Here is a 57,671-nt window from a genome sequence, read left to right as displayed (position 1 = left end):
CAGGAGATAAACCTGTGGATATATATAAAGAAATAGAACAAGTTAAAGCTTACATAGAAGTAGAAAAAGCACGATTTGGAGATAAATTAAATGTTATTTATGATATTGATAACAATTTAGATATAAAAATACCAAGCTTAATTATTCAACCAATAGTAGAAAACTCAGTAAAGCATGGAATATTACAAGGTGATAAAAAAGGGACTGTGAAAATTATAATAAAGGAGATTGAAAGCAAAAAAGTTAAAATAGTTATAGAGGATGATGGAATAGGAATTCCACAAGAAATTATAGACAAAGTATATGAAGGAAGCATGAAAGAAAATAAAATTGGAATTTCTAATGTTAACGATAGATTGCAGCATATTTATGGAAGAGGTCTTAAGATAGAAAGATTGAATAAAGGAACTAAAACCACTTTTATTATTGAACAGTTGAAAGGATGATTTTATGAACTGTATTGTTATTGATGATGAATACCCTGCTAGAGAAGAGCTGAAGTATTTTATTAATGAACTCAGTAATATAAGGATAGAGGCAGAATTTGAAGATTCCATAAAAGCACTGGAATATATAGAAAAAAACAAACCAGATATTATTTTTTTAGATATAAATATGCCTAAGTTAGATGGAATGGCATTAGGAAGAATAATAAACAGTTTTGAAAAAAAGATAATAATAGTATTTATAACAGCATATAAAGAATATGCAGTAAATGCTTTTGAAATAGAAGCTTTTGACTATATTTTAAAACCTTACTCTGAGGAGAGAATTGTAAATACCTTAAGGAGATTAGAAAAAACTGAATTTGTAGATAAATGCATTAATAATAAAATTACTTTGAAAAATAATAATAAGCTTAGAGTGATAAGCATTTGTGATATCTGTTATTGTGAGGCTAGTGAAAGAGAGACTGTTATTCATACAAGTGAAGAAAAATTTATAGAAAATTGCAGTATATCTGAATTTTATAAAAAGCTGCCGAAAAATAATTTTTTCAAAAGTCATAGATCATATATAGTAAATTTGGAAAAGATAGTTGAAATAATTCCTTGGTTTAACAATACTTACATGGTGAAACTTCAAGAGGTAGATGAAGAAATACCGGTTAGCAGAAATAATATAAACGATTTCAAGCACATAATGGGCATATAGATGCACTTTATGTGCTTTTTTTGTTCTTTCATGTAGTACATAAACCAATAATTAAGGAAGTTAAGTATAATGTAGACAAGTATTAAGCATTAAAAAGGTTTAAGGAGGGTGAGATTATGGTATCATTTTTACTATCTATTGTTGCTTTAATTATTGGATATTTTATTTATGGTAAGGTTGTTGAAAAGTTGTTTGGAGCTAATGACAAAATAGAAACTCCAGCAATTAGGCTTGAAGATGGTGTTGACTTTGTTCCAATGCCAGAATGGAAGATTTTTTTAATTCAGTTTTTAAACATAGCAGGTCTCGGACCTATTTTTGGTGCTATAGCAGGTGCTATGTGGGGACCAGCAGCATTTCTATGGATTGTATTTGGATGTATTTTTGCAGGATCTGTTCATGATTATTTTTCAGGAATGTTATCTGTAAGACATGATGGTGCAAGCGTTCCAGAAGTTGTTGGAATTTATCTTGGTAATGGATTTAAGCAATTTATGAGAGTTTTTTCAGTTGTGCTACTTGTACTTGTAGGTGTTGTATTCGTTAGTGGTCCAGCTGGAATATTAAATGGGTTAGTTCCTTCTGTAAGTAAGCAAACATTTTTATATGTAATATTTGCTTACTACTTAATAGCTACTATGGTTCCTGTGGACAAGGTAATAGGAAAAATTTATCCTATATTTGGTATATGTCTATTGATAATGGCGATAGGTGTTGCAGGAGCATTAATTATTGGCGGGTATCATATACCTGAAATAACTGGTAATCTATATAATATGCACGTTAAGCCTGACAAATACCCTGTTTTCCCAATGTTATTTATAACAATTGCATGTGGTGCTATTTCAGGATTCCATGCAACACAATCACCACTTATGGCTAGATGTATAACAAAGGAAAGTCAAGGAAGACGAGTATTCTTTGGATCAATGATATCAGAAGGTATAGTTGCTTTAATATGGGCAGCAGCAGCTATGACGTTCTTTGGTGGAGTTGACGGATTAGCTAAGGTTATGGCTGAACACAATAATAATGCTGGATGGGTTGTAAATCAAGTCTGTAACAGTTTACTTGGAAAAGTAGGTGGAGCATTAGCAATATTGGGAGTTGTAGCATGTCCTATAACTTCAGGAGATACAGCTTTTAGAAGTGCAAGACTTACAATAGCGGACTCAATAAATTTTAAACAAGATTCAATAAAAAACAGATTTGTAATATCTATACCTTTATTTATAATTGGTTATATTTTAACAACAATCGATTTTGGAATTATATGGAGATACTTTGGATGGTCAAATCAAACTTTAGCAACAATTGTACTTTGGACATCAGCAATGTATTTAGTGCATAAAGGAAAGAATTTCTGGATGGCAGCAATTCCAGCAACATTTATGACAGCTGTATGTATTACTTATATAATAGTTGCTCCAGAAGGATTTAAATTATCAATGAGTATAGGAGCTCCAGTAGGAGTTATAGGAGCAGTATTAGCTCTAGCAGGATTTGTAGCTGCTAAGAAAAAAGTTGAAATTAAAATTGCAGCATAGAATAAAATTGTGAAGCAATTTTATTCTAGTAACCAGTGCCCAGATACCAGTAACCAGTGAAGGAAGTTTTGCTAAGGCAAAACCTAAATTTAAATAAGTAAAAGAGCAAGAACATAGATATTTTCTATATTTTTGCTCTTTTTTATGTCTATTTTTATCAATTTAAATTCTTTAATTCTTTTTTCTTTCTGGCTACTGGTTACTGGTCACTGGCTACTGAAAAGTGCTTCGCACTTTTCTTATATTGAGTATATTTTTTGCTGAATTTCACAAAATAACAAAGTATACTGTAAAGGTGGTGTTGTTGTGAAAAACGAGGATCATTTAAGAAAGACTTACAGACGTTTTACAGACTTTTTATCCGTAGCTTGTTCAAGAGAGTTAGAATATTTTATCCTTGATTCTAACTTTACAAGTGCTTTTAATTATAGAGTAAAGGAAATTGTGAAAGAAATTGAAAAAGAAGGTAAGGAAGATATAGAATTTAGTGTATTATTTAATACAGAAGGAGAAGTTGTTTTAATAGATGCAAATATTTTAGGAAGATTTATAAGTGATAATTATAATGTATCCATCGAGAAATATTACAAAGGAATATCCTTAGACAAGATAATAAAAGAAGTTAAAAATGGAAATAAAAAGACTAAGTTAGATTTTGTTAAGATTTCATATTCAATATTATATAAAACTATAAATGAGTTATATAAAGAAATAAAATGTAAAAAGGAACTTAAAAATAAATACATACAAAAATATAAACTAGAAGAGTATACTGGTATGGATACAGCAATAATAGTATGTGTTTTACTTATATTGGAAGATGCGTGCAGGTATCTAGCAATTGAAAAAGAAGTATTCACATTAAGTATAAGCCAAATAATTTTTTCTCAAAATATGTGATTGTTCGACAAATACCTATATATATTCCAATTGCTGGTTTGTATAAATGGAATATATAGTAAGCGCTAAGAAGATTAAGGTATATTGTTGTCATAAAGGAAAGATAAGTTTCAAAATATATATATTATAAATTGACATGTTTCACAAGTAAAAGATGATATTATAATTATCAAAGGAAGGTTACAGGGGGGATAACACAATGGTAATAGTAGAAAATTTATATAAAAGTGAAACATGTGAAGGTGCAGAGCACAATTACTCCTATAGAGTGATTAAGGACAAAGTTATCTTTTCAGAATGTAATAAATTAGAAATACAATCTTATGGAATTGAAGTAGAAAGACAAGATGTAGTTGAAGGTAAAATTGTAAATATTGAAAGAAATTTTGTTAAATGCATAAGTCCACATAGACATAAAGTTCATAATTTGGTAAAGCTACTTTATGATAACACTGTTTCACCAATTCATCTTTTAGAGGTTTTAGGGGAATACATAGATAATTACATAACTGATTTTGATGAAGTATTAAAAGATATATATATTTGCTAAAGGAGGATTACCTCCTTTTTTGTTTATAAAAATATATTTTAGGTGTAAAATTAAAATAGTTATGTTTAAATATATTTGATTTTAAGATCAGGGGTGGTTTACAGTGATACAAGGTATAGGTGTGGATATAATTGAGATAAGTAGAATTAAAAGAGCCATGGAGAGAAATGCTAATTTTATAAATAAATTGTTTAGTAAAAATGAAATTGAGTATTTACAAAGTAGAAATATGAGAGCAGAATCTGTTGCTGGCAGGTTTGCAGCAAAGGAAGCAGTAGCCAAAGCATTAGGAACGGGTTTCAGGGGTTTTGATTTTAAAGATATAGAAATCGATAGAACTACGTTGGGAAAACCTATTGTTTTATTAAAAGGCAAAGTTAAAAAGATGGATAAAAAATGGGGAAAATATAAAATACATTTAAGTATATCTCACAGTAGAGAAAATGCTATAGCTTATGCAATTTTGGAGGTTTATGATGATGAGAATAGTAACATCTCAGGAAATGAGGCAAATTGATAAGTTTTGTATAGAAAATTTGAAAATACCAAGTATAGTTCTGATGGAAAATGCTGCCTTAAAGGTGCTGAAAAATTTAGATATACATAGAGATAATTGTTTTGTTGTTATATGCGGTAGTGGAAATAATGGAGGAGATGGTTTAGCTCTTGCAAGGCACTTATGGGTACTTAAAAAGAAAGTAGATATATTTCTAATAGGAGAAGAAGAGTCACTAAGTCAAGATTCCAGAGTAAATTATAATGTCCTGTTAAATATGGGAGTTAATGTGAATTTTATAAAAAATATTGGAGATGTAGATGAGCTTAGAAATGCAATAAACAGAAGTGAAGTGATTGTTGATGCTATATTTGGTACTGGACTTTCAAGAGAAGTAAAGGATATATATGGAATTGTGATTTCCATTATAAATATAAGTAGCAAATATGTGGTGTCAATAGATATACCATCAGGACTTAATGCTAATACTGGAGAAATTTTAGGAGCGGCAGTTAAAGCAGATAAAACTATATCTTTTCAATTTTATAAAAGAGGATTTTTAAAATATGAAGCACATAATTTAACTGGAGAAATTATCCTTGAAGAAATAGGAATTCCTGAATTTGCTGCTGATAAATTTGAAATCAGGGATTATATAATACAAAATGAAGATATAAAGAATGGTATGCTTCGTAGAGATAAATATTCTCATAAAGGTAAATTTGGAAGAGTAGCAGTTATTGCTGGTTCAAGAGGTTTTGTGGGAGCAGCTTATATAACTACTCAGGCTGCAGTACGAAGTGGAGCTGGTCTTGTTACTTTATGCTGTTCAGAAGCTGTTCAGCAGATTATTAGCAATAAATTCACTGAAGCTATGACGGTTTCGTATAAGGATAAGGAAAAGCTAAACGAAATTCTGAAGAAAAGTAATGTTATAGCTATAGGTCCTGGTATGGGAAATAATGAAGGTACTTTAAAAATTGTTACTGATACGTTAAAGCTTACGGAGTGTCCTTTAGTTATAGATGCAGATGGTATAAATGTGTTAAAGGATAACTTGCATTTGCTAAAGAATAAGAAAGAAAAAGTGATTTTGACTCCGCATTTAGGTGAAATGTCTAGAATTACAAATATTTCTATAGAAAAAATAGAGAAGAATAAAATACAGATTGCTAAGCAATTTGCAAAGGAATATGGTGTAATTTTACTTCTAAAAGGATACAATACTATAATTACTGATGGTGAGACCACAATAGTAAATACAACGGGCAATAGTGGTATGGCATCAGGGGGAATGGGGGATTGCTTGACGGGAGTAATTGCATCTTTCATTGGACAAGGACTTGACCCTTTTAAGGCGACGTATATGGCAGCATATGTGCATGGGGCATGTGGAGATAAATTATCAGAGAATATGTTTTGTGTAAATGCACAGCATGTTTTAGAGGAACTGCCTTTTGTAATTAAAGAACTTCAATCGTAGGAATTAAGTAGAAAATAAGAATTTTAAAGAGTTTGAGAATATTGAGATAAAGTAGAGAATAGTATTAGTAATATAAAGTTTGTTTTGGAGGAGCTTATGAGGAGAAAATTAGCAGTACTATTCACTATAGGAATTTTAATATTGGTTGGAATGTGTGGATGCGTTAAAAAGAAAGCTAATCCTGATAAAGTGGTACAATTCTTAAAAGATCTACATAGCTATGCTTGTGATCTGGATATACATCTTAAAAATGACAAACAAGAGATAAAACTTGAATGCAAGCAGTTCTATGATGAAAAATATGGACATAGATTAGAATTAGGTGATGAGAGAATATTAATATACCAAAAAAATGATATATTAATAAGTGACTTAAATAACCATATGGAATATACAACTGATAAAAATTTTGATAGTGTATACAAGCTAAGTTTTTTACAGGAGTACATAGGACTATTATATACAGATGAAGAAATAAGATATTCTGTACAAACTATATGTGATAAACAATATCAGTTAATACACTTAATTATTCCTGGTAATAACAGGAATTTAGACAAAGCAATTATGTATGTAAACCTTGAAAATAAGCTTCCGGAAAAAGTAGTGATTTGTGATATAAAAGGTAATGAAGTAATAAGCTTTATTTATAGAAATTTTAATCCAAATCTTAAGATAGAAAAACAAATCTTTGAAAGTAAAGATACAAATGAATAGTGTGGTCAAGTTTCTACTAAAGCTTGATTTTATTGTAGTGGAGGGTGAAATCGTGTTTAAACATTTAAGACCTGTATGGGCAGAAATTAATCTGGATAATTTAGCATTTAATATGCAGCAAATAAGAAAATTTTCAAAAAGTAAAGAAGTTATAGGAGTAGTAAAGGCTGATGCTTATGGACATGGAGCACTAGATATAGCTCCTGTATTGTTGGAAAATGGGGCAGATAAACTTGCTGTTGCGGTAGTAAGTGAAGGAATTGAACTAAGAAGAGGGGGAATAGACTGTCCTATAATAATTTTAGGATTTACAGCTCCAAGCCTTATACCTGATTTATTGAAATATGATATTGAGCAAACTGTGTTTTCCTATGATTATGCTAAAGAATTATCAAGAATTGCTGAGAAAAAACATAAAGTTGCTAGAATTCATATAGCATTAGATACAGGTATGGGAAGGATCGGATTTTTCCCAAATGAAGAAAGTGTAGAAGAGGTTTATAAAATAAGCAATCTTCCTAATATATCTGTAGTAGGGCTATTTTCTCATTTTTCAACAGCAGATGAAAAGGATAAAGAATATACTAAGTATCAATTAGATAAATTCAATGTTTTTTACGATTCTTTAAAAGAAAAGGGAATAGATATAAAAACAAGACATATAGCAAATAGTGCCGCTATAATTGATTTGCCAGAAACACATTTTGAGGCTATAAGACCAGGAATAATTTTATATGGGTATTATCCTTCACAAGAAGTTGACAAAACAAAAATAGAGTTAAGAAATGTTATGGAACTAAAGACTAATATAGCCCACATAAAAAAAGTACCATCAGGGTATTATATAAGTTATGGAAGAAAGTTTAAAAGCTGTAAGGAAAGCATAATTGCTACTCTGCCGGTAGGTTATGCGGATGGTTATACAAGATCCTTGTTTAACAAAGGAAAAGTAATGCTAAAAGATCAATTTGCACCTATTGTTGGAAATATCTGTATGGATCAATGTATGGTAGATATTAGTGATATATCTTCACAAGTTAAAGTAGGTGATGAAGTTGTACTTATAGGTAAGATGAATAAAATAAAATTTGATGCTGATGATATAGCTGAAATAATAGATACAATTAATTATGAAGTGGTTTGTGCCATAAGTAAAAGAGTTCCAAGGGTATACATAAAAGATGGAGAAGTTGTTAAGATAAGGAATTATGTGTAAAATATAAATATATTAGATATAATTACATATGAAAAACTTTAGAACAAAACAGGGTTTTTCTTTGACAATTTGACAAATATTAAACTATAATTATGATATGTACATATATGCATGCTTTATGCTAATTTAGGAGGTATTAATAACTCTATGTCAAGCTCAAAGAAATCAATGACTAACCTGTGTAAAGAACTTAATGAAGAGTTTAGAAGAAATTTTAAGAAAAAATACAAAAAAAAGAGTGAATTTATTAAGGATACATTAATACTATATATTGAGGATAAAAAAAAATTAAGTAAAATAGATGAAATAAAAAAAGGATATATAGAAATGGCGCAAATTAATTTAGACATAAGTGAAATGGGCTTTGTTGAGGATATGTCACAATTAAAAGAATATGAAGCCAAGCTTGCGGAGAGTGATTTGCCTGATGACAATGGTAGTGAAAAGAGGAGATATATTTTATGCTGATTTAAGCCCAGTTGTTGGTTCAGAACAGGGTGGAGTAAGACCAGTACTTATTATTCAGAATAATGTAGGTAACAAATACAGTCCTACAGTAATTGTTTCTGCAATTACTTCTCAGATAAATAAGGCAAAGTTACCAACCCATGTAGAAATATCTTCTGAAGAATATGGTCTGAATAAGGATTCAGTTGTTTTATTGGAACAGATTAGAACTTTAGATAAAAAGAGATTAAAAGAAAAAATTGGTCATATGTCGGAGAAAGATATGAGAAAAGTTGATGAAGCACTTTTAATAAGTGTTGGGTTATAAAGAAAAGGGTAATTATTACCCTTTTTTTAGTGTATTTTTGTAGAAAAATTGATATAATATATAAGGAGAAAGAAAGGGAGGCGTTAAAAATGGAAAAAGATATACAGAATCTCAGTGCGATAGCAAAACAAGTTAGAAAAGACATCGTAACCATGTTAACAGAATCTGGTTCAGGACATCCAGGTGGATCATTATCAGCAGTTGAAATTTTAACTACATTATATTTTAATGAAATGAATGTAAATATTGAGAATCATCAAGATCCAAATAGAGATAGATTTGTTCTTTCAAAAGGTCATGCTGCACCAGTTTTATATAGTGTATTAGCTGAAAAAGGTTTCTTTAATAAGGATGAATTAATGAAATTAAGAAAAAAAGGTTCTATGCTTCAAGGGCATCCTAATATGAATTATGTTCCAGGAGTTGATATGTCAACAGGTTCATTAGGACAAGGAATTTCAGCAGCTGTAGGTATGGCTATGGCAGGCAAATTGGATAAAAAAGATTATAGAGTATATGCATTACTTGGAGATGGAGAATTACAAGAAGGACAAGTATGGGAAGCATCTATGGCAGCAGCACATTATAAATTAGATAATCTAACTGCTTTCTTAGATAATAATGGATTACAAATAGATGGAAACGTAAAGGATGTATTAAATCCAGGTCCAGTAGATGAAAAATTCAAGGCTTTCGGATGGCATGTAATAAATGTAGATGGACACGATTTTGCAGCTTTAATAAATGCAATTGCTGAAGCTAAAGCTACAAAAGGGAAACCTACAATGATAGTTTGCAAAACTGTAAAAGGTAAAGGGGTATCTTTTATGGAAAATGAAGCAGGTTGGCATGGTTCTACACCTAATAGAGAACAGTGTGAGCAAGCGTTAAAAGAAATCGGAGGTGAGGAATAATGGCTAATAAGATTGCTACTAGAGAAGCTTACGGAAAGACTTTGGCACAATTAGGACAGGAGAATGAAAATATTGTTGTATTAGATGCAGATTTATCAAAATCAACTAAAACAGCAGATTTTAAGAAAGTTTGTCCAGAAAGATTTATAAACATGGGAATAGCAGAAGCAAACATGATGGCAGTTGCTGGAGGGTTATCGACTTGTGGTAAGATACCATTTGCTAGTACTTTTGCAATCTTCGCAGCAGGAAGAGCTTTTGAACAAATAAGAAATACAATTTGTTATCCAAAATTAAATGTAAAGGTATGTGCAACACATGCTGGAATTACAGTTGGTGAAGATGGAGCATCACACCAAGCTATAGAAGATATAGCTTTAATGAGAAGTATACCAAACATGACAGTAATAAATCCAAGTGATGCTGTTGAAACTGAAGCAGCTATAAGAGCTATTGCTGAATATAATGGACCATGCTATGTAAGACTTGGAAGATTAGGTGTTCCAGTTATAAATGATAATCCAGAATACAAATTTGAACTAGGAAAAGCTATAACTTTAAGAGAAGGAAAGGATGCTGCAATAATTGCAACAGGAATTATGGTAGATGCTGCTCTTGAAGCGTACAATACTCTTGCTGAAGAGGGAATAAAAGTTAAGGTTATTAACGTACATACTATTAAACCACTAGATGTAAACGTAATAACAGAGGCTGCAAGAGAAGCAGGAGTAGTAATAACTGCAGAAGAACACAGCATAATTGGTGGATTAGGTTCAGCAGTATGTGAAGCTTTAAGTGAAAATTATCCTGTACCAGTGGTAAGAGTTGGAGTTAAGGATGTTTTTGGTGAAAGTGGAAAACCAGATGAATTATTAAAAGCTTATGGATTAACTGCTGATGATATAGTTAAAGCTGTTAAAAAAGGAATTGCACTTAAATAAAATAAGTAGGTTAAGCTGTTGATAGGGAAGGAGTTAAATTTTGTTAAATTTCACTCCTTCCTTTTGGTTTATAAGGTATTTTGTTTGCTAGAAAAATAAATAATAGATCATAAAATTTGGATATATTATATGGTCTGTGGAAAACTAAGTGAGAGTCAGGATATACATAGTATTTTTCATTAATTAAAATGGATTTGTAGAAGTGGGGTAGAGTTATGGATAAGAGGGTTAAAGAATATTTTTGGATTACTATAGGATTTTTGATAGTAGCATTAGCAACGAAGTTTTTTTTAGCACCTAATAAGATTGCGGCAGGTGGGGTTACTGGTATAGCTATAATAATTAATCATTTTATTCCTTGGGCAGAGGTAGGAATATTGATGCTTATTATGAATGTAATATTATTCATTATTGCATTTATAGTTATAGGAGGAAAATTTGGGGCAAAAACAATATACTCCAGCTTAGGATTATCACTTTCATTATCTTTTATGGATAAAATAATCCAGCCTACAGTAGCTATTACAAATGATTTGCTTCTGGCAACCTTATTTGGTACATTTTTTTCTGGAATTGGAATGGGAATAGTTTTTAATCAGAATGCATCTACAGGTGGTACAGATATTTTAGCTAAGATATTAAATAAATTTGTGCATTTGGATATTGGAAAAGCACTGCTTATTGTTGATTTTATTGTAACTATTGCAGCGGCAATTACTTTTTCACCGGAACTGGGGATGTATGCATTATTGGCAGTAATTCTTAATGGAATGATAATAGATTCTGTTATTCAAGGATTAAATAAATGTAAATCCGTAATGGTTGTAAGCAGTAAAAATGATTTGATTAATAAGTATATAATTGAAGAATTGGAAAGAGGATGTACAATATTTGAAGCAAAAGGTGCATACAGTGGAAAAAATAGAGAGGTTTTGTATACTGTATTAGACAGAAAACAGTTTATTAATTTAAAAAATTACATAAAGGAAATAGATAAAAGGGCATTTATTACAGTAAGTGAAGCTCATGAAGTTTTAGGAGAAGGATTTAAAGATATTATAGAAGAATAAAAGAAATATTCATAAATCTTTCATTAATATTTACGAATATTATGTTATAATACTAATTAGAATGTCAATTGATAAAGAAAATTGGAATAGGAGAAAGTTATAACATGATAGAATTTAAGAATGCAACTAAGATATACGAAAATAACGTTATTGCCCTTTCTAATATGAATTTGGATATAGATAGAGGAGAGTTTGTTTTCCTTGTAGGAACAAGTGGAGCCGGTAAGTCTACATTTATTAAACTTCTTTTCAAAGAAATCGAGCCCACAACTGGAAGAATAATTGTAAATGGTGAAGATATATCTAAGATAAAAAGGAAAGAAATTCCTTATTATAGAAGAAAAATTGGCATGGTGTTTCAAGATTTTAGGCTGATACCTACCCTGAATGTATATGAAAATGTTGCGTTTGCAATGAGAGTTGTAGAAGCGAATCAAAAAGAGATAAGAAAAAGAGTTCCAATGGTTTTAGCTATGGTTGGACTATCAAAGAAATATAAGTGTTTTCCTAATGAACTTTCAGGAGGAGAACAACAGAGAGTTGCACTTGCAAGAGCAATAGTAAATAACCCTTCTATGCTTATTGCAGACGAACCTACAGGAAATTTGGATCCAGATACATCAATTGAAATTATGAAGATTTTAAATGATATTAATCGTGCAGGAACTACCATTATTATGGCAACTCATGATAAGCGCATAGTTGATGATATGAAAAAAAGAGTTATAGCTATCGAAAAAGGCGTAATAGTAAGAGATGAGCAGAGAGGAAGATATGGTTATGAAGATTAGTACATTAAGATATTTTTCAATTGATGCTTTAAAAAGTTTAAAAAGAAATAAAACCTTAAGTATAGCATCCATTATTACAGTTTCATTGACACTTTTTATGTTTGGAATATTCATAATCACCATGTTGAATGTAAATAAAATTGTAAAAAATATTGGATCAAAGTTGGAAGTTCAAGTGTTTTTAAAAGAAGGAGCCAGTCAAAACGATAAGAGTGGGATTGAAGAAGCTATTAAGAATATAGATGGAATTGTTACAGTTACTTTTCAAACAAAAGAAGAAGCTTTGCAAAAATATAAGGAACTGCTTGGTGAAGAAAATAAAAATTTGCTTATAGGATTTGATAAAAAAAATCTTCCAGAGTCTTATATTGTAAAAGTTAAAAGTTCTGACATAGTTGAAAATGTAGTTAATAAAGTGAAAAATAAGACAGGGGTAGAAGAAGTTAGAGCTAACAGAGAGTTAGTTGATATAATTGATTCTTTTACTAAGGGAGTCAAATGGCTTGGAAGTGTTGCTTTAGTAATTTTAATACCAATTTCATTACTTTTAATAGGCAATACTATTAAGCTGGCAGTGTACTCAAGAAAGAAAGAAATAGGAATAATGAAATTTGTTGGAGCAACGGATAGCTTTATAAGATGGCCGTTTATAATAGAAGGTATAATTATAGGGTTAATAGGTTCTTTTGTTTCATGTATTTTTCTTAATTATGGATATAAATTTGTTTATCAAAAAATTTCAGGAGCTATGACCATGTTGAATCTAGTATCGCCTGTCTATGTGCTAGGGAGTGTATTGTGGATATTTGTTTTATCTGGAATAATTATTGGTGGAATAGGAAGCATAATATCTATTAGAAAGTTTTTAAGAGTATAATTAAATATTGATAGTTTAAGGCTGGCATTTACAAATCCAGCCTTAATATTTATTTAAAAAAGGTATAAATATAGCGTTGCTAACGTAACAATATAAGTAACGTGGAATAAAGAGGTGAAAAAAGTGGATCATAAAGAAATAAATAATGATTACAATAAAAACAAATCAAAAGATAATAGCAAAAAAAATCCAAAGATTTTAATAGTTGCTGTAATAGTTATTTTAACCAATTTAACAACCTTTATTGCAGCAACAAGAGTACCCATTAAAGGTACGATGAGAATAAGTAAACAAACTTATGATGAAATTTCCAAATTTAACAAAATGTTTATTATCAAAGATAATCTTGAAAAATATTATGATGGAAAAATTGATGAAGAAGCTTTGGTAAATGGAGCAATAAAAGGTATGACTGAAAGTTTAAATGATCCATATACAATATATATGAACCAAGAAGATTATAAGAATTTTAATGTTCAAACTGAAGGGAATTACGTGGGAATTGGAATACAGATAGACGTAAAGGATAATAAAATAGTGGTTGTAGCACCTTTTGAGGATTCACCTGCAAAGAAGGTTGGGATAATGACAGGAGATATAATTGAAAAGGTTAATAGTAATCAAGTATCAGGTAAGGAAGTAGATAAAGCTATTTCAATGATTAAAGGTGAGAAAAATACTTATGTGGTGCTTACTGTAAGGAGAGGAAATGAGCAACCGCGTGATATAAAAGTAAAAAGAGATGTTATAACTTTAACTACGGTTAAAGGAGAAATGTTAGATGAAAAAATAGCATATATTCAAATTACAACCTTTGATGAACATACAGCAGATCAATTTGATAAAGAAACTTCGAAGCTGAAAAAACAAGGAATGAAAGGTATAATTTTAGACTTAAGACAGAATCCAGGTGGATGGTTAACTCAATGTAATAAAGTTACATCGAACTTTCTTCAAAAGGGTAAATTGATAGTTTCAACTAAAGATAAAAATGGAAATGAAGAAAAATTCTTTTCAGAAGGTGGAAACTTGATAGGAGTACCTCTTGTAGTATTAACTGATGGAGGGACAGCTAGTGCTTCAGAAATTTTTTCAGGAGCAGTAAGAGATTATAAATTAGGAACCTTAGTGGGAACAAAGACTTTTGGAAAAGGAATAGTTCAAAGTGTTTTAGATAAAAGAAAATATGGATTTGGAGATGGAACAGCTTTAAAAGTAACTACTTCAAAGTATTATACTCCAAATGGAGAAAATATACATCATATAGGGATTAAACCAAATATAGAAGTAAAATATCCTGAGGAATTATTAAAGAAGTCTTATGATAGAAATACAGATCCTCAATTTAATAAGGCACTGCAAATAATAAAAGAAAAAATGAAATAATAAAAAGAGTGAGAGGGGAAATTAGTTTAAATGAGTATTTTATTAAATACACTAAGAGCAGTAGCATATGCCATTGTGAAGCCGCCTTATGTATTTATAATAGTTGGTTTTATTATTATGTTTTATAGACAAAATAAAAAAATAGTATTAATGCAAAAAATGATTATTGGAGATAAATTGAATACGCCTTTCGAACTTACAATATCCCAAATAGTTTTAGGTTTATTTGCAGGTATTATGGGAAGTGTCTTACTAAGCTTTTTTGGAGTAGCTTTTGACGAGAATACGTCAATAGAACTAATATTTTTGACATCTGTATTTCTTATGTTTGTAAATCCAAGATTAATATGCTTTTCTTATTCAGGAGCTATTTTAGGGTTTGTGAGTATTTTGTTGGAAATAATGAAAGTCATGTACGGTGTAGATGTAGAAGCATTAAATTTTTTAAAGATAGATTTAGTTGCACTTATGACTTTAATTGCAGTTTTACATTTTGTTGAAGGTATATTAGTCATACTTGATGGAAACAAAGGCTCCATACCTATTTTTACAAAGAAAGATAATAAAATAATTGGTGGATTTGCACTTAAAAGATATTGGGCAATACCCATAGCTATTGTTTTGATAATTAATTCAACGATGCATTCCTTAGAGGATGTAATTACGATTTCTAACTGGAATACATTATTGAATATTTCCACACCTCTTGATGCGTTGAAGAGTGCTGCAATAATGCTTATGCCTTTCTATGGGATGATAGGATATAACAGTGTAACCTTTACTAAGACAAAAAAACAAAAGTCTATTTCATCAGGGCTTATGATAATGATTTATAGTGTAATATTATTTATATTTGCAAGACTTGCAATACTAAATATATTCTTTAAGTTATTTGTTGTTATTTTTGCGCCAGCTGCACACGAACTTATGATATATATGCAAAGATATTTGGAAGTTTATGAAAAACCTAAATATGTAAGTGATGAAAGTGGAATGATGGTTTTAGAGGTAGCGCCTAATTCTCCTGCTTCGGAAATGGGAATAAAAAGTGGAGATGTTTTGGTGGAAGTTAATGATAGAAGAATATCAAAAGAAGATGATATTTTAAATATTATTAGAGAAACTTCTAATCATGCATGGTTTAAAATTAAAAGAGCGGCAGGGAATTTAGAAGAAATAAGATATAAAAATGCAAGCAATTTTAAGAGACTTGGAGTTGTGTTTGTTCCTATGTCTGTTCCAGAAGATACTATGGTAGTTAAGGTTGATGAAAATAAATTTTCAGAAATCCTAGAAAAGATGAAGAATAAATAGATCAAGGCAAAAGCAACTTAAAAACATTATTTGATGTTTAAGTTGCTTTTTATTAATTAATTTCAAGAAAATAAAACCATTTATGGTATTTAATCTAAAAAATAAATACATAAATAAGCATATTGACATAAAAAATATAAAAGTATATTATTAATATAACCGAACAAATGTTCATAGGAGATGGTAAAATGGGAGAGTTTAAAATACATTCTAAATTCAAGCCTACGGGTGATCAACCCACAGCTATTAATAGCCTGGCAGAAGGAATCATGCGAGGAGAAAAATTTCAAACATTATTAGGAGTAACAGGTTCAGGTAAGACTTTTACCATGGCTAATATTATTGAAAGCGTACAAAAACCAACTTTGATTTTAGCACATAATAAAACTTTAGCTGCTCAGCTATGCTCAGAATTTAAAGAGTTTTTTCCAGAAAATTGTGTTGAATATTTTGTATCATACTATGACTACTATCAACCAGAAGCTTATGTACCTCAAACGGATACTTTTATTGAAAAAGATGCATCAATAAATGATGAAATAGATAAATTAAGACACTCTGCTACTTCAGCTTTATTTGAAAGAAGAGATGTAATTGTGGTAGCTTCTGTTTCATGCATATATGGTTTAGGTAATCCGGAAGAATATAAAAAACTTACTGTGTCTTTAAGAGAAGGAATGCAGAAAGATAGAGATGAAGTAATAAGGCAGTTGGTAGATATACAATATGAAAGAAATGAAATAAATTTTGTAAGAGGTACCTTTAGAGCCAGGGGAGATACGTTGGATATTTTTCCTGCATCTAATACTAATACAGGTATAAGAATAGAATTTTTTGGAGATGAAATAGATAGAATTAGAGAATTTGATGTGCTTACAGGAGAAATTCTATGTTCAATAAAACATGTTCGTGTTTTTCCAGCTTCTCACTTTGCAACCTCAAAAGAAAATTTAGAGAGAGCCATAATAGAGATAGAAAAAGAGTTAGAGATTCATGTTAGAGATTTAATTGCTGAAGAAAAATTATTAGAAGCCCAAAGAATAAAACAGAGAACCAACTTTGATATTGAGATGATGAGAGAAGTTGGATACTGCAGTGGAATAGAGAATTACTCTAGAGTCCTAGATGGAAGAGATTCAGGAACTCCACCACAAACTTTAATAGATTATTTCCCAGGAGATTTTTTGTTGTTTATTGACGAAAGTCATGTAACTCTTCCACAAGTAAAGGCAATGTATGGAGGAGATAAATCAAGAAAAGACAATCTTGTTGAATATGGTTTTAGACTTCCTTGTGCATATGATAATAGGCCTCTTAAATTTGAAGAATTTGAAAAAAAATTAAATCAAACAGTATTTGTAAGTGCTACACCTTCTCAATACGAATTAGAGCATTCTACAAATGTAGCTGAACAAATTATAAGACCTACTGGACTTTTAGATCCTGAGATAATAGTTAATCCTATAAAAGGACAAATTGATGATCTATATGCAAATATAAGGGAAACTGCAGCGAAGGGTTTCAGAGTGCTTGTAACAACATTAACTAAAAAGATGTCTGAGGATTTAACAGATTATTTAAAAGAAATGGGAATAAAAACAGAGTATTTACATTCCAGTATTGATACTATAAAAAGAATGGAAATAATCAGGGATTTAAGAAAAGGTGAATTTGATGTTCTGGTGGGAATTAATCTGTTAAGAGAAGGACTTGATATTCCAGAGGTTGCTTTAGTAGCTATACTTGATGCAGACAAACAAGGATTTTTAAGATCGGAAACTTCTCTTATACAAACTATAGGAAGAGCTGCAAGGAACTCAGAAAGTAAAGTTATTATGTATGCAGACAATATAACAAATGCTATGGAAAAGGCTATAAGTGAGACAAACAGAAGAAGAAAACTTCAAATAGAGTATAACCAAAAGCATGGAATTATTCCAAAGACAATTTTAAAAGATATAAGGGAAGTTATACAGAATACAAGAGTGGAAGAGGAAAAAACGGAATATAAGGTTGATAATACTGGACAAAAACTTACTAAGAAAGAGATAGAAAAATTTATAACTAAGTACGAAAAGGAAATGAAACAAGCGGCCAAGGATTTACAGTTTGAGAGAGCGGCAGAGCTTAGAGATAAGATATTAAATTTGCGTGAGCAAATTTAATATTCACTATAAGAGAAAGGGGCAAGATGCATGAAAGATAAAATTTTTATAAAAGGTGCCAAGGTACATAATTTAAAAAATGTTGATCTTGAAATACCTAGAGATAAATTAGTAGTTTTTACTGGACTTTCAGGTTCAGGTAAATCATCTTTGGCTTTTGACACTCTTTATGCTGAAGGACAAAGACGATATGTAGAGTCTTTGTCTGCCTATGCAAGACAGTTTTTAGGACAGATGGATAAACCAGATGTTGAATATATAGAAGGTTTGTCACCAGCAATCTCTATTGACCAAAAAACTACAAGTAGAAATCCACGTTCTACTGTAGGAACTGTTACGGAAATTTATGATTATTTAAGATTGTTATATGCTAGAGTTGGGGTGCCTCATTGTCCAAAATGTGGAAGAAAAATAACTCAGCAAAGTGTAGATATAATGGTTGATAAAGTTTTGCAACTTGATGAGAGAACAAAAATTCAAGTTTTAGCTCCCATAGTAAAAGGAAGAAAAGGTCAGCATGTTAAAACTCTTGAGAATATTAAAAAAAATGGTTTTGTCAGAGTGCGAATAGACGGAGAAATTTATGATTTACAAGAGGAAGAGGTAAATTTAGATAAGAATAAAAAGCATACCATTGAAGTGGTAGTAGATAGATTAATTATAAAAGAAGGAATAACAAGCAGATTGACAGATTCCTTGGAAACAGCATTGAAATTAGGAGAAAGTCAAGTAATTGTAAATGTTATAGGAGAAGAAGATATTCTTTTCAGTGAAAAATTTGCATGTCCTCAATGCGGTATAAGTATAGATGAATTAGCACCAAGATTATTTTCTTTTAACTCTCCTTTTGGAAGATGTGATAAGTGTGATGGAATAGGATCTTTGATGGAAATTGATGAAGATTTAATCATACCGGATAAAACAAAGAGTATAATAGAAGGGGCAATAGTTTCCTTAGGAGATGGAGCTTTAAAGGAAGATTCATGGACCTTTAGTATTTTCAAAGCACTGGCAAAGGAATATGAATTTGATTTGAATACTCCAATGAAAGATTTGACTAGAGATATATTGGAAAAAATTTTGTACGGCTTGGATGGAGAAAAAATAACTGTAGAGTATGTTAAAGAAGATAAGCAAGGTTTATATAACCATAGATATGAAGGAGTTATCAATAATTTAAGAAGAAGATATTTGGAAACAAACTCTGATTATATAAAGAAGCAAATTGAGCAGTATATGAGTAATACACCTTGCCCCAAATGCAGTGGTGCAAGATTAAAAGGAGAAGCTTTAGCGGTAACTGTAGGTGAAAAAAATATATTTGAATTTTGTAATATGTCTATAAAGGATGAACTTAAATTTATAGAAAATTTAAAGTTATCTGAGAAGAATGAAATGATAGCTAATCAAATATTAAAAGAAATAAAAAGCAGACTCGAATTTTTAATTGATGTAGGACTTGATTATCTAACTTTAAATAGAAAAGCGGGAACTTTATCAGGAGGAGAGTCTCAAAGAATAAGACTTGCAAGTCAAATTGGTTCAGGATTGGTGGGCGTTTTATATATTCTTGATGAGCCTAGTATAGGACTTCATCAGAGAGATAATGACAGACTTATAGGAACTTTAAAACATTTAAGAGATTTAGGAAATACTTTAGTTGTAGTTGAACATGATGAGGATACTATAAGAGCAGCAGATTTTGTTGTGGATATAGGACCAGGGGCAGGTGAACATGGAGGGAAAATTGTTGCAGCAGGAGATATAAAGCATATAAAAAGCTGTAGTGACTCTATAACAGGAAAGTATTTAACTGGAGAAAAGAAAATAGTAGTTCCAGAGGCAAGAAAAAAGGGAAATGGAAAAACAATAGAAATTATAGGAGCTAAGGAAAATAACTTAAAGAATATAAATGTTGAATTTCCATTAGGTGTACTAACTGCTGTAACTGGAGTATCAGGTTCTGGAAAAAGTACTCTTGTAAATGAGATACTTTATAAAGGATTGAATAAAAGAGTTAATAAATCAAAGGTGATTTCAGGACTTCATAAGGAGATTTTGGGATGGGAAAACATAGATAAAATTATCAATATAGACCAAAGTCCTATAGGAAGGACTCCAAGGTCCAATCCAGCAACTTATACAGGGGTATTTGATATAATAAGGGAATTGTTTTCTAATACTCCAGAAGCCAGAATGAGAGGATACAAACCAGGAAGGTTTAGTTTCAATGTAAAAGGTGGGAGATGTGAGGCTTGTCATGGAGATGGAATAATAAAAATAGAAATGCAATTTTTATCTGATGTGTATGTCCCATGTGAAGTTTGTAAAGGAAAAAGGTATAATAGGGAAACATTGGAAGTAAAGTATAAAGGTAAGAATATAGATGAAGTTTTAGAGCTAACTGTAGAAGAAGCATTAGAAATTTTCTCTAATATTCCAAGAGCAAAGAATAAGCTTCAGACTCTTATGGATGTAGGTCTTGGTTATATAAGGCTTGGACAGCCATCCACTCAGCTTTCAGGTGGGGAAGCTCAGAGAATTAAATTGGCTTCAGAATTATCTAAGAGAAGTACAGGGAAAACTCTTTATATATTGGATGAACCTACAACAGGACTTCATACTGATGATGTAAACAGACTAATAAATATAATACAGCGTTTAGTGGAAACAGGAAATACAGTTGTGGTTATTGAGCATAATCTGGATGTTATAAAGTGTTGTGATTATCTGATTGATTTAGGACCAGAGGGTGGGGATAAAGGAGGTACAATAATATGTACAGGTACACCAGAAGAAATAGCAAAAAATAATAATTCTTATACAGGATATTATTTGAAAAACATGCTATAATAAAAAGAAATAAAATTAGAGACTAGCATTATTCTTATGCTAGTCTCTAATATATTAAATATGAAGGAGTAAGAAGGTGATATGATATGCCTTTATTAAAGCTAATTTTAAGAGTTTTAATCATTGCAGTAATTTATATAATAATATTTTGGGCATTAAGAATAATGTACAAGGATATAAAAGGTGGAAATAAGAAAAAAAGAAGGAGTTCTAAGGCTTTTGGATTAGAAGTAGTTGAAATAGGAAAGGGGAATGCAAATTTAAAAAAGGGTTCAGTTATTCCTGTTCATAATTTACTGTCTATAGGTAGAAAAGATGATAATTTGCTTGTTCTACATAATGAATACATCTCATCACATCATGCGAAGATTTTTGTTAAAAATAATGAGTGCTTTATTGAAGATTTAAAGAGTACAAATGGTACTATAGTTAATAATAAACCAATAGATAAAGTAACTTATTTAAAATCTGGAGATGAAATTTTGATTGGAGAGTATGTTTTTAAAGTCCTATAATAGATAAGTTTAAGAAGTTTAGAAGAGAAAATAGAAAAAGATAAAGAAGTAAGATAAGGATTTTGGTTTAAGGGAGAATGAATTATGGACAGTAGGAGAGAGGAGAAAAAGCTTTTAGTATATACTTATATATTCTGTTTAATATGTTTTTTCAATTTAAGTATATTACAGTGGCCGGAAAAAAGCTTTGATAAAACTGCAATTGTTGTAGCGGGGGTTGTATGTGGTCTTATTACATATGCTCATTTTATAATTAGGAAGTTTTTTCCAGATGGAGATAAGTATATTCAAATCTTTGCGTGTATATTAACTGTAATTGGACTGGTTATTCTTTATAGAATAAATACCACCTATGCTATTAAACAGGTTATATGGTTTGTAGTTGGGATAACAGGATTTATAATTATAGTCGTGTTACTTCCTGACTTGAAAAGATTTGCAAAGTGGAAATATTTTTATTTAGCTTGTACGTTAATTTTGATGGCGATGGGAACTTTATTCGGTAAAGAAAAGTATGGTGCCAAAAACTGGATTTTCATAGGTAGATATGGATTTCAACCATCGGAATTTGCAAAAATATTCTTGGTTGCATATTTATCAGCAGCACTAAAAAAGTATAAAGAGTATAAAGATTTGATTGAACCAGCAATTGTTGTAATGATATCTCTTGGATTTATGGTGCTTCAAAGAGATTTAGGTTCAGCTTTAATATTTTTTGGAATCTCTGTTACCATGCTTTATATAGCTACATCTAAATTTAAGTATGTAGCTACTTGTTTTGGATTATTTGCTGCAGGGTCAGTTATAAGTTATAAATTATTTTCACATATTAGAGTTAGATTTTTAATATGGAAGGATGTTTGGAGTTATGCCAATGATAAAGGCTATCAAATTGTACAGTCTATGATAGCTATTGCTTCTGGAGGATTGTTTGGAAGTGGACTTGGACTTGGACATCCAGAATTTGTTCCTGTAAATTCAACAGATTTTATCTTTGCAGTAATATGTGAAGAACTGGGTGGATTAATGGGTTTTGCTGTTATAATATTATACTTTCTATTGTTTTATAGATGTATGAGAGCGGCTGTATATGCAGAAGATAAATTTTCTGCCCTTGTAGCTGTTGGGTATTCTTCTATGATAGCTACTCAAGTTTTAGTTATTGTTGGTGGAGTTATAAATGTAATTCCTCTTACAGGTATAACAATGCCTCTTATAAGTTATGGAGGAAGTTCCATGATTACTACTTTTTTTACGTTAGGCATATTACAAAAAATTTCTGAGGAGGCAGCTGGCAGTGAGTGACATTTCAAATAATGATATCTCTAGAAATATAAAAAAAGTTCTTGTAGTCTTTTTGGTTTGTTTTATAGGCTTAATTTCCTATATAACATATTTTCAAATTTTTAAAGCAGAGGAAATTTCTGCAAGTCAATATAATAGAAGACTGCAGGCGAAAAGAAATGCAATATTAAGAGGAACTATTTATGATAGAAATATGAAACCTCTTACTAAAAGTAAAAAGGTAAGTACTTTAAATCAAGAGAGAACCTATGTTTATGGAGAAATTTTTGCAAATGTTTTAGGATATGTAAGTCCAAGATACGGTATGACAGGACTTGAAAAGAAGTATGATTCTACTCTGATGGGCGCCGGAACCATGGAATTATCCAAGGTTTTTGATTCAATTACTGAAAAAACCGATCAAGTTGGTTACAACTTAAGAACGACTTTGGATTATGAAATTCAAAAGAAAGCCTATGAACTTATAGGAGACAATAAAGGGGCTGTAGTAGCTTTAAATCCTACAACAGGGGAAGTAATAACTATGGTTTCAAAGCCTTCATATAATCCTAATAAACTTGAGGAAGAGTGGAAGAATATTAATTCGGATAAGGATAATCCATTGTATAATAGAGCTATTTACGGATTGTATCCACCAGGATCAACTTTTAAGCTGATAACAGCAGTGAGTGCTCTTGAGCATATTGAGGGAGTTACTCAAAAAAACTTTAAAGATGAAGGTGTTCTTGTCTTTAACTCAAAGGAATCCTTAAAAAATTATAACGGTGAAGTTTTAGGAAATATAGATTTTAGTGAAGCTTTTGCAGAGTCAAGTAATGTAGTTTTCGGTGGTTTAGGACTTGAACTTGGAAATGATAAGTTACGTGAAACAGCAGAAAATTTTTATTTCAATAAGAAACTTTCTATAGATGATTTTAGTGTAAAACAAGGTAGATTTCCTACTTTGAAAAGAAATGAAAAAGGAAATATTGCTCAAAGTGCCATAGGACAGGGGTCAGTACTAGTAAGCCCAATACAAATGGCATTAGTAACTTCTACTATTGCTAATAATGGAGTCATGATGAAACCAACTTTGGTTAAGGATGTTTTGAATAGTAAGGGAGAAAGAATCCAAAAAACTAAAACTGATGTTTTAGGTCAGATAACTTCAAGTGAAAATGCAAATATATTAAAAAACTTAATGAAAAAAGTTGTTGAAGAAGGAACTGGGAAAAATGCTTCTATTAATGGAGTAACTGTATGTGGTAAAACAGGTACTGCTGACAATGAAAGTGGTAATAAGAAACCTCATTCCTGGTTTGTAGGATTTGCTCCTTATGAAAATCCACAGATAGCTGTAGCTGTTGTTGTAGAAAATGGTGGAGTAGGAGGCAAAAAAGCCGCTGAAATTGCAAGAGAAGTGATGAAATTAGGTTTAAAAAAATAAAAATGGACAAAAGTTAGAATAATAAGTATGAACATATGTTTCTTTTGTTTCTATGGTGATATAATAAAGTCAAGAGTTTTATCGAACCTTGGCTTTTTTTATATCATTTAAATGACAAAGGAGAAAATATGAAAGGGAAAACTCATGCTGGCATTGGAGCAGTAACTTTTATGTCCATTTGTGACAAATTACCAGGAAGATTTAGTTATATTGGATTAATAATAGTAATAATATCTTCTTTAATACCAGATATAGACCATCCAAAGAGTATTATAAATAAATGTTTTTTACCAGTTAAGAATAAGAAGACTAAGACTACCATATATTCATGTTTAGCTTTAGTAGTGCTTTGGTTTGATTACTTATATGTGGGAGAGCCTGCGTTAAAAGCTTTAGGAATTATCCTTATATTTATTGCATTATCTTCTCACAGAAATGGATTAACCCACAGTCTGACTGGACTTATAGCTTTTACATTGATAGCTGGGTATTTGGGCAAAGTTTACAATATAAATTTTATAGTCTATTACTTTATTATTGGATACGGGATGCATCTAGCAGGTGATATGTTAACCAAAATGGGCATACCTTTATTTTATCCATTCATAACAAAAAAATACAAATTCCCCATAAGTTACAAGGTGAGTTCTAAGAGTGGAAATTTATTTGAGGATTTTCTTATGATTATGGGATTAGTATATACAATATTTAGATTGCCGACAATTTTATGAAAGTTGAGAATTGATAATTGAGAGTGGAGGGTTGAAATGTTTGATTTTGAATATCAGCTTAAGATGCTTCCAGAAAATCCAGGGGTTTATTTGATGAAGAATTCTTTAGGAGAAGTTATATATGTCGGAAAGGCAAAGGTCCTTAAGAACAGAGTAAGACAGTATTTCCAAAATTCAAAAAATCATGGTTCGAAGGTAAAGGCTATGGTAAAAAACATTGCCGAATTCGAATATATTATTACAGATTCGGAGATGGAGGCTCTTATTCTAGAGTGTAATCTTATAAAGAAATATAGACCAAGATACAACATTTTGCTTAAAGACGATAAACATTATCCTTTTATAAAAGTTACAATTAATGAAGATTTTCCTAGAGTTTTTGTAACTAGAATAAGAGCTAAGGATGGTGCAAAATATTTTGGTCCTTATCCAGATGCTTCAGCTATATATGAAACAATAGAGCTTATAAAGAAAATTTTCCCTGTAAGAACCTGTAAAAAAGTAATAAAAGTAAATGGAGATAGGATGAAGCCTTGCTTGAATTATCATATAAATCTATGCAAGGCTCCTTGTGCTGAGCATATAACAAAAGAGGAATATGCACATATAATTGAAGGGTTAGTAGATCTGCTTACTGGCAAAGATGATAATATAGTAAATAGTTTAAAGAAGCAAATGGATCAAGCAGCAGAAAATTTAGAATTTGAGAAGGCAGCAACTTTAAGAGATAAGATAATGGCTGTTGACAAAATAAGAGAAAGACAAAAAATTATTTTGAGTAATTTTGAAAATGAAGATTTTGTAAATTTATATAGTGATGGAGAAGAATGGTGTTGTCAGGTATTTTTTGTGAGGGACGGCAAAATAATAGGAAGAGAGCATTTTATTCTAGAAAATAATATTTTTCAGGATAAAAGTCAAATAATTTCTGATTTTATAAAAAATTTTTATGGAGGAGCTGCTTTTATACCTAAAAATATCTATGTTCCTGAAGGGGCAGAATTGGAACTTTTAGAAGAATGGATTTCTTATAAAAAAGGTACTAAAGTACAGATTAAAATTCCTAAAATAGGTGAAAAAAAGAAATTATTAAATATGGTTGAGGAAAATGCTAAAATTATGTTGGAGCAATTCAAATTAAAGTTAAAGAGAGAGAAAGAATTTAATCAGGGAGCTCTTAGTGAGTTATCAGAAATTTTAAATTTGGATGAAACTCCCAAAAGGATAGAAGCATATGATATTTCCAATATACAGGGGGTAGACTCTGTAGGAACTATGGTGGTTTTTGAAAATGGAAATCCTAAAAATAGTGATTATAGGAGATTTAAGATAAAGACAATTAAAGGTTCTAACGACTATGATAGTATGAGAGAAATATTGACTAGAAGATTTGAACATGGTCTTAAAGAGATAATAGAAATTCAAGAAAGACAGCTATTATTCAGTGGAGCAAAATTTAGTGTTTTTCCTGATCTTATACTTATGGATGGTGGAAAGGGTCAAGTGAATGTTGCTTTAGATGTTCTAGAGGGACTCAATATTAAAATACCTGTTTGTGGGATGGTTAAAGATGATAAACACAAAACAAGAGGTTTGGTATATAATAATAAAGAGTTAGAGATTAAAACCAATTCGAAGGTAATGAATTTGATAACTAGAATTCAAGATGAGGTTCACAGGTTTGCTATAACTTATCACAGAAGTTTAAGAGATAAAAGAGTACTTCATTCTATTTTAGAAGATATACCCAATATTGGGGCGAAAAGAAGAAAAGAATTATTAAAAAAGTTTGGTAGTATTGAAAATATAAAAAAAGCTCCTTATAATGAATTGTTGAGTACAGAATCAATTGATGAAAAAGCTGCAAAAAGTATATTAGATTTTTTTCATAAGAATAAATAGGAAGGGTGATAATGTGAAATATGTTCTTGATGTTCATACACACACAATAGTCAGTGGTCATGCATATTCTACTTTATTAGAGAATGCAAAACAAGCATCTGAAATAGGACTTAAGATTTTAGGAACAACTGAACATGGCACAGCTATGCCGGGTTCACCACATATTTGGTATTTTGATAATTACAAAGTTTTACCTAGAGAAATATATGGAGTTATTATGCTTTATGGATGTGAAGCTAATGTTATGGATTATAAAGGGAATTTAGATATGCCAGTAAATACTTTAAAAAATATGGATTTAGTTATAGCAAGTTTACATGAACCTTGTATTAATCCAGGTACTATAGAGGAAAATACAGAGGCTTTTCTTAATGTAATGGATAATCCATATGTAGATATTATAGGACATTCTGGTAATCCTAATTTTCCAATATACGAAGAAGAAATTGTAAAAAAAGCAAAAGAGAAAAATATTTTAGTTGAAATCAATAACAGTTCATTTAAAACATCACGTAAGGGAAGCGCTCCTATATGTACTAAGATTGCAGAGTTGTGTAAAAAACATGGTACAAAAGTGATATTAGGAACAGACTCCCATATATCTTTTGCAATAGGACAATTCGATAAATTAGAAGATATTTTAAAAAAGATTGAAATGCCGGAAGAATTGATAATGAATACAGATTATAAAAAATTCATTACATATCTTCAGAAAAAAGGCAAGGGTGGTGATATAGAACTTGATTAGAAGGTTGTATATCTATTATACTAATTACATATTTTATTAATTGTCAAGGAGAAGCAGATGTTTGATTATAAGGATATAAGTAATAAATTAAAAGAGATTGTGGAAGAAAGTGATATTAAGGTTAATGTATTAATGAAAAACTATACTTCTTTTAAAGTAGGAGGACCTGCTGATATATTGGTTACTCCTACAAGCTATGAACAAATAAAAGGAGTAATAGACTTTTGTAAAAATAATAATACACCTTATGTTATAATTGGCAATGGCTCTAATTTAATTGTTAGAGATGGAGGAATTAGAGGAGTAGTAATAAAGCTATCTAAGTTAAATAAAGTTCAGGTAGAAGGAGAACGAGTAGTTTCTCAAGGTGGAGCATTACTTTCAAGCGTAGCTAATGCTGCCCTAGAGGCAAGTTTAAAAGGATTAGAATTTGCAAGTGGTATACCGGGAAGTATTGGAGGAGCTGTTGCTATGAATGCAGGAGCTTACAATGGCGAGATATCACAAGTAATTGAGAGTGTACTTGTAATAGATAAAGAAGGAAATATAAGAGAAATTTCTAAAGATGAGTTGGAATTAAGCTATAGAACCAGTGTGATATTAAAATATGGTTATACAGTATTAGAGGCTGCTTTTAAATTAGAAAAGGGAGAGTATGATGTAGTAAAGAGCAGGATGGATGAGCTAATGAGAAGAAGAAAAGAAAAACAACCATTGGAATATCCATCAGCAGGCAGTACTTTTAAAAGGCCGGAAGGGTACTTTGCTGCCAAGCTTATTGAAGATAGTGAATTAAAAGGAACATGTGTAGGTGGAGCTGAGGTATCAGTGAAGCATTCAGGATTTATAATCAATAAGAAAAATGCAACTGCAAAAGATATATTAGATTTAATAGAAATTGTTGAGAGAACTGTTAAGGAAAAATTTAATGTTGATTTATGTACTGAAGTTAGAATAATTGGAGAAGATGAAAAGGATAGTAATTAAAATAGACAATTAGAGAAATAAAATAATAAAAACTACTTAAATATATTAAAAGTGTTAAGTTAGAAAGTAATATATACACACTCATTATAACTAAAAGATATTTATATTATTAATATTTTTTATAGTTATAGCTGAAGTGTGTATTATTTTGATGCAGATAAAATATCTTGAAATTGAATTGGAATTTCATGAACTGTATAAAAGTAAATAAACACTTTAGATTAAATTCGTGTTATAATAAAAAAACAAGACTGTATTAATACAGGAGGGATACTTATGAGATTTGTCATTGTTACAGGGTTATCAGGAGCAGGTAAAAGCCAAGCAATTAAAAGCTTAGAGGATTTAGGATATTTTTGTGTAGATAACTTACCTCCAACGTTAATGGCTAAATTTGCTGAAGCATGCTATCAAACAGATGGTAAAATAGATAAAATAGCCTTAGTGATTGATATTAGAGGTGGAGAATTTTTTGATGATCTTTTTGAAAATTTGAAATATTTGAAAGAACAAGATTATAAATATGAAATATTATTTTTAGATGCCAGTGATAAAGTGTTAGTAAAAAGATATAAAGAATCCAGAAGAAAGCATCCACTAGCTCCAGAAGGCAGAATTCTTCAAGGTATAGAACTTGAAAGAAAAAGACTTAATGAAGTAAAGTATAGAGCAACAAATATAATAGATACTTCAAATATGAGTACAAGGCAGTTAAGGGATAGAATAAGTAGAATATATGCAGACGAAGGACAGATAGAGAATCTTATGATAACAGTTTTGTCTTTTGGATTTAAATATGGAATACCAGTCGATTCAGATTTAGTTTTTGATGTAAGATTTTTACCAAACCCTTTTTATATACCTGAACTTAAAGAGTTTTCAGGTAATAATCAGCAGATTAAAGATTATGTATTAAGTTTTAAAGAAACTAATGAATTTATTGAGAAGCTATCTAATATGCTTGAATTTTTGATTCCTAATTATATAAAAGAAGGAAAAAGACAGCTTATAGTTTCAATAGGATGTACTGGAGGAAGACACCGCTCTGTTACTATTTCAAATGCTATTTATGACAGATTGCTTTCAGAGGGTCATAAAGTAAGTAAAGAGCATAGAGATATAAATGAAGATGTAACAAAGGGTGGAATTAAATTATGAAGCTAGTTGAATGGCTTAAACCAGGTATAAAAGTTAAAAGATGGATTACACTTGGAGTCATGGGTATTTTATTCATAGTGTTTGCATTTGTGGAGTTTTTCAACAAAAAAGGTTCATGTAAAGAATATATGTATTTTTATATATTTTTAATTATTTCAGGAATTATAATTCTTTATATTTCTGTTACACAAGGAATACGTTCAGTAATGATTCTAGTCAACAAAGGATATTTAAATGTATCATTAGATTCAGCTAAATTGGAAAACTTAATATATGAAAAGAGATTGCTTGTAAAAGGTCCAAAAGTAGTAGCAATAGGTGGTGGTACAGGACTTTCTACAATGCTAAGAGGACTGAAACACTATACTTCTAATATTACAGCTATTGTGACAGTTGGTGATGATGGTGGAGGATCTGGTGCTTTAAGAGAGGAATTAGGTATGCTTCCACCTGGGGACATTAGAAACTGTATTTTAGCTTTAGCTGATACAGAGCCATTAATGGAAGATCTTCTTCAATATAGATTTAAAGATGGAAACTTAAAAAATCAGAGCTTCGGCAATCTGTTTTTAGCTGCTATGGATGGATTATCTAATAATTTTGAAGAAGCCGTTCAAAAGATGAGCTCAGTTCTTGCAGTAACAGGAAGAGTTTTACCGGTTACACTAGATGATATGGTTCTTAAGGCTGAACTTGAAAACGGAAACATAGTTCAAGGAGAGTCAAATATTCCAAAAGAATCAATAAATCAGAAGAGCAAAATAAACAGACTTTTTATTGAGCCGGAAAATGCACAAGCATTAAAGGAAGCAGTAGATGCTATTATGGAGGCTGATGCTGTAATTTTAGGACCAGGAAGTCTTTATACAAGTGTAATACCTAATCTTTTAGTTAAAGATATAAGTAATTCATTAAAAAACTCTAAAGCATTGAAAATATATGTTTCAAATATAATGACTCAAGAAGGTGAAACTGATGATTATGGTGTTGCTGAACATATACAGGCCATATTCAAACACTGTGGTTCAGGAATAATTAATTATGTAGCAACAAATACTCAAACTATAAGTGAACAAATAAAAGAAAAATATTTAGAACAAAATGCTAAACAAGTAAAAATTGATGAAAAAGAAATTAATAATTTAAATGTTAAAATTGCAGAAGGTGATTTTATAACTATAAAAAATGGATGGATCAGACATGATCCAGATAAATTAGCAAAGTTTCTTATGGAAATAATTATGAATAAAAAATTGCTATATGATAAAAGAAAGATAATAGAGTACTTCTATTTATCTAAAAGATTAAAGGAAAATAAAAAGAGTAAGGAGTAGAAACAAGATGTCATTTTCCTCAAAAGTAAAAAATGAAATTTGCAGATATACGAAATTTACTAAAGCAGAGGCAACTGCATTGTTATCAGGAATTATGAAAGTCAGTGGTACTTTAGGGTTTGGAGGGGATAGAAAAATAAATTTTAGGGTTGCTACAGAAAATCCAGCTATTGCAAGGCTAGTGTTTAAACTCTTAAAGGAACATTTTGGTATACACACAAAACTTTTTGTTAAAAAGAGTAATTCTTTAAAAAAGAATAATGTTTATTTAGTTATGATATCTCATGAAATGCCGGTTAAGGAATTACTGAAGGAAATTGGAGTGCTGAATGAAGAAAATGATATGATTTTATTGGAATATAGTGTTCCAGAAAGGATAGTTACCCAAGATGAGTGTAAAAGACTTTTTATAAGAGGCGTTTTTTTAGGTGGAGGAAGTATAAGTAATCCAGAAAAGACTTACCATTTGGAGTTTGTTACTCATCATGAAGATTATGCTAATGATTTAAGTAAAATTATTAATAGTTATGGATTGAACTCTAAGGTTATTCAAAGAAAAAGCAGTTATGTCATATATATAAAGGAAGGCGAGCAAATAGTAGATTTGCTTAATATAATTGGAGCACATGAATCTCTTTTAGAACTTGAAAATGTTAGAATTATGAAAGAAATGAGAAATAACATCAATAGGCTGGTAAATTGTGAAACGGCTAATTTAAGCAAAACAGTTAATGCAGCAGTAAGGCAGATAGAAAGTATTAAGCTCATTCAAAGCGAAATAGGATTTCAAAGACTTCCTAAAAATTTAAGAGAGATTGCTGAATTAAGATTGAACTTTCCAAATGAATCTTTAAAGGAACTTGGACAAATGTTAGATCCTCCAGTTGGAAAATCAGGAGTTAATCATAGATTAAGAAGAATAGAAAAGATAGCAGAGGAGCTAAGGAAAGAAGGAAAGTAGGTTAGTGTATGTCAAAACATGAAGATATAATAAAATATATAACTTCTCTAGACGTAGGAACTAAAATTTCTGTTCGCAGTATTGCCAATGATCAAGGTGTCAGTGATGGAACTGCTTATAGAGCCATAAAAGATGCTGAAAATATGGGGATTGTATCTACTATACCTAGGGTAGGAACGGTTAGGATTGAAAAGGTTGAGAAAAAAAATATAGAATCTCTTAGTTATGCAGAGGTTGTAAATATAGTTGATGGTACTCTTGTTGGTGGCAAAGATGGTGTACATAAGAGATTAAATAAATTTATTATGGGTGCTATGCAGATAAATGAAGCTATGAAATATATTGAACCAGGATCATTACTTATTGTAGGTAACAGGGAGGACATTCAAGAATTTGCATTACATCATGAGTGTGCAGTCTTAATAACTGGTGGACTAATATGCAGGGATTCAATAAAAAAATTAGGTGATGAAAAGTGTCTGCCTATTATATCAACTACTTATGATAGTTTTACTGTAGCAAGCATGATAAATAAGGCAATATCTGAAAATTTAATAAAGAAAGATATTATTCTTGTAGAAGATATCATGGAAGCAAATCCTAAGTATTTAAAAATAAATGATAGTGTAGAGAAATTTAGAAAAATAGTAAAGGAAACGAAATATCAAAGATATCCTGTGGTTGATGAACAGATGAATGTAGTAGGCATTGTAACTATAAAAGATTTGCCTAATAATAATAATGAGGAAACTACTGTAGGCAAGCTAATGAGTAAGGAACCGATAACAGTTACAGATAAAACCACTGTATCATATACAGCACATATTATGGGATGGGAAGGAATAGAATTTTGTCCTGTAGTAGATGGAAAAAAGCTAATTGGAGTTGTTGGTCGTCAAGATGTTATAAAAGCACTTCAATATGCAGCTAGACAACCACAAGTAGGAGAGACTTTAGAAGATTTAATACTAAAGAATTTTAAATATGAAACAAAAGATAATACGATGACTTTTTCAGGTAAAATAATACCAGAGATGTTAGACCAATTAGGTACAGCATCCTGGAGTTCATTAAATATGCTTTTATCTACTATAGGTATTATGACCTTAAGACACAAAAATAGTATAAATATTACTGTAGACAGTATAATGACATATTTTATGAAGCCTGTACAAATGGATAGTGTAATAGATATACATTCTGAAATAATTGATATGGGAAGAAATTTCTGTAAGGTAGAAATAACCATGTATAAAAAGAAAGAACTAATTTCTAAGGCATTGATATCTGCTAAAATGGTAAGATAAATAATTAATAAAAAGGGGATAAAAGATTATGTTCACACACATTGTATTTTTTAAATTAAAAGACCCTACGCCAGAAAATATTGAAAGAGCCAAGATGATTTTAGAAGGTATGAGGGGAAATATACCTCAATTAAAAGAATTAGAAGTAGGAGTAGATGTAGTTCGTTCAGAAAGATCCTTTGATTTATCAATAATTACTAGATTTGATTCTCATGAAGCTATGGATGAATATCAAGTACATCCATATCACGTAAATGAAGTTTTAAAAAATTTAAAACCTATGTTGGAAAAATCAGCAGCAATAGACTACGAAGTATAAGAATGTTGCACTGCAACATTCTTATACTTCGTAGTCTCCAATCACCAATCCCCAGTGTAAAGAAAAAAGATAAAAGTAATTAACAACAATTAGATAAAAATAAGTTTAAATAGGCTTAAAGATAGATTATATCTACTTAAAGCCTATTTTTTAGTTTTGTAGTAGCAAAACATCATTCTCTGGTGACTGGGGAGTAGTAATTGGGGATTAAGATAATTCTTTATTATTGATAATATGAAATTTTTGCAGTGTATCCAAAGAAGAATATTGATAAATCATCAATAAAAAACTATAATTATTATTAAAATGAAAAATAATTATAAATAATATTGACATATTATAATTATGAATATATAATGATTATCAAAGTAACAATTAATTCGTAGGGATGTTAATTAATATCAGATAAATATTGACGAGGGGGATTTTATATGGGAAAGTCACAAAGATTTATGATTCCAGAGGGTTATACATCAAGTTTAGATTTAAAAAAGACAGAAATAGCTATAAAAAGTGTTAAGGATTATTTTGAAAGAGAGCTTGCTAAAAAGCTTAATTTAATAAGAGTATCAGCTCCACTTTTCGTAAATGCTAATTCAGGAATAAATGATAATTTAAATGGAGTAGAAAGACCGGTTGCTTTTGATGCCTTAGACATAAAAGGAGAAGAGTTTCAAATAGTACATTCTCTTGCAAAATGGAAACGTATGGCTCTTTATAGATATGGATTTGAACCAGGAGAAGGTTTATACACAGATATGAATGCAATTCGTCGTGACGAAGAGTTAGATAACCTTCATTCAATGTATGTTGATCAATGGGATTGGGAAAAAGTAATAACTAAAGAAGATAGAACTATAGAAAAATTAAAAAGTACTGTAGAATCTCTATATGAAGTTTTCAAAGGTACTGAAGCTTTCATAAATGAAAAATATCCACATATAGAAAAGATATTACCAGAGAAAATAAGCTTTATTACTACTCAAGAATTAGAGGATATGTATCCGGAGTTAACTTCAAAAGAAAGAGAAGATGAAATTGCTAAAGAAAAAGGTGCAGTATTTATTATGCAAATAGGTGATAAGCTAGCATCAGGAGAAAAGCATGATGGTAGAGCTCCAGACTATGATGACTGGAAGTTAAATGGAGATATTATATTCTGGAATCCAGTTTTAAATAGTGCTTTTGAATTATCATCTATGGGAATCAGAGTAGATAAGGAAGCATTATTGTATCAACTTGAATCAGAAGATGCAATGGATAGAAGAGAATTACAGTTCCACAAAATGCTTTTAGAAGATAAACTTCCTTTAACTATGGGTGGAGGAATTGGACAATCTAGAATATGCATGTTCTTCTTAAGAAAAGCACATATAGGAGAGGTTCAATCATCTATATGGTCTGATGAAGTTATAGAGGAATGTGAAAAATTAGGAATTAAATTACTTTAAGAAAAAAGGAATTGAAGTTGGTTATTAAACCTTCTTCAATTCCTTTTTTATTTTATTTATTTCTTAATGAAGTTCTTTTGTATATTTCTATACATATTGCTGTAATAGTAAAGATAATCACGTATATAATATTGTTAAACAAATTTATAGTATATAAAGAAATATCTATTTCAAACATGTTTGAAATAATATTCATTATTATTTCATAACCAATCATTATAAATATTATTAGCGATACATTCCATTTGTTATTGAATATGGATAAATTGAATGGAAAAGGAATGAAAGCTTTTTCCTGTTGATTTTTTTTAGATAAAGGTATTATAAGGAGAGAAATAATACTTACTAAGAAAAAATTACTTACAGTAATATTAAGCGTAAAGTTAAAATTATTTAAAAGTCCTTTAGTTAATAATATCACTAATACTAGAGAAAATGTAAAAAGAATATATTGCTGAATATAATTTAAAATTTTATAAATAGGAGTCTTTCCAGTATTATATTCTTTAATTATTGAATCACAGAATTTTTTATAGTCATCTCCAATAAATAAATGCATATTCTTATCTTCTGCTTGAGTTTGCAGCATTATATCCATTATCTGCTGTAGTATTTCTTCTTTTTCGTATCCTCTTAAATTGCTATTTTGAATGTATGTACACATACTTTTAAATATCATTAGATTTTTGCTATTTAATTTCTTTTGTTCTTGCAATCTTATTTTTTTTAATTTTAATTCTAATAACATATTTATTCCTCCAAAACATTATCAATATTTTTTTTGATTTTGTTCCAAGAAGTTATGAACTCCTCTAATTCTTTAATTCCTTCATCTGTAATATAATAGTATTTTCGCATAGGTCCTAAAGGTGATTTTTTCATAATAGAGTATAATAATTTTTTCTTTTCTAATCTTATAAGTATGGGATAAACACTACCTTCTGTAATTTCTTCAAATCCATAATTTAATAACTTTTCGCATATCTCATACCCATAAGTTTCATGTTTGCTAACTACATTTAAAATGCATCCTTCCAATAAACCTTTTAATATCTGTGTTGTCTTAGCCATATATTCACCTACTTTGTATTACATAATAGTCTATATGTAAATATTATCCTAACTACTTTGTAATGTCAAGTAGTAATGTAAATTTTTTGAATTATTTGGTTCTTATGTTTAGAGAATGAAAGATAAGATATAATTTAAAGTAATACACAAATTTCTAATTTATTTTTATTTTTAATATGATATTATTAAGGTAATCCTTATTAATAATGTATAGAGCAAGAACGGTAATGTGATTATGGAAATAAGGAGAAAGGAGGAAAATATTCTTTGGAAGAAAATATACAGATTAAAAACACAGAAGAGTTTTGCCACCTGCATGTCCATACAGAATATAGTCTTCTAGATGGTTCGGGTAAAATAAGTAAGCTGATTGCAAGAGCAAAGGAATTAGGCATGAAAAGTCTTGCAATAACAGATCATGGATCAATGTATGGATGTGTGGAATTTTATAAGCAGGCAAAAGCACAAGGGATAAAACCTATTATTGGATGTGAAATATATGTAGCAGCAAAGTCTATGCATATAAAAAACAATGATAAGGAAAATAGGACTCATCACTTAGTTCTTTTAGTTAAGAATGAAGAAGGATATAAAAACCTGATGAAGATAGTATCTAAGGCGTCTATAGATGGATTTTATTATAAGCCTAGAGTTGATCATGAATATTTAAAAACACATAGTGACGGATTAATTGCCTTAGGAGCTTGTTTAGCAGGAGAGGTTCAAGCAAACTTACTTGATAATAATATAGAAAAAGCTAAGGAAGCTGCACTTTTTTATAAAGAGACTTTTAAAGATGGTTTTTATTTGGAGCTCCAATACCATGGTATTGAAGAACAGCTTAGAGTTAATGATATGCTTTTGGATTTATCAAAGAAAATGGATATTCCTCTTGTTGCTACTAATGATGTTCATTATATTAGAAAAGAGGATACAAAATCTCATGAGGTACTGCTTTGTATTCAGACAGGAAAAACTTTAGAAGATGAAAACAGGATGCACTATGAGCCAGAACAGTTTTATTTAAGATCACCAGAAGAGATGTATGAGAGATTTGCTTATGCACCTGAAGCTTTAAAAAATACAGTAAAAATTGCTGAGGAATGTAATTTTGATTATAAATTTCATGAATCTAAGCTTCCTAATTTTCCACTGCCAGAAGGAACTGATCATTATGAGTATATGAGAGAATTGTGCTACAAAGGATTAAAGGAAAGGTATACTGATATAGATGAACAGTTAAAGGAAAGATTGGAATATGAGCTTAGTGTAATTAAACAAATGGGCTATGTAGATTATTTTTTGATTGTTTGGGACTTTTTCAGATTTTCTAACGAAAAAGAAATAATTACAGGACCAGGACGAGGCAGTGCGGCAGGTTCGTTGGTAGCGTATACTTTAGGAATAACTAAAATAGATCCTATTAAATATAATCTTATATTTGAACGTTTTTTAAATCCTGATCGTGTATCCATGCCAGATATTGATAGTGACTTTTGCTATGAGAGACGAGGCGAGGTTATAGATTATGTTGTAGATAAATATGGCAAAGATAATGTGTCACAGATAGTTACATTTGGAACAATGGCGGCTAGAGCTTGTATTAGAGATGTGGGAAGGGCTATGAATTATTCTTATGCAGAAGTAGATAGAATCGCTAAAATGATACCCACAGTGCTAGGAATAACAATAGATAAAGCGTTAGAGATGAATCAAGAACTTAAGCTTGACTATGAAAGTGATGATAGAATAAAGGAATTAATAGATGTTGCCAGGAATCTCGAAGGACTTCCAAGACATACCTCTACCCATGCAGCAGGAGTTGTTATTGCATCAGAACCTTTAGTAAATTATGTTCCGCTATTAAAAAATGAAGAGTCAATAGTAGCTCAGTTTACTATGAATACTTTAGAAGAGTTGGGACTTTTGAAAATGGACTTTTTAGGGCTTAGAACTCTTACGGTTATGAGAGATGCAGTAGAGCTTATAAAACAAAATATTGGAGAAGAGATTGACCTCGATAAAATAGATTTTGAAGATGCAAATGTGTACAAAATGCTTGGAAAAGGAAAAACTATAGGTGTATTTCAATTAGAATCTCCAGGAATGACTAGCTTTATGAAAGAGCTAAAACCAGAGAGTTTGGAGGATATTATAGCGGGAATAAGTCTTTATAGACCAGGGCCTATGGCAGAAATACCAAGATATATTAGAAATAAGAATAATCCTGACAAGGTAGAGTATGAAACCCCTGAACTTGAGCCAATACTTGGTGTTACCTATGGATGTATGGTATACCAGGAACAGGTTATGCAAATAGTTAGAGATTTGGCTGGATATTCTATGGGAAGAAGTGATCTTGTTAGACGTGCCATGTCAAAGAAAAAGCATAAGGTTATGGAAGAGGAAAGAAAGAACTTTATATATGGAATAGTAGACGAAAATGGAAATATTGAGGTTTCAGGATGTATCAGGACTGGCATAAGTGAAACGGCAGCTAATAAAATTTATGATTCTATGATGGATTTTGCTTCCTATGCTTTCAATAAATCTCATGCGGCAGCTTATGCTGTTGTGGCGTATGAAACTGCATATTTAGCTTATTATTATCCAACAGAGTATATGGCGGCTATGCTGAACAGTGTAAGAGGAAATAGTGACAAGGTAGCTTTTTATACAAGATCTATACAGGATAATAACATTGAATTGCTTCTTCCAGATATTAATGAAAGCTTTGGAAAATTTACAGTTGAAAATAATAAAATTCGCTTTGGACTTGCAGCAGTTAAAAATGTTGGAGATAATATTATAGATAATATTGTAAAGGTTAGAAATAAAAAGGGTAAATTCACAAGCTTTATTGATTTTTGCAATAAGGTAGATTCAAGCTGCATAAATAAAAGAATGATAGAAAGCTTGATAAAGGCAGGGGTATTTGATTGCTTTTGTGTATACCGTTCACAACTTTTAGCTGTTTATGAAAGAATAATAGATTCGATAATTAATCAGAGAAAGCGAAACATTGATGGTCAAATGAGTTTATTCTCAGGGTTTGAAAATGAGTTTAAACAAATAGAAATAAAATATCCTGATATAAGAGAATTTGATAAAAAGTATCTATTAGCTATGGAAAAGGAAATGACGGGAATTTATTTATCAGGACATCCTTTAGAGGATTATGAAGATACTCTTAAAAATATGACTTCAGCTCGAAGTATAGATATAATAGGAGATGAAGCATTAGAAGAAGAATTAATGGATGAAGCTGCAAAGCATGTAGAAGAGGAAAATGCTAAAATTAAAGATGGACAGAGAGTTATTATTGGAGGTATTATAAGTGAAGTAAACAGGAAAATAACTAAAAATAATACTATGATGGCTTTTGTAAAGTTAGAAGATTTATATGGAACAATAGAGACAATAATTTTTCCAAAGGTTCTTGAAAAGTTCAATGAATTAATAAGAGAGGATGAAATTGTTTTAATAAAAGGTAGAGTAACAAAGAGAGAAGATGAGCAGCCAAAAATTTTATGTGATAATATTCAAACACTATTAAAAACCTCTAATAAAAAATTATATATTTTAGTTGAAGAATATAAAGAAGTTATGAAGACAAAAAATGAACTGAAAAATAATGTGTTGAGAAATAAGGGAAATGTACCTGTATTTATATGTACTAAGAAAGAAAGAAAAAAATATATGTTAAGCAGAGATTTTTGGGTTCAGGAAGAAGAAGAATTATTAAATTACTTAGTGGACAAATTTGGAAGAGAAAATATAAAAGTACTATAAACTAAAATTTATAGTATATTTATTTCTAAGGTTAAACAAAATATTATTAGGAAAATACAAAAATAATATTAATTTTTATCATGAATTTAATATTATTTTTGTATTTAGATAATAAATTTTAATGAAAAAAATAAAAAAAAATGATATACTATCCATAGTTGAGAATAGTAGTAAACTAGCTAGTTTATAGTTTGAACGGGATGAAATATGTCCCGGTAGTTTCAGGAGGGAGTAATTATGAAAACAATTGCTGTTTTAACAAGTGGTGGAGATGCACCAGGAATGAATGCTGCCATAAGGTCAGTAGTAAGAGCTGGCTTAGACAGAGGCCTTAAAGTAATGGGGATTCAAAGAGGGTATAGTGGTTTAATAAATGGTGAAATTTTTGAAATGGGACGTCATAGTGTATCTGATATAATTCAAAGAGGTGGGACGATTTTAAGAACAGCTCGTTGTGAAGAATTTAGAACAGAAGCAGGAAGAAAAAAAGCTGTTAATATCCTAAAAGCCTTTGGAATAGATGGACTGGTAGTAATAGGAGGAGATGGTTCTTTCCAAGGAGCTAGATTATTATCAAAATTGGGAATATCTACAATTGGTTTACCAGGAACTATAGACAATGATTTAGCTTATACAGATTATACAATAGGCTTTGATACTGCCTTAAATACTGTTTTAGATGCAATAAACAAGTTAAGAGACACATCATCTTCTCACGAAAGAGCTAGTATAGTAGAAGTTATGGGAAGAAACTGTGGTGATTTAGCTCTTTTTGCTGGAGTTGCAGGTGGAGCTGAAAGTGTTATAGTTCCTGAAAAAGGGTTTGATGAGGATGAATTATGCAAAAAAATTCTAGAAGGAAAACTAAGAGGAAAGCTTCATAATTTAATTATTTTAGCAGAAGGAGTAGGGGGAGCTGAAAGTTTAGCTAAAAGAGTTCAAGAGGTAACGGGAATTGAAACAAGAGCAACAATTCTTGGACATATTCAAAGAGGTGGAAGTCCAACAGCTTTTGATAGAGTGCTGGCTTCAAGAATGGGAGTTAGAGCAGTAGAATTATTAATAGAGGGAAAATCTTCTAGGGTAGTTGGGATAAGAGAAGGAAAAACAGTAGATGACGATATTGAAGAAGCTTTAGCTGTTGAAAGAAAATTTGATGATGAGCTATATAATATAGCTAATATATTATCATATTAAAAACTTACTTAAAGGAGAGTAAATTATGCAAAAAACTAAAATGATTTTTACTATTGGACCAACAAGTGAAAGTGAAGAAGTGTTATCACAATTAATTGAGGCTGGAATGAATGCTGCAAGACTTAACTTTTCACATGGAGACCATGAAGAACATGGTAATAGAATAAATACAATAAAAAAATTAAGGACAAAGTATAACAAGCCTATAGCAATAGTTTTAGATACAAAAGGACCAGAAATCAGAACCAAAGATTTTGCAGAAAAAATTGAATTGAAAGAAGGAAGCAGATTTACAATCTATTGTGGAGAAGATGTACTTGGAGATGCTACAAAATGTTCTATAACATATGATAATTTATACAAAGATGTAAAGCAAGGTAATACTATATTAATAGATGATGGATTAGTTGGTCTTACTGTAGAAGAAATTGAAGGAAATAAGGTGCACTGTATAGTTGCAAATAGCGGATTTGTATCAAGTAAAAAAGGAATAAATGTTCCAAATGTATCAATAAAATTACCTGCAATTACTGAAAAAGACGAATCAGATTTAATATTTGGATGTAAACAAGAAATAGATATGGTAGCTGCTTCATTTATAAGAAAGGCAGCAGATGTTCTAGCTATTAGAAAAGTATTAGAACAAAATGGTGGAAGCGACGTTCAAATATTTTCAAAGATAGAAAGCCAAGAGGGTGTTGATAATATAGATGAAATTATCAAATTCTCTGATGGTATAATGGTTGCCAGAGGAGATATGGGAGTTGAAATTCCTATAGAAAAAGTTCCAGTAGTTCAAAAAATGATTATAGAAAAATGTAATAAAGCTGGAAAACCAGTTATTACTGCTACTCAAATGTTGGATTCTATGATGAGAAATCCAAGACCTACAAGAGCAGAAGCTTCTGACGTTGCAAATGCAATTTTTGATGGTACAGATGCAGTTATGCTAAGTGGAGAATCTGCAAATGGTAAATATCCTGTTGAAGCAGCAAAAACTATGGCTAGAATAGCTATGACTGCTGAAGCTCAAATCGATTATGAAGCTGCTTTAAATAAAAGAAAAGAAAATGCATTATCAAATGTAGCAAATGCAATAAGTCTTGCTACTTGCTCAACAGCAAGAGAACTAAATGTTTCAGCTATAATAACAGCTACACAAACAGGAAGTACAGCTAGAATGGTTTCTAAGTATAAACCAGAATGTCCAATAATTGCAGTTACTCCTAATGAAGAAATAGCAAGAAAATTAGCATTAAACTGGGGCGTATTCCCTATATGCGCAAGAAAATTTGATTCAACTGATGAAATGATAACTGAATCAGTAAATAAAGCAAAAGAATGCGGATATGTTGAAAATGGAGATTTGGTTGTAGTAGCAGCAGGAATACCTGTACATTATTCAGGAACTACAAATATGCTTAAAGTTCATATTGTTGGTGATGTTCTTGTACAAGGTAAGGGAGCGGGAACATTCCCAGGATATGGAACGGCTAAAGTGGTTAAAAATGCAAAAGAAGCTGCAGAAAAAGTAGAAAATGATGATATTTTAGTAGTGAAAAACTTAGATAGAGATTACATGGATATCTTAGATAGAGTTGCTGGTGTTGTATCAGAACAAGGAGGATTAACTTCTCATATGGCTATTGAATGTCTATCAAGAGGAATTCCACTAATTTGTAGTGCTGGTGGTGCTATGGATGCTATAAAAACTGGAGCATTTATAACTCTTGATGTTGCTCGTGGAGTTGTTTACAGTGGAAGAGCAAATATAGTTTAATATAATGAATTAATTTGGGTAACAAAAGGAATGTATGAATTTAACACTCATTCCTTTTGGATAGTGTTTTGAAATTTAAAAATTAAATTCTATAAAAAATTAAAAAATATCTAGATTACTTGAAATATATATGATACAATGTATAGATGAAATTTAACTTAGAATAAACATTTTTTAATACAATAGTGAGATGATAAAAATAAATAATCATAAAACTTGGTTATTTATTTTTATTTGGTATAATTTGTATGCAACTGGTTAAACTATTATAATAAACTATGTTAACTAGGGTACTGATTCCATTCTTAGCATCCTTATTTATAAGGATGCACTTTTTTTATATTTTTTTAGATGAGGTTACAATTTATATAAAAAAATTTATAATAATTTTATTCGATAACTTAGTAGTTGCACTAATATACAAATAATTTGGAGGTAACAATTATGATCGGAACCATAGTTAATTTTTTTGCTATCATTGTAGGAAGTTTTATTGGAATATTGCTAAAAGGTGGAATAAGTGAAAAGGTAAGTAAAAATATAATGAACGGATTATCTTTATGTGTTTTGTTTATAGGTATCATAAATATCATAGATACTTATGATAAGTTGGAGTCAAATAGTATACTTATAATTATTATTTCTGTTGTTATAGGGGCAGTAATAGGAGAAATGATAGATATACAAAATAGAATAGATATGCTTGGGAAAAAAATAGAAGAAAAATTCACAAAAAAAAGTGGAGGAATAGCAGAAGGATTTGTAACCTGCAGTTTATTATTCTGTATTGGAGCTATGGCTATTGTTGGTTCTCTTGAAAGTGGACTTCTAGGAAGTCATAAAACTCTTTTCGCAAAATCAGTGCTTGATGGAATTACGTCTATTATATTTGCGTCATCCTTAGGTATAGGTGTTATGATATCTGCTGTATCTGTATTTATATATCAAGGCTTGATAACTATTGGAGCAAGTTTCTTAAAAGGAATATTAATTGGGTCAGTAATAAATAACATGACAGCAATAGGAGGTATCCTTATAATTGGACTAGCTTTTAATGTGTTAGGAATAACAAAAATAAAAGTGGCAAATTTACTTCCAGCTATATTTTTACCTGTACTATACCAATGCTTTATGTATATGCTTTATTAAAAAGAAGAGTTTTAATATTTTAACTTTATTTTTAAATAGGTGCATAAAAACTCCTAAAAGCCAAAAAATATGTATATATAATTAGGTAAGGAGGATTTTATCATGGATACAAAACTAAGCTGCAGTGCAGGAAATTGTGTTCACAACATAAATGGATTATGTACGGCCCGAGAGATAAGAGTAGAAGGAATAACCGCTTCAATAAGTGCTACAACTCAGTGTGGTACCTTTGCAGAAAAGGGTTTGAAAAATGCTTTGACAAATTTAGCTAATATGAATGTAGTTGGGGAAGTAAAACAAATATTTTCTCGAAATTCTTCTATTGAGATGAGTCCAAAGGTTACATGTGATGCAGAAAACTGCGTTTATAATCAAAATAAACTATGTAATGCTGACAGTGTACAAATAAATGGATTAACAGCACATGCAAGCGATGCAACTCAGTGTGAAACTTTTAAACAAAGTTAAACTTTAAGCTTTTCTGTTTTGACAGAAAAGCTTTTAATTTTGGTTGTTTTTTTGATAAAATGTAATACAGCGATAATAATAAGAATGAAATGGAATGGAGATAGAATAAATGGAGAAAGTTATACCAGTAGAAAAAAATAAAGAATATGATGTTGAAATATCAGGATTAGGATATGAAGGAGAAGGCGTAGCTAAAATAGATAATTATACAATTTTTATACATGGAGCAATGTTAGGTGAAAAGGTTAGAGTTAAAATAGTGAAAGTTAAAAAAAGTTTTGCTTTTGGTAAACTTATAGAAATATTAGAAGCTTCAAAAGATAGAAGGGAGCCAGTTTGTAGTATATATAAAAGATGTGGTGGATGCAGTCTTCAGCATTTATATTATGAAGCTCAGCTTGAATTCAAGAAAAATAGAGTTAGGGACGTTTTAGAGAGAATAGGAAAACTACAAATCAGTAATCAGTTACTAGTAACCAGTAATCAGGAAAAAGATAATGAAGGGGTTATTTTACATAATACCACAGGTATGAAAGAGCCTTATAGATATAGAAACAAGGTACAGCTTCCGGTAGGAAAAGAAAATGGTGATATAAAAATTGGTTTCTATGCGCCTAGAAGTCATGACATTATAGATATGCAAACTTGTCATATCCAGGATGAGACTGCTGATAAGGTTGTAAAGTTTACAAAAGAGTGGATGAAAAAATATAATATTAATGCTTATAATGAAGAAAAAAATAGTGGATTAGTAAGACATATAATGATAAGACGAGGATTTAAGACTAATGAAGTTATGGTAGTTATAGTAACTAAGGAGAAAAAACTTCCACATAAAGACGAATTTATAAAATTAATTAGTGAAAATATAGATGGAATAACCAGCATAGTTCAAAACATAAATCCTAAGAAAACAAATGTTATTTTAGGTGAAGAGTGCATAACACTTTATGGTAGAGATTTTATAAGTGATTATATCAATGAATTTAAATTTAACATATCACCGCTATCCTTCTTTCAGGTTAATCCTGTGCAAACGGAAGTATTGTACAATAAAGCACTAGAATATGCGGATTTAAGCGGCAATGAAGTAGTTTTTGATGCATACTGCGGTACGGGAACCATATCGTTATTTTTGTCTAAAAATGCTAAAAAGGTATATGGAGTAGAGATAGTGCCACAGGCCATAGAAAACGCAAAAATAAATGCAGAACAAAATAATGTAGATAATGTTGAATTTCAAGTAGGAAAATCAGAAGAAGTTATTCCACAATTGATTAAAAATGGTGTGAAAGCTGATGTAGTAGTAGTAGATCCCCCAAGAAAAGGCTGTGACAAAGTCCTTTTAGAAGCTATTGCAAAAATGGGACCTGATAGAATAGTGTATGTTTCATGTGATGCCTCAACGCTTGCAAGAGATTTAGGAATATTAGAAGAATTAGGATACAAAACGAAAGAAGTACAGCCAGTAGATATGTTCCCACAAACTGGCCATGTGGAAACTGTAACCTGGTTAAGAAAAGAATAGATATATGTATGATATATCTATAGTTGGGGCAGGAGTTAGTGGGATATTTCTTGCATATACTCTGTTACAGACAGAAACAAAATTGAAAATATTGATGATAGAAAAGGGAAGAAATTTCATAGACAGGATATGTCCAATTGAAAGTGAATTAAGTGAAAAATGTATTAATTGCAAAGTATGCAATAAGATTCAAGGATTTGGTGGCATGGGCAGGTCAGAGGGGAAGTTTAATTATACTAATGATTTCGGCGGCCATTTAGGTGAAAAAATAGGAAATGAAAATGCAATAAACTTAATGGAGTATGTGGATAAAACCTTATGTTTATTTGGAGGAGATAAAGTTAAATTATATAGTACAGAAAATGAAAAGCTTAGTAGAATAGCAAAGGAAAATAATTGCAGTATACTAACTACAAAAGTAAGACACTTGGGAACTACATTGTCTTATGAAATTTTAAATAAAATGTATTTATATCTTAAGGATAAGGTTGATATTAAGTTTGAGACAGAAATAATTTCTATAGATAAAATGAATAATGTATTTAACTTGAATAGTAACGAGAATGTTTTTAAGTCCAAGGTAGTTGTATTAGCTACAGGTATAAGTGGAGGAGAGAGATTTATGGAATATTGTAAATCTTTCGATATTGAACCATATAGATCCAGGGTAGATTTAGGGATAAGAGTTGAAATGAAGGGTAATCAGCTAGACTCTATTTTTAAAGAATCTTTTGAAACTAAGATTAGTTACCAAGGCGATGAATTTGAAGCCACAACTTATTGTATGAATCCTAAAGGAAAAGTTATCAAAAAACATCAAGAAGGACTTGTTCTGGCAGATGGGCAAAATTATCTTGAAACCCATAAGCCGAGTTGTAATTTGAATTTCTCGGTTTTTGTACCTAAATACTTTTCTTCTTCTAAGGATTCAAAGGAGTATGCAAGAAGTATAATAAAATCTATAAATCAAGGAAGAGAAAGAATAGTCATTCAAAGATTCAAGGATTTGATAAAAAATAGAGTAACTACAAAAGAACAACTTGCTAAAAACAGTATTCAACCGACTCTTAAAGGTGAGGGTGGAAATTTGTATAATGAAATTCCCAAAATCTATATCGATGCTTTATTGAAAATTTTTGAATTAATAGAAAATCTAATGGGTAAAGAAATTCATAAAGACACTTTATTATATGGAATTGATGCAAAATTTTATGAACCTGAGATTAATACTAATGCATATTTTCAGACTACAGAGGAAGGGCTTTATGTTATAGGTGATTGTTCGGGAACAACCTATTCTTTATCTCAGGCTGCAGCTAGTGCAGTATATCTTGGCAGATATCTTTTGAACAATCATAATAGTTTATTTAAAACTTAATTCAATAATAAAAATAGAAAACAAAACTAGTATAGGAAATTTCTATAAAAATAAAATTTGCAACTACAGATGGAAAAGAACAAAAACAATTATGTTGTCAGAAATATAAAAGGGAAAGAATTAAGGGAAAAGCCTTGATTTTTTCCCTTTTTGAATAAAATATAAAAATAAATTAAAATTTAAATCAATATATGGAATTGTTTAAAGAAAATTTAGAAAATAATAAAATATTCGAAAGAAAAATGTTGAAGTTTGCATAAAATATGATAAAATTAAGTGAATTTTAGTAAAAAGATTAAGCAAATGGTCTTATAAAAAACAAAATTATGCAAATAATCAATAAGTTTATTTTAAACTAAGTATATTAGGTATGGGGACTGAGGAATGAAGCGTAAAAGATTCTATAATTAGCCTAAATATTATTAAATTAATTTTGTTTTATAAGAAGTTTGAGGATTTGACTTAATTGTAAAAATTAAAAGGGGGGAGAAATATGTCAAGAAGAGCATTTGAAAAAATGAGAAAATCAGTGGTTAATTTTACTGTGGCATCAATGCTGTTAGGAACAGCATCACCTATTTTACATTCAATGAATGTAATGGCTGTAGAAGCAAAGAATGCCGCTGTAAAACGTAGTGTTATGTATTATGGAGATTGGTCAATCTGGGGAGGACAAGATAATTTTTATCCCAAAGATATACCAGCAGATAAATTAACACATTTAAATTTTGCGTTTTTAGATTTTGACAGTAATGGAAATTTAATATTTACAGATAAAGGAGCAGCTGTTGAAGCACCAGTAGGTCAAGACGGCGTTCAATGGGGAGCGAGCAATGCAGGTATATTACCAGCATTACAAGATTTGCGTGCTAAAAATCCTAATTTAAAAATAGGAGTTTCACTTGGGGGTTGGTCAAAGAGTGGCGACTTTTCAGCAGTAGCTGCTGATCCAGTCAAACGTAAAGCTTTTGTTGAAAATATTTTAAAGTTTATAAAGTATACAAATATGGATTTTGTAGATATAGACTGGGAATATCCAGGAGCAGTTCGTCAGCCAGATTTAGTTGATAATAAAAATGATGAGGGGACTCCACATTCAATACCAGAAGATAAGCAAAATTATATAAAACTTTTACAAGATATACGTGAAGGTTTAGATAGACAAGGTAAAGAGTTAGACAAGACATATGAGTTATCAGTTGCTCTACCAGTATCAAAAGAAAAATTAGACACAGGTATAGATGTTGATGCACTTTTTGATATTGTAGATTTTGCAAATATAATGACCTATGATATGCAAGGTGCTTGGAGTGAAATAAGTGGTCACCAAACAGGATTATACACGAACCCTAATGATCCAAATAAAAATAATGGACTATCAGTAGATGAAAGTGTTAAATATTTGGAAAGTAAAGGGGCTGAGTCAGAAAAAATAGTGGTAGGCGCTGCTTATTATACACGTGGTTGGGAGAAGGTAACAGAAGGAATAGATCCACAGAATCCTGGATTATTTGGACAAGCTACTTTTGTTGGAAAAGACGCTGATCAAACACTAAGTCGTGGAGCAGAAAATGAAGCACCGCTTAAAGTTGGAGAAGGTGGACGTCGTGGAGGTGTTTGGTCATACCGTAGTTTGGATAAGTTAAAAGCTAAATACCCAGGGATTAGAGAATATTGGGACGATTCAGCTAAAGCTCCATATCTTTATGACCCAAATACAGGAGCATTCTTCACATATGATAATGTACGTTCAATTGGAGAGAAAACAAAGTATGTAAATGATAATAACTTAGGTGGTATGATTGCTTGGATGGCATCACAAGATGCTCCGACAACTAATTCAAGTAGACGTGATGAATTGACAAATGCAACTAAACAAGGTTTATTTGGCAGCGGAGAATTACCAAAGTATGAAATAAAATATGATGATTTAGATGTTACAGCTACAGTTACTACTTTTAAAGAAAGCTGGGGAACAGCTGGTGGGTATGAAATAACTATAAAGAATAATGAAACAGTTAATGAATCAAATGATGTTTTAAGAAGTACTGAAACATCGGCAGAAAGTATAAAATTACCTAAGTTCTATATAAAAAATGATGGAGGACCATTAACAGGAGATTATACTGCAGGTATAGTTACAAATGAAAATGGGATGACTATAGTTGATTTATCATCTATATGGGATGGTAATGAAATAAAGCAAGGCGAATCATACACATTTAGATTAAAGTGTGCTGTAGCTCCTGAAGATACATCAAACATAAAAGGAATAGATTTGGTTCAACGTATTACAAAATCAAGTCCGGAAATTGCAAGACAATCAATTTATGGTGATGAAATCAGTAATCCAGAAGAAAATACAAAACCAACAATTTTAGGAGTATCAAATAAAACTATAAATGTTGGAGATGAGTTTGATCCAAAAGCTGGAATTACAGCAGCAGATAAAGAAGATGGAGATTTAACAAGTAAAATTCAAATTGAAGGATCAGTTGATACAAGTAAAGCTGGAATTTACACATTAACGTATAGTGTATTGGATAGTAAGGGATTAACAGCTGCTGAAACTTGTATAGTTACTGTTAAAGAACAAGTACAATCAGATTCAAATTTTGGAGTTGGACAAGGTATTGAATGGCCAGCACAAGTAAATACACCATTTACAGATATGCTTAGATGGATAAACAATCCTGAGTACTCAAATAACGGAACTGTAAACCTAGTGAAAATTTCAGAGGATACAGGCATAAAATTCTTTAATTTAGGATTTATACAAGCTATCTCATCAACAATTGTAGATGGAAAACTGCAGTGGGGCTGGGGTGGATATTCAGTTCTCAATGAACAAAATAATGATAATACTCAATATCAAGGTATAAAGAAATCAATAAAAGAGCTTCGTGAGATAGGTGGAGATGTTGCTATTTCATTTGGTGGAGCTAATGGTACAGCTCCATGGCAAGCAACTCAAGATGTGAATGTACTTACAAATACTTATAGAGAGTTAGTTAAAGGATATGGATTAACTAACATTAACTTAGATATAGAAGGTGCTTCACAAGGTAAAACTATAAATATAGCAAATGCAAAAGCTATAAAAGCTGTCCAAGATGAAACAGGAGTAGATGTAGTACTTACAATACCAGTAATGCCAACAGGACTTACTCAAGATCAAATAAATGTTTTAGAAGCATATCTTTCACAAGGTGTTGATTTGCAGGTAGTAAATCTTATGACTATGTGCTATGGTACAGGTTCGCTTTTACCAGGAGAAGATTATGGTACTGCTTCAGTAAGAGCAGTAGATAATGCTAAAAATCAATTAAAGGATGTTTATAAGAATTTTGCAAATATGGATTTAACTGATGAAGAAGCTTATGCAAAACTTGGGACAACTCCTTCAATAGGATTTGAATCATCAGCACACCCAATATTTACTACAGATATGGCGCAAGTAGTAGTTAATCATGCTATAGAAAAGAAATTGGGTATGACATCATATTGGTCAATGAATAGAGATGCAAAGTTAGAATCAAATACTGGAATACCATCACAATATGCTTTTACAAACATATTCAAAAATTTTGAAAATGGAGAAGTTAAGCCGCCGCAAAATACAAAACCAGTATTATCAGGGATTGAAAATAAAACAATAAAAGTTGGAGATACATTTGATCCAATGCAAGGCATAACTGCAACAGATAAAGAAGATGGTAATATAACAGATAAAATTCAAATTCAAGGAACAGTGGATACAAATACAGCTGGAAATTACACATTAACTTATACAGTTTCAGATAGTGAAGGTTTAAGTGCAACTAGACAATGTACAATAACAGTTGTAGAAGAGTCAGGAGAAGATATACAAGCTTGGAGCAGAGAATATGCTCAATCTCATGGATATTTACCAGGAGTTAAAGTAACTCATAAAGGTAAGATATGGCTTCAAGTAGGAAGTGCTGCTTCATGGTGGGCTGAACCAGGTACTGCATGGGTTACGGAGTGGCAAGCTATAGGTGATGACCCTAATTATGTTGAGCCGCCTATAGAAGAATGGAGTGAATCATACCAAAGTTCTCATGGTTATGCAGCAGGAACTAAGGTAATGTATAAAGGACATAAATACCTTCAAACTGGAGGAACATCAGGTATGGCAACAGTTTGGTGGGGAGAGCCAGGAACACCATCAGGAGATGCTTTTTGGAAATTAATAGATTAAAATATAAAGATTAAGAATCATAACCCGTTGTAATTAATTTGCAATGGGTTAGGTTTAACTGTAACTTTTTAACGGTACAAATACATATCTTATATTATATATATTTTATAAGGGGGCAAAAGATGTTAAACAAATTTATTGAAACAGAGGTGTCTGATGTAGAGAAGAATAATAATATAGAAAGGAAGAAAAGTGTTCAAAACAATAAAACGGAAAAAAATCAAATTCATGAACACAATGTAAGCAAGGAAGAAAAATCAAATGAAAATCAGAAATTAAGTAAAAATTGTGAAATTGGACCATTGACACCGCGGCAGTATAGTGAAAAAGCATATAAAATACGCACAGATGCAGCTAGTTTTCAAAAGGATATTCCTATTCCAGGTCACTCTTGCAATGGAGATGCAGGATTATATCCAAATAAAATTGCAAATTACTCTAAGGCACTGCCACATAATGCATTAGGTGAGGTTAATATGGGTGCCTATAATATATGGCTTAAGGCTTTAACAACGGGTAATCCTGAAATGTTTGAAGAAATACCTTTAGGTGGCGTTAGAAAATTTGCAAATCCTCAGGGGGCATATGCATTTGATTTGGAAGGTCCTAATGCTCATCACTTAACTATGCCTGTACCGCCTAACTTTAGTAGTGCATGGATGGGGAGTGAGATGGCTGAAAATTATTGGAGAGCATTAACTCGTGATATACCTTTTGCAGAATATGATAAGGATCTTCTTATTCATGAAGCAGCTCATGACATGTCAAAATTTTCAGAATATTATGGACCAAAAGATGGTGGAGCGGTTACTCCAGGAACATTGTTTCGTGGTAATACTGTTGGAGATTTAGTTGGACCTTATATTTCTCAATTTTTGTGCAAGGATGTTCCATTTGGATCTAAAATTCTTGAGCAACAATATCGTACTACATTACATGGAAAGGACTATATGACTTCATATGATGAATGGTTAAGCATTCAAAATGGAGGTGCTCCTGGCAGTTCTGGTATATTTGATCCTAAACCTCGTTATATTCGAAATGGTAGGGATTTAGGAGAATGGGTTCATGGAGATTTTACGTATCAAAGTGTTTTAAATGCTTGTTTGATTTTATTAAGTTTTGGAGATAAAGCACTATGCTTGGAAAATCCTTACTTATGTTCAAAAACACAAGTTGGTTTTATTACTTTCGGGGCAGCCTACATTTTAGATTTGATTGGGAAATCAGCAAGGATAGCACTGGAAGCTGCTTGGTTTCAAAAATTTCTAGTTCATCGCCGATTACGTCCAGAGGAATTTGGTGGACGTGTTCATAATAATTTAACAGGGGCTACTAGTTATCCTATTAATTCTGAATTATTAAATTGTAAGGCTGTTTCCAAAGTTTTTAATAAATATGGAACGTATTTGTTGCCTATGGCATATCCAGAAGGGGGTCCTACACATACATCATATCCAGCTGGTCATGCTTGTATTGCTGGAGCTGGTGTTACTATGATGAAAGCTTTTTTTAATGAAGATTTTATTATACCTAATCCAGTTGTAGCCAGTGCTGATGGATTATCGGTACTTCCTTATTCGGGTGTACCTTTGACTATAGGTGGGGAATTAAATAAACTTGGTTCTAATCTTTCTTTGGGCCGAGATACTGCTGGGGTTCACTGGCGTTCAGATGGAGTAGAGGGACTAAAAATAGGGGAAGCTGTTGCTATTGGTATTCTTCATGATTTTAAGAAAACCTATAATGAAGATTTTAAAGGCTTTTGTTTTACAAAGTTTGACGGAACTACAGTAATAATTTAAGTATACGTTAAGAGAGAAAATGAAAATGTAGATAAAGAGGATTTGGGGCTTAAGGTGGAGCTTTTACTCAATCTTAAGCAAATTCCTTAAAATATATAGGTAGAGGAGTATCTTTATGGATGTTTTTGTAGGAAGACAACCTATTTTTAACAATAAAAAGGAAACAGTTGCCTATGAGTTATTATATAGGTCAAATTATAAAAGTAATACCTTTAATAACTCAGATGGAAATAATGCAACATTGAATGTGCTGATAAATGGTTTTATTACTATGGGAATTAATAACGTAGTAGAAAATAAACCTGCTTTTATAAATTTTACAGAGGATTTACTCAAAACAGATACTATATATATGTTTTCATCAAAAGATATTGTAGTTGAAATATTAGAGACAGTTAAGCCATCTAATGAGATAATTGATAAGTGTAAGAAGTTAAAGAAACTAGGATATAAATTAGCTCTTGATGATTTTGTCTTTGATAAAAAATATATGGATTTAATAGAGTTCGCAGACATAATAAAAGTTGATTTTTTAGTTGTGAAAGGGATAGAAAGATTGGAAATCTTGAAACTGCTAAAAAAGATAAATAATAAATTGATATTTTTGGCTGAAAAAGTTGAAACCTATAAAGATTTTAAAGAAGCTCAGAAATATGGATATTCTATGTTTCAAGGATACTATTTTAGTAAGCCTGTGATTCTTTCATCAAAGGATATACCTATTGCAAAGTTTGATTATTTAAACTTAATGAATGAAATAAACAGGGAAAATTCAAGCTTAGAAGATTTAAAAAAAGTTATTATTAGGGATGTGTCTCTTTCGTACAAGTTTTTAAAGCTAACAAACTCATCATATTTCTCCTTCAAAAGAGAAATTAAATCTGTGAATGAGGCAATTGCTATTATTGGTGAAAAAAATTTAAGGTATTGGTTAAATGCTATTGTAATGCAAGATATGGGTAAAGGAAACTCCTTAGAATTGTTAAAAATCAGTCTTATAAGAGCAAAATTTGCTGAAACTCTTTTACTAAAAACACATCTTAAAAATAGATCTTTTGATGCTTACATAATGGGAATACTGTCAATGGTTGATTGCTTATTAAACAGGCCTTTACATGAACTTTTACAGGATTTGTTTGTTAGCAAAGATATAAAAAGAGCTTTATTGGAAAAAGAAAAAAATCTCTTTTATCATATTTATAAATTAATATGTTCATATGAAAATGGAAATTGGGATGATGTAATTTTGCTTTCCACAAAGCTTAATATAGATAGAAATGATATTTCAATAGTATATCTTGAATCAATTAAATGGGCAACAAATATTATGAGTCTATAAATTTAGGTGCTTTTTTTAGGTGTTTTTTAGTGTTGAAAAAAGATACATTCACTAATGTATAAATATGTGATAAAATAATGTTTTGGACTAGTGATAATATAAAACGCAAAACACCTAAGGAGGAAACAAAATGGATATAATTCATCAGGTGATTTCAAAGATTGATTCACTTCTTTGGGGGTGGCCGCTTTTAATTTTGTTATTGGGCACTCATATTTTTCTTACTATTAGACTTAAATTTATTCAAAGATATATTGGAAAAGCTATAAAGCTTTCTGTAACTAAGGATGAAGATTCAAAAGGAGATGTAACTCAGTTTGGTGCTTTAGCCACAGCTCTTGCATCAACAATTGGCACTGGAAATATAGTAGGAGTTGCAACAGCTATTTCTTTAGGGGGACCAGGAGCAGTATTTTGGACATGGATTACGGGAATTTTAGGTATTGCAACAAAATATAGTGAAGCATTACTTGCTGTAAAGTATAGAATCAAAACTAAAGATGGAGCTATGGTTGGAGGACCTATGTATGTTTTAGAATATGGGTTAAAGCAGAAATGGCTTGGCGTGTTATTTGCTATTTTTACAGCTGTTGCTGCCATTGGTACAGGATGTATGGTTCAATCTAATTCTATTGCAGGAATGGCTAATGATGTTTTGAACATTCCAACATGGATTACGGGATTAGTTCTTGCCGTACTGACAGCAATTGTAATACTTGGAGGCATTAAAAATATCGCAAAAGTAGCAAATATACTGATTCCTTTTATGGCACTTTTTTATATTGGAGGCTGTTTAATAATATTAATAATGAGTTATAAAACAGTTCCAGCATCTATTGCATTAATATTTAAGTATGCTTTTACAAAACAAGCAGCAGTAGGAGGATTTGCTGGTTCAAGCTTGATTGTGGCTATGAGATATGGAGTATCTAGAGGACTTTTCTCTAATGAATCAGGTCTTGGAAGTGCTCCTATTGTTTCAGCAGCTGCTCAAACAAAAAATCCTGTAAGGCAAGCTCTTGTAGCGTCAAGTGGTACTTTCTGGGATACTGTAATTGTATGTGCTATTACAGGAATTGTTCTAACTAATACAGGGGTTTGGAATAGGGGTCTTGAAGGTGGTCAGCTGACAAAAATGGCTTTCGATACAATAACAGGAGTAGGAACTATATTTTTAACTATAGCTTTAACTACTTTTGTATTTTCAACAATATTAGGGTGGTCATATTATGGTGAGAAAGCAGTTGAATACCTTGTTGGGAAAAAAGGTATAATCAGCTATAGAATATTATGGGTAATTATGGTTTTTGGAGGCGCTATATTCTCGCTGCAGTTTGTATGGGATCTATCAGATTTAGCTAATGGCTTAATGGCAATTCCAAATTTAATATCTCTTATAGCATTGAATGGGGTTATTGTTTCTGAGACGGAAAAATATTTGTGGAATAATAATTTAGATATGATTTCTCAAGAGGATGCTGCATAAATATGTAATAGTAAAGTTGCCGATATAAATAAATTGGTATACTTATTTATTTGTGATAAAATAGGTAATGTATACACATAAAAGGAGAGAGCGACTATGAAATTAAATAGTTTTTTAAAAGAATGGATAATGCCGATAGGAGTAGCGATTTTACTTGCAGTTTTAATAAATCAATTTTTATTTTTTCAGGTATCGGTACCTACAAAATCCATGTATCCTACAATTAAACCAGGAGATAGAATTATAGTTACGAGAGTTTATGATAAAAAGTCTTTAAATAGAGGAGACATTGTTGTTTTTTATTCAGATGAACTTAAGGAAACTTTAATAAAGAGACTTATAGGACTTCCAGGAGATGAAGTTAGGGTAGATAACAATAGAGATGTTTATGTTAATGGCAAAAAAATAGAACAAGATTATGTGGTTTACAATGGGGGAGCTGGTGGAACTTTCAAGGTTCCAGAAGGACAATACTTTTTCATGGGAGATAATAGAGCTAATTCATGGGACGGAAGATACTGGAAAAATAATTACATAGCAGAAAGCAAGATAAAAGGTAAAGCACGATTTATAATTTTCCCATTTAACAGGTTTGGTAAATTTGTAACAGGAGAAGCTGCGGAAGCAAAATAATAAAAAAATGTTGCGAAGCAACATTCTTTTATTCCCCAGTAGCCAATCCCCAATCCCCAGAGTAAAGAAAAAACATAAAAACAATTATATAAAATAAAAAAACTAGACTTAAAGATTTTTAGTGTTGCATCAATACAATATTTTTATATTGACATTAGAAAAAAAGCACTTAATGGAAATTATATTCCATTAGGTGCTTTTAAATCTTAATAATACAAATATATGATAATAATTACAATATACTTATATGCACTTTACCTAAGGTGCTTTTTACGATTTTATTTTTTTTAGGCGTTAGCCTGTCCGTAAAAAATCTGTAAAATAATCATCGTATGCCTCTAATAAGTTAACTCTAATTATTCGAGTTATTCTTAATATCGAATACTTTGAATTATCTAAATTACTATTTAAATATATAAGCATGTATGCTATTAAAGCAGTGAATATTTGAATTCTAATAGCATTTTGATTGTATCCTATAAACTTCTTGATTTTAAGATTCTGCTTTATCCACTTGAAAAATAATTCT

General features: G+C 30.7%; 47 protein-coding genes and 1 pseudogene (1 of these 48 running past the window's edge). 45 read left to right on the top strand and 3 right to left on the bottom strand.

Annotation, left to right across the window (positions count from 1 at the left end):
* From OIO11_RS04940 to asnA, 33 genes are all read left to right on the top strand, one after another.
* On the top strand, positions 1-446 hold the final stretch of the coding sequence (locus tag OIO11_RS04940; protein ID WP_268070283.1) for a sensor histidine kinase. It extends 1,228 nt beyond the left edge of the window; 446 of the gene's 1,674 nt are visible here — the last part of the coding sequence; its start codon lies off the left edge, out of view; its stop codon occupies positions 444-446.
* Between the two features lie 4 nt (positions 447-450).
* Positions 451-1,155, top strand: a complete 705-nt coding sequence (locus OIO11_RS04935; RefSeq protein WP_268070282.1) for a LytR/AlgR family response regulator transcription factor — start codon at positions 451-453, stop codon at positions 1,153-1,155.
* A gap of 116 nt (positions 1,156-1,271) precedes the next feature.
* Positions 1,272-2,702, top strand: a complete 1,431-nt coding sequence (locus OIO11_RS04930; RefSeq protein ID WP_268070280.1) for a carbon starvation CstA family protein — start codon at positions 1,272-1,274, stop codon at positions 2,700-2,702.
* 306 nt (positions 2,703-3,008) lie between these two features.
* Entirely contained in the window at positions 3,009-3,602 is a 594-nt protein-coding gene (locus OIO11_RS04925; RefSeq protein ID WP_268070278.1) for a hypothetical protein, read from the top strand.
* 199 nt (positions 3,603-3,801) lie between these two features.
* The gene (locus OIO11_RS04920) at positions 3,802-4,152 is read left to right on the top strand and encodes a DUF6514 family protein (protein WP_268070276.1); all 351 of its coding nucleotides are present in this window, start codon (positions 3,802-3,804) and stop codon (positions 4,150-4,152) included.
* 103 nt (positions 4,153-4,255) lie between these two features.
* Positions 4,256-4,669, top strand: a complete 414-nt coding sequence (locus OIO11_RS04915) for a holo-ACP synthase (protein WP_268070274.1) — start codon at positions 4,256-4,258, stop codon at positions 4,667-4,669.
* Complete coding sequence (locus OIO11_RS04910; RefSeq protein WP_268070273.1) at positions 4,632-6,131, top strand: NAD(P)H-hydrate dehydratase; 1,500 nt, start codon at positions 4,632-4,634, stop codon at positions 6,129-6,131. The genes OIO11_RS04915 and OIO11_RS04910 overlap by 38 nt, the downstream gene beginning before the upstream one ends.
* A 96-nt stretch (positions 6,132-6,227) precedes the next feature.
* On the top strand, positions 6,228-6,848 hold the full coding sequence (locus tag OIO11_RS04905) for a germination lipoprotein GerS-related protein (protein WP_268070272.1): 621 nt from the start codon (positions 6,228-6,230) through the stop codon (positions 6,846-6,848).
* A 52-nt stretch (positions 6,849-6,900) separates the two neighbouring features.
* Entirely contained in the window at positions 6,901-8,064 is a 1,164-nt protein-coding gene (gene alr / locus OIO11_RS04900; RefSeq protein WP_268070270.1) for an alanine racemase, read from the top strand.
* A gap of 147 nt (positions 8,065-8,211) precedes the next feature.
* The gene (locus tag OIO11_RS04895; protein ID WP_268070268.1) at positions 8,212-8,532 is read left to right on the top strand and encodes a CopG family transcriptional regulator; all 321 of its coding nucleotides are present in this window, start codon (positions 8,212-8,214) and stop codon (positions 8,530-8,532) included.
* Complete coding sequence (locus OIO11_RS04890) at positions 8,492-8,839, top strand: type II toxin-antitoxin system PemK/MazF family toxin (RefSeq protein ID WP_326497920.1); 348 nt, start codon at positions 8,492-8,494, stop codon at positions 8,837-8,839. Before OIO11_RS04895 ends, OIO11_RS04890 begins: the two co-directional genes overlap by 41 nt.
* 89 nt (positions 8,840-8,928) lie before the next feature.
* Complete coding sequence (locus OIO11_RS04885; protein ID WP_268070264.1) at positions 8,929-9,753, top strand: transketolase; 825 nt, start codon at positions 8,929-8,931, stop codon at positions 9,751-9,753.
* Positions 9,753-10,694 carry a transketolase family protein gene (locus OIO11_RS04880; RefSeq protein WP_268070262.1) on the top strand — a complete coding sequence of 314 codons (942 nt, stop codon included), beginning with the start codon at positions 9,753-9,755 and terminating at the stop codon, positions 10,692-10,694. The genes OIO11_RS04885 and OIO11_RS04880 overlap by 1 nt, the downstream gene beginning before the upstream one ends.
* Positions 10,695-10,909: 215 nt before the next feature.
* Positions 10,910-11,764 (top strand): YitT family protein, encoded by an 855-nt coding sequence (locus OIO11_RS04875; protein WP_268070260.1) that lies wholly within the window; start codon positions 10,910-10,912, stop codon positions 11,762-11,764.
* A gap of 104 nt (positions 11,765-11,868) precedes the next feature.
* Entirely contained in the window at positions 11,869-12,555 is a 687-nt protein-coding gene (gene ftsE, locus OIO11_RS04870) for a cell division ATP-binding protein FtsE (RefSeq protein WP_268070258.1), read from the top strand.
* Positions 12,545-13,432 carry a permease-like cell division protein FtsX gene (gene ftsX, locus OIO11_RS04865; RefSeq protein ID WP_268070256.1) on the top strand — a complete coding sequence of 296 codons (888 nt, stop codon included), beginning with the start codon at positions 12,545-12,547 and terminating at the stop codon, positions 13,430-13,432. The genes ftsE and ftsX overlap by 11 nt, the downstream gene beginning before the upstream one ends.
* A gap of 123 nt (positions 13,433-13,555) precedes the next feature.
* Positions 13,556-14,818 (top strand): S41 family peptidase, encoded by a 1,263-nt coding sequence (locus tag OIO11_RS04860; RefSeq protein ID WP_268070254.1) that lies wholly within the window; start codon positions 13,556-13,558, stop codon positions 14,816-14,818.
* Positions 14,819-14,848: 30 nt separating this feature from the next.
* A complete protein-coding gene (locus OIO11_RS04855) occupies positions 14,849-16,132 on the top strand; it encodes a PDZ domain-containing protein (protein ID WP_268070253.1) in 1,284 nt (427 codons plus the stop codon).
* 188 nt (positions 16,133-16,320) lie between these two features.
* Entirely contained in the window at positions 16,321-18,297 is a 1,977-nt protein-coding gene (gene uvrB, locus OIO11_RS04850) for an excinuclease ABC subunit UvrB (RefSeq protein ID WP_268070252.1), read from the top strand.
* A 30-nt stretch (positions 18,298-18,327) separates the two neighbouring features.
* Positions 18,328-21,150 carry an excinuclease ABC subunit UvrA gene (uvrA, locus tag OIO11_RS04845; RefSeq protein WP_268070251.1) on the top strand — a complete coding sequence of 941 codons (2,823 nt, stop codon included), beginning with the start codon at positions 18,328-18,330 and terminating at the stop codon, positions 21,148-21,150.
* An 86-nt stretch (positions 21,151-21,236) separates the two neighbouring features.
* The gene (locus OIO11_RS04840; RefSeq protein WP_268070249.1) at positions 21,237-21,665 is read left to right on the top strand and encodes an FHA domain-containing protein; all 429 of its coding nucleotides are present in this window, start codon (positions 21,237-21,239) and stop codon (positions 21,663-21,665) included.
* An 84-nt stretch (positions 21,666-21,749) separates the two neighbouring features.
* Entirely contained in the window at positions 21,750-22,970 is a 1,221-nt protein-coding gene (locus tag OIO11_RS04835) for an FtsW/RodA/SpoVE family cell cycle protein (protein WP_268070247.1), read from the top strand.
* A complete protein-coding gene (locus OIO11_RS04830) occupies positions 22,963-24,396 on the top strand; it encodes a peptidoglycan D,D-transpeptidase FtsI family protein (protein ID WP_268070245.1) in 1,434 nt (477 codons plus the stop codon). Before OIO11_RS04835 ends, OIO11_RS04830 begins: the two co-directional genes overlap by 8 nt.
* A gap of 128 nt (positions 24,397-24,524) precedes the next feature.
* Positions 24,525-25,127, top strand: a complete 603-nt coding sequence (locus tag OIO11_RS04825; RefSeq protein ID WP_268070244.1) for a metal-dependent hydrolase — start codon at positions 24,525-24,527, stop codon at positions 25,125-25,127.
* Positions 25,128-25,163: 36 nt separating this feature from the next.
* Positions 25,164-27,029 (top strand): excinuclease ABC subunit UvrC, encoded by a 1,866-nt coding sequence (uvrC, locus tag OIO11_RS04820; protein WP_268070242.1) that lies wholly within the window; start codon positions 25,164-25,166, stop codon positions 27,027-27,029.
* A 13-nt stretch (positions 27,030-27,042) separates the two neighbouring features.
* Positions 27,043-27,777 carry a phosphatase gene (locus tag OIO11_RS04815; RefSeq protein WP_268070240.1) on the top strand — a complete coding sequence of 245 codons (735 nt, stop codon included), beginning with the start codon at positions 27,043-27,045 and terminating at the stop codon, positions 27,775-27,777.
* 57 nt (positions 27,778-27,834) lie between these two features.
* A complete protein-coding gene (gene murB, locus OIO11_RS04810; RefSeq protein WP_268070238.1) occupies positions 27,835-28,764 on the top strand; it encodes a UDP-N-acetylmuramate dehydrogenase in 930 nt (309 codons plus the stop codon).
* Between the two features lie 276 nt (positions 28,765-29,040).
* Positions 29,041-29,922: an RNase adapter RapZ gene (gene rapZ, locus OIO11_RS04805; protein ID WP_268070236.1), complete on the top strand. Its 882-nt coding sequence runs from the start codon at positions 29,041-29,043 to the stop codon at positions 29,920-29,922.
* Positions 29,919-31,256 (top strand): gluconeogenesis factor YvcK family protein, encoded by a 1,338-nt coding sequence (locus tag OIO11_RS04800; protein WP_268070234.1) that lies wholly within the window; start codon positions 29,919-29,921, stop codon positions 31,254-31,256. The genes rapZ and OIO11_RS04800 overlap by 4 nt, the downstream gene beginning before the upstream one ends.
* Before the next feature lie 7 nt (positions 31,257-31,263).
* A complete protein-coding gene (whiA, locus tag OIO11_RS04795) occupies positions 31,264-32,217 on the top strand; it encodes a DNA-binding protein WhiA (RefSeq protein ID WP_268070233.1) in 954 nt (317 codons plus the stop codon).
* 8 nt (positions 32,218-32,225) lie between these two features.
* Entirely contained in the window at positions 32,226-33,524 is a 1,299-nt protein-coding gene (locus tag OIO11_RS04790; RefSeq protein WP_268070232.1) for a DRTGG domain-containing protein, read from the top strand.
* A gap of 28 nt (positions 33,525-33,552) precedes the next feature.
* Complete coding sequence (locus OIO11_RS04785; protein ID WP_268070231.1) at positions 33,553-33,843, top strand: Dabb family protein; 291 nt, start codon at positions 33,553-33,555, stop codon at positions 33,841-33,843.
* A 431-nt stretch (positions 33,844-34,274) separates the two neighbouring features.
* Positions 34,275-35,294 (top strand): aspartate--ammonia ligase, encoded by a 1,020-nt coding sequence (gene asnA, locus OIO11_RS04780; RefSeq protein ID WP_268070230.1) that lies wholly within the window; start codon positions 34,275-34,277, stop codon positions 35,292-35,294.
* A gap of 52 nt (positions 35,295-35,346) precedes the next feature.
* Here asnA and OIO11_RS04775 read toward each other — a convergent pair whose 3' ends face one another.
* Together OIO11_RS04775 and OIO11_RS04770 are read right to left on the bottom strand one after the other, a co-directional pair.
* Positions 35,347-36,042, bottom strand: coding sequence for a DUF1048 domain-containing protein (locus OIO11_RS04775; RefSeq protein WP_268070228.1), 696 nt, complete (start codon positions 36,040-36,042; stop codon positions 35,347-35,349).
* 2 nt (positions 36,043-36,044) lie between these two features.
* Positions 36,045-36,365 carry a PadR family transcriptional regulator gene (locus OIO11_RS04770; RefSeq protein WP_268070226.1) on the bottom strand — a complete coding sequence of 107 codons (321 nt, stop codon included), beginning with the start codon at positions 36,363-36,365 and terminating at the stop codon, positions 36,045-36,047.
* A gap of 267 nt (positions 36,366-36,632) precedes the next feature.
* On the opposite strand from OIO11_RS04770, the gene OIO11_RS04765 reads away from it, so the two are divergent.
* The 12 genes from OIO11_RS04765 (at position 36,633) to lepB (ending at position 57,142) form a co-directional block, all read left to right on the top strand.
* Entirely contained in the window at positions 36,633-40,157 is a 3,525-nt protein-coding gene (locus tag OIO11_RS04765; RefSeq protein WP_268070224.1) for a DNA polymerase III subunit alpha, read from the top strand.
* Positions 40,158-40,394: 237 nt separating this feature from the next.
* On the top strand, positions 40,395-41,354 hold the full coding sequence (gene pfkA, locus OIO11_RS04760) for a 6-phosphofructokinase (protein ID WP_268070222.1): 960 nt from the start codon (positions 40,395-40,397) through the stop codon (positions 41,352-41,354).
* A 25-nt stretch (positions 41,355-41,379) separates the two neighbouring features.
* Complete coding sequence (gene pyk / locus OIO11_RS04755) at positions 41,380-43,134, top strand: pyruvate kinase (protein ID WP_268070220.1); 1,755 nt, start codon at positions 41,380-41,382, stop codon at positions 43,132-43,134.
* Between the two features lie 444 nt (positions 43,135-43,578).
* Positions 43,579-44,283 (top strand): DUF554 domain-containing protein, encoded by a 705-nt coding sequence (locus OIO11_RS04750; RefSeq protein WP_268070218.1) that lies wholly within the window; start codon positions 43,579-43,581, stop codon positions 44,281-44,283.
* A gap of 102 nt (positions 44,284-44,385) precedes the next feature.
* A complete protein-coding gene (locus tag OIO11_RS04745; protein WP_268070216.1) occupies positions 44,386-44,751 on the top strand; it encodes a DUF1540 domain-containing protein in 366 nt (121 codons plus the stop codon).
* 109 nt (positions 44,752-44,860) lie between these two features.
* Positions 44,861-46,279, top strand: coding sequence for a 23S rRNA (uracil(1939)-C(5))-methyltransferase RlmD (gene rlmD, locus OIO11_RS04740; RefSeq protein ID WP_268070214.1), 1,419 nt, complete (start codon positions 44,861-44,863; stop codon positions 46,277-46,279).
* Between the two features lie 4 nt (positions 46,280-46,283).
* Positions 46,284-47,657 carry an NAD(P)/FAD-dependent oxidoreductase gene (locus OIO11_RS04735; protein ID WP_268070213.1) on the top strand — a complete coding sequence of 458 codons (1,374 nt, stop codon included), beginning with the start codon at positions 46,284-46,286 and terminating at the stop codon, positions 47,655-47,657.
* Between the two features lie 493 nt (positions 47,658-48,150).
* Positions 48,151-51,879 carry a glycosyl hydrolase family 18 protein gene (locus tag OIO11_RS17140; protein WP_326497919.1) on the top strand — a complete coding sequence of 1,243 codons (3,729 nt, stop codon included), beginning with the start codon at positions 48,151-48,153 and terminating at the stop codon, positions 51,877-51,879.
* Positions 51,880-52,001: 122 nt separating this feature from the next.
* A complete protein-coding gene (locus OIO11_RS04720; RefSeq protein ID WP_268070212.1) occupies positions 52,002-53,684 on the top strand; it encodes a vanadium-dependent haloperoxidase in 1,683 nt (560 codons plus the stop codon).
* Positions 53,685-53,799: 115 nt separating this feature from the next.
* On the top strand, positions 53,800-55,023 hold the full coding sequence (locus OIO11_RS04715) for an EAL and HDOD domain-containing protein (protein WP_268070211.1): 1,224 nt from the start codon (positions 53,800-53,802) through the stop codon (positions 55,021-55,023).
* 130 nt (positions 55,024-55,153) lie between these two features.
* Positions 55,154-56,509, top strand: coding sequence for an alanine/glycine:cation symporter family protein (locus OIO11_RS04710; protein WP_268070210.1), 1,356 nt, complete (start codon positions 55,154-55,156; stop codon positions 56,507-56,509).
* A gap of 96 nt (positions 56,510-56,605) precedes the next feature.
* Positions 56,606-57,142, top strand: coding sequence for a signal peptidase I (lepB, locus tag OIO11_RS04705; protein ID WP_268070209.1), 537 nt, complete (start codon positions 56,606-56,608; stop codon positions 57,140-57,142).
* Between the two features lie 294 nt (positions 57,143-57,436).
* Here lepB and OIO11_RS17210 read toward each other — a convergent pair.
* Positions 57,437-57,671 (bottom strand): annotated as a pseudogene (locus OIO11_RS17210) (IS4 family transposase); the annotation flags it as partial.

Source organism: Clostridium sp. ZS2-4, from assembly GCF_026719745.1.
GTDB lineage: Bacteria > Bacillota > Clostridia > Clostridiales > Clostridiaceae > Clostridium_H.
This window is presented reverse-complemented; position numbering and strand designations above follow the sequence as displayed.

Bases quoted from the DNA above. Each gene is read 5' to 3' on its own strand.
- OIO11_RS04935 (WP_268070282.1), top strand. From the start codon at position 451: ATGAACTGTATTGTTATTGATGATGAATACCCTGCTAGAGAAGAGCTG.
- OIO11_RS04930 (WP_268070280.1), top strand. From the start codon at position 1,272: ATGGTATCATTTTTACTATCTATTGTTGCTTTAATTATTGGATATTTT.
- OIO11_RS04920 (WP_268070276.1), top strand. From the start codon at position 3,802: ATGGTAATAGTAGAAAATTTATATAAAAGTGAAACATGTGAAGGTGCA.
- OIO11_RS04910 (WP_268070273.1), top strand. From the start codon at position 4,632: ATGAGAATAGTAACATCTCAGGAAATGAGGCAAATTGATAAGTTTTGT.
- OIO11_RS04905 (WP_268070272.1), top strand. From the start codon at position 6,228: ATGAGGAGAAAATTAGCAGTACTATTCACTATAGGAATTTTAATATTG.
- OIO11_RS04895 (WP_268070268.1), top strand. From the start codon at position 8,212: ATGTCAAGCTCAAAGAAATCAATGACTAACCTGTGTAAAGAACTTAAT.
- OIO11_RS04890 (WP_326497920.1), top strand. From the start codon at position 8,492: ATGACAATGGTAGTGAAAAGAGGAGATATATTTTATGCTGATTTAAGC.
- OIO11_RS04885 (WP_268070264.1), top strand. From the start codon at position 8,929: ATGGAAAAAGATATACAGAATCTCAGTGCGATAGCAAAACAAGTTAGA.
- OIO11_RS04880 (WP_268070262.1), top strand. From the start codon at position 9,753: ATGGCTAATAAGATTGCTACTAGAGAAGCTTACGGAAAGACTTTGGCA.
- OIO11_RS04875 (WP_268070260.1), top strand. From the start codon at position 10,910: ATGGATAAGAGGGTTAAAGAATATTTTTGGATTACTATAGGATTTTTG.
- ftsE (WP_268070258.1), top strand. From the start codon at position 11,869: ATGATAGAATTTAAGAATGCAACTAAGATATACGAAAATAACGTTATT.
- ftsX (WP_268070256.1), top strand. From the start codon at position 12,545: ATGAAGATTAGTACATTAAGATATTTTTCAATTGATGCTTTAAAAAGT.
- OIO11_RS04855 (WP_268070253.1), top strand. From the start codon at position 14,849: ATGAGTATTTTATTAAATACACTAAGAGCAGTAGCATATGCCATTGTG.
- uvrB (WP_268070252.1), top strand. From the start codon at position 16,321: ATGGGAGAGTTTAAAATACATTCTAAATTCAAGCCTACGGGTGATCAA.
- uvrA (WP_268070251.1), top strand. From the start codon at position 18,328: ATGAAAGATAAAATTTTTATAAAAGGTGCCAAGGTACATAATTTAAAA.
- OIO11_RS04840 (WP_268070249.1), top strand. From the start codon at position 21,237: ATGCCTTTATTAAAGCTAATTTTAAGAGTTTTAATCATTGCAGTAATT.
- OIO11_RS04835 (WP_268070247.1), top strand. From the start codon at position 21,750: ATGGACAGTAGGAGAGAGGAGAAAAAGCTTTTAGTATATACTTATATA.
- OIO11_RS04825 (WP_268070244.1), top strand. From the start codon at position 24,525: ATGAAAGGGAAAACTCATGCTGGCATTGGAGCAGTAACTTTTATGTCC.
- uvrC (WP_268070242.1), top strand. From the start codon at position 25,164: ATGTTTGATTTTGAATATCAGCTTAAGATGCTTCCAGAAAATCCAGGG.
- murB (WP_268070238.1), top strand. From the start codon at position 27,835: ATGTTTGATTATAAGGATATAAGTAATAAATTAAAAGAGATTGTGGAA.
- rapZ (WP_268070236.1), top strand. From the start codon at position 29,041: ATGAGATTTGTCATTGTTACAGGGTTATCAGGAGCAGGTAAAAGCCAA.
- OIO11_RS04800 (WP_268070234.1), top strand. From the start codon at position 29,919: ATGAAGCTAGTTGAATGGCTTAAACCAGGTATAAAAGTTAAAAGATGG.
- whiA (WP_268070233.1), top strand. From the start codon at position 31,264: ATGTCATTTTCCTCAAAAGTAAAAAATGAAATTTGCAGATATACGAAA.
- OIO11_RS04790 (WP_268070232.1), top strand. From the start codon at position 32,226: ATGTCAAAACATGAAGATATAATAAAATATATAACTTCTCTAGACGTA.
- OIO11_RS04785 (WP_268070231.1), top strand. From the start codon at position 33,553: ATGTTCACACACATTGTATTTTTTAAATTAAAAGACCCTACGCCAGAA.
- asnA (WP_268070230.1), top strand. From the start codon at position 34,275: ATGGGAAAGTCACAAAGATTTATGATTCCAGAGGGTTATACATCAAGT.
- OIO11_RS04775 (WP_268070228.1), bottom strand. From the start codon at position 36,042: ATGTTATTAGAATTAAAATTAAAAAAAATAAGATTGCAAGAACAAAAG.
- OIO11_RS04770 (WP_268070226.1), bottom strand. From the start codon at position 36,365: ATGGCTAAGACAACACAGATATTAAAAGGTTTATTGGAAGGATGCATT.
- pfkA (WP_268070222.1), top strand. From the start codon at position 40,395: ATGAAAACAATTGCTGTTTTAACAAGTGGTGGAGATGCACCAGGAATG.
- pyk (WP_268070220.1), top strand. From the start codon at position 41,380: ATGCAAAAAACTAAAATGATTTTTACTATTGGACCAACAAGTGAAAGT.
- OIO11_RS04750 (WP_268070218.1), top strand. From the start codon at position 43,579: ATGATCGGAACCATAGTTAATTTTTTTGCTATCATTGTAGGAAGTTTT.
- OIO11_RS04745 (WP_268070216.1), top strand. From the start codon at position 44,386: ATGGATACAAAACTAAGCTGCAGTGCAGGAAATTGTGTTCACAACATA.
- rlmD (WP_268070214.1), top strand. From the start codon at position 44,861: ATGGAGAAAGTTATACCAGTAGAAAAAAATAAAGAATATGATGTTGAA.
- OIO11_RS04735 (WP_268070213.1), top strand. From the start codon at position 46,284: ATGTATGATATATCTATAGTTGGGGCAGGAGTTAGTGGGATATTTCTT.
- OIO11_RS17140 (WP_326497919.1), top strand. From the start codon at position 48,151: ATGTCAAGAAGAGCATTTGAAAAAATGAGAAAATCAGTGGTTAATTTT.
- OIO11_RS04720 (WP_268070212.1), top strand. From the start codon at position 52,002: ATGTTAAACAAATTTATTGAAACAGAGGTGTCTGATGTAGAGAAGAAT.
- OIO11_RS04715 (WP_268070211.1), top strand. From the start codon at position 53,800: ATGGATGTTTTTGTAGGAAGACAACCTATTTTTAACAATAAAAAGGAA.
- OIO11_RS04710 (WP_268070210.1), top strand. From the start codon at position 55,154: ATGGATATAATTCATCAGGTGATTTCAAAGATTGATTCACTTCTTTGG.
- lepB (WP_268070209.1), top strand. From the start codon at position 56,606: ATGAAATTAAATAGTTTTTTAAAAGAATGGATAATGCCGATAGGAGTA.